This is a genomic window from Terrabacter sp. Root85 (genome assembly GCF_001429185.1).
Classification (GTDB): domain Bacteria; phylum Actinomycetota; class Actinomycetes; order Actinomycetales; family Dermatophilaceae; genus Terrabacter.
Genome location: NZ_LMIW01000010.1, coordinates 226,758 through 284,428 on the forward strand (window position 1 = coordinate 226,758; position 57,671 = coordinate 284,428).

Annotated in this window: 47 protein-coding genes and 1 pseudogene (2 of these 48 cut by a window edge); 29 read left to right on the forward strand and 19 right to left on the reverse strand. The window is 71.8% G+C overall.

Translation table 11 applies throughout. The features are described 5' to 3' along the window. Positions 1-1,967, forward strand: the 3' portion of a protein-coding gene (locus ASE25_RS15405; protein WP_235508701.1) for an MMPL family transporter. The gene continues 154 nt to the left of window position 1, outside the view; only the last 1,967 of its 2,121 coding nucleotides appear in the window; its start codon lies beyond the left edge, outside the window; it ends in the stop codon at positions 1,965-1,967. 301 nt (positions 1,968-2,268) lie between these two features. On the opposite strand, the gene ASE25_RS15410 is transcribed toward ASE25_RS15405, so the two are convergent. Both ASE25_RS15410 and ASE25_RS15415 read right to left on the reverse strand, forming a co-directional pair. After that, positions 2,269-2,868: a GNAT family N-acetyltransferase gene (locus ASE25_RS15410; RefSeq protein ID WP_162260612.1), complete on the reverse strand. Its 600-nt coding sequence runs from the start codon at positions 2,866-2,868 to the stop codon at positions 2,269-2,271. After that, positions 2,868-4,274 (reverse strand): serine hydrolase, encoded by a 1,407-nt coding sequence (locus ASE25_RS15415; protein WP_157623453.1) that lies wholly within the window; start codon positions 4,272-4,274, stop codon positions 2,868-2,870. The genes ASE25_RS15410 and ASE25_RS15415 overlap by 1 nt, the downstream gene beginning before the upstream one ends. 168 nt (positions 4,275-4,442) lie before the next feature. Between ASE25_RS15415 and ASE25_RS15420 the strand changes: the two genes are divergently transcribed. Then, a complete protein-coding gene (locus ASE25_RS15420; RefSeq protein WP_056826503.1) occupies positions 4,443-6,665 on the forward strand; it encodes an NADP-dependent isocitrate dehydrogenase in 2,223 nt (740 codons plus the stop codon). 159 nt (positions 6,666-6,824) lie between these two features. Here the strand turns inward: ASE25_RS15420 and ASE25_RS15425 are convergent, their stop codons facing one another. Next, on the reverse strand, positions 6,825-7,529 hold the full coding sequence (locus tag ASE25_RS15425) for a FadR/GntR family transcriptional regulator (RefSeq protein ID WP_200959131.1): 705 nt from the start codon (positions 7,527-7,529) through the stop codon (positions 6,825-6,827). A gap of 158 nt (positions 7,530-7,687) precedes the next feature. On the opposite strand from ASE25_RS15425, the gene ASE25_RS15430 reads away from it, so the two are divergent. Further along, complete coding sequence (locus ASE25_RS15430) at positions 7,688-8,218, forward strand: gluconokinase (RefSeq protein ID WP_056826505.1); 531 nt, start codon at positions 7,688-7,690, stop codon at positions 8,216-8,218. Then, positions 8,215-9,609: a GntP family permease gene (locus ASE25_RS15435; RefSeq protein WP_157623454.1), complete on the forward strand. Its 1,395-nt coding sequence runs from the start codon at positions 8,215-8,217 to the stop codon at positions 9,607-9,609. Before ASE25_RS15430 ends, ASE25_RS15435 begins: the two co-directional genes overlap by 4 nt. An 82-nt stretch (positions 9,610-9,691) precedes the next feature. On the opposite strand, the gene ASE25_RS15440 is transcribed toward ASE25_RS15435, so the two are convergent. The 5 genes from ASE25_RS15440 to topA form a co-directional block, all read right to left on the reverse strand. Beyond that, entirely contained in the window at positions 9,692-10,903 is a 1,212-nt protein-coding gene (locus ASE25_RS15440) for an acyl-CoA dehydrogenase family protein (RefSeq protein ID WP_235508702.1), read from the reverse strand. An 11-nt stretch (positions 10,904-10,914) separates the two neighbouring features. Next, entirely contained in the window at positions 10,915-11,382 is a 468-nt protein-coding gene (locus ASE25_RS15445) for an SCP2 sterol-binding domain-containing protein (RefSeq protein WP_056773783.1), read from the reverse strand. Between the two features lie 54 nt (positions 11,383-11,436). Continuing rightward, positions 11,437-12,228 (reverse strand): PIG-L deacetylase family protein, encoded by a 792-nt coding sequence (locus ASE25_RS15450; RefSeq protein WP_056773787.1) that lies wholly within the window; start codon positions 12,226-12,228, stop codon positions 11,437-11,439. Positions 12,229-12,240: 12 nt separating this feature from the next. Further along, positions 12,241-12,714, reverse strand: coding sequence for a GNAT family N-acetyltransferase (locus tag ASE25_RS15455; RefSeq protein ID WP_056826506.1), 474 nt, complete (start codon positions 12,712-12,714; stop codon positions 12,241-12,243). 189 nt (positions 12,715-12,903) lie between these two features. After that, positions 12,904-15,675, reverse strand: coding sequence for a type I DNA topoisomerase (topA, locus tag ASE25_RS15460; RefSeq protein WP_056773792.1), 2,772 nt, complete (start codon positions 15,673-15,675; stop codon positions 12,904-12,906). Between the two features lie 293 nt (positions 15,676-15,968). On the opposite strand from topA, the gene ASE25_RS15465 reads away from it, so the two are divergent. The 15 genes from ASE25_RS15465 (at position 15,969) to ASE25_RS15535 (ending at position 34,879) form a co-directional block, all read left to right on the forward strand. Beyond that, entirely contained in the window at positions 15,969-16,748 is a 780-nt protein-coding gene (locus ASE25_RS15465) for a dioxygenase (RefSeq protein WP_056826507.1), read from the forward strand. Between the two features lie 322 nt (positions 16,749-17,070). Then, complete coding sequence (locus ASE25_RS15470) at positions 17,071-18,330, forward strand: toxic anion resistance protein (RefSeq protein ID WP_056775188.1); 1,260 nt, start codon at positions 17,071-17,073, stop codon at positions 18,328-18,330. 203 nt (positions 18,331-18,533) lie between these two features. Continuing rightward, positions 18,534-19,094: a hypothetical protein gene (locus ASE25_RS15475; protein ID WP_082619589.1), complete on the forward strand. Its 561-nt coding sequence runs from the start codon at positions 18,534-18,536 to the stop codon at positions 19,092-19,094. Positions 19,095-19,147: 53 nt separating this feature from the next. After that, a complete protein-coding gene (locus ASE25_RS15480; protein WP_056826671.1) occupies positions 19,148-20,794 on the forward strand; it encodes an AAA family ATPase in 1,647 nt (548 codons plus the stop codon). Beyond that, entirely contained in the window at positions 20,791-22,128 is a 1,338-nt protein-coding gene (locus ASE25_RS15485; protein ID WP_056773800.1) for a hypothetical protein, read from the forward strand. The genes ASE25_RS15480 and ASE25_RS15485 overlap by 4 nt, the downstream gene beginning before the upstream one ends. Continuing rightward, positions 22,125-23,111 carry a glutamate ABC transporter substrate-binding protein gene (locus tag ASE25_RS15490; RefSeq protein ID WP_056773804.1) on the forward strand — a complete coding sequence of 329 codons (987 nt, stop codon included), beginning with the start codon at positions 22,125-22,127 and terminating at the stop codon, positions 23,109-23,111. The genes ASE25_RS15485 and ASE25_RS15490 overlap by 4 nt, the downstream gene beginning before the upstream one ends. Continuing rightward, the gene (locus ASE25_RS15495; RefSeq protein ID WP_235508703.1) at positions 23,108-24,346 is read left to right on the forward strand and encodes a hypothetical protein; all 1,239 of its coding nucleotides are present in this window, start codon (positions 23,108-23,110) and stop codon (positions 24,344-24,346) included. The genes ASE25_RS15490 and ASE25_RS15495 overlap by 4 nt, the downstream gene beginning before the upstream one ends. Continuing rightward, positions 24,343-26,751, forward strand: a complete 2,409-nt coding sequence (locus ASE25_RS15500) for a serine/threonine-protein kinase (protein WP_056773810.1) — start codon at positions 24,343-24,345, stop codon at positions 26,749-26,751. Before ASE25_RS15495 ends, ASE25_RS15500 begins: the two co-directional genes overlap by 4 nt. Further along, complete coding sequence (locus ASE25_RS15505; RefSeq protein ID WP_056826509.1) at positions 26,748-28,052, forward strand: PP2C family serine/threonine-protein phosphatase; 1,305 nt, start codon at positions 26,748-26,750, stop codon at positions 28,050-28,052. Before ASE25_RS15500 ends, ASE25_RS15505 begins: the two co-directional genes overlap by 4 nt. Continuing rightward, on the forward strand, positions 28,045-29,343 hold the full coding sequence (locus ASE25_RS15510) for a VWA domain-containing protein (protein WP_056773815.1): 1,299 nt from the start codon (positions 28,045-28,047) through the stop codon (positions 29,341-29,343). The genes ASE25_RS15505 and ASE25_RS15510 overlap by 8 nt, the downstream gene beginning before the upstream one ends. After that, complete coding sequence (locus ASE25_RS15515) at positions 29,340-30,224, forward strand: FHA domain-containing protein (RefSeq protein ID WP_056773818.1); 885 nt, start codon at positions 29,340-29,342, stop codon at positions 30,222-30,224. The genes ASE25_RS15510 and ASE25_RS15515 overlap by 4 nt, the downstream gene beginning before the upstream one ends. 72 nt (positions 30,225-30,296) lie before the next feature. Next, positions 30,297-30,860 carry an AAA family ATPase gene (locus ASE25_RS15520; protein WP_082619591.1) on the forward strand — a complete coding sequence of 188 codons (564 nt, stop codon included), beginning with the start codon at positions 30,297-30,299 and terminating at the stop codon, positions 30,858-30,860. Beyond that, on the forward strand, positions 30,861-31,292 hold the full coding sequence (gene soxR, locus ASE25_RS15525; RefSeq protein WP_056773821.1) for a redox-sensitive transcriptional activator SoxR: 432 nt from the start codon (positions 30,861-30,863) through the stop codon (positions 31,290-31,292). 182 nt (positions 31,293-31,474) lie between these two features. Next, the gene (locus ASE25_RS15530; RefSeq protein WP_157623455.1) at positions 31,475-34,066 is read left to right on the forward strand and encodes a hypothetical protein; all 2,592 of its coding nucleotides are present in this window, start codon (positions 31,475-31,477) and stop codon (positions 34,064-34,066) included. Positions 34,067-34,201: 135 nt separating this feature from the next. Further along, on the forward strand, positions 34,202-34,879 hold the full coding sequence (locus ASE25_RS15535) for an N-acetylmuramoyl-L-alanine amidase (protein ID WP_056826511.1): 678 nt from the start codon (positions 34,202-34,204) through the stop codon (positions 34,877-34,879). 82 nt (positions 34,880-34,961) lie between these two features. On the opposite strand, the gene ASE25_RS15540 is transcribed toward ASE25_RS15535, so the two are convergent. Together ASE25_RS15540 and ASE25_RS15545 are read right to left on the reverse strand one after the other, a co-directional pair. Then, the gene (locus ASE25_RS15540; RefSeq protein WP_056773829.1) at positions 34,962-35,492 is read right to left on the reverse strand and encodes a hypothetical protein; all 531 of its coding nucleotides are present in this window, start codon (positions 35,490-35,492) and stop codon (positions 34,962-34,964) included. A gap of 263 nt (positions 35,493-35,755) precedes the next feature. Next, positions 35,756-36,301, reverse strand: a complete 546-nt coding sequence (locus ASE25_RS15545; RefSeq protein WP_082619592.1) for a murein hydrolase activator EnvC — start codon at positions 36,299-36,301, stop codon at positions 35,756-35,758. A 285-nt stretch (positions 36,302-36,586) separates the two neighbouring features. Here ASE25_RS15545 and ASE25_RS15550 point away from each other — a divergent pair, with 285 nt between their 5' ends. Both ASE25_RS15550 and ASE25_RS22855 read left to right on the forward strand, forming a co-directional pair. Continuing rightward, positions 36,587-39,730 carry a BTAD domain-containing putative transcriptional regulator gene (locus tag ASE25_RS15550; RefSeq protein ID WP_056826512.1) on the forward strand — a complete coding sequence of 1,048 codons (3,144 nt, stop codon included), beginning with the start codon at positions 36,587-36,589 and terminating at the stop codon, positions 39,728-39,730. A 101-nt stretch (positions 39,731-39,831) separates the two neighbouring features. After that, complete coding sequence (locus ASE25_RS22855; protein WP_156415490.1) at positions 39,832-39,987, forward strand: hypothetical protein; 156 nt, start codon at positions 39,832-39,834, stop codon at positions 39,985-39,987. Positions 39,988-40,090: 103 nt separating this feature from the next. Here the strand turns inward: ASE25_RS22855 and ASE25_RS15555 are convergent, their stop codons facing one another. The 3 genes from ASE25_RS15555 to ASE25_RS15565 all read right to left on the reverse strand — a co-directional run bounded on the left by ASE25_RS15555 (position 40,091) and on the right by ASE25_RS15565 (position 44,779). Continuing rightward, a complete protein-coding gene (locus ASE25_RS15555; protein ID WP_056826513.1) occupies positions 40,091-42,217 on the reverse strand; it encodes an ABC transporter ATP-binding protein in 2,127 nt (708 codons plus the stop codon). Beyond that, positions 42,217-43,947 (reverse strand): ABC transporter ATP-binding protein, encoded by a 1,731-nt coding sequence (locus tag ASE25_RS15560; protein WP_056826514.1) that lies wholly within the window; start codon positions 43,945-43,947, stop codon positions 42,217-42,219. The genes ASE25_RS15555 and ASE25_RS15560 overlap by 1 nt, the downstream gene beginning before the upstream one ends. Before the next feature lie 85 nt (positions 43,948-44,032). Next, entirely contained in the window at positions 44,033-44,779 is a 747-nt protein-coding gene (locus ASE25_RS15565) for a TetR/AcrR family transcriptional regulator (protein ID WP_235508704.1), read from the reverse strand. 169 nt (positions 44,780-44,948) lie between these two features. Between ASE25_RS15565 and ASE25_RS15570 the strand changes: the two genes are divergently transcribed. Next, on the forward strand, positions 44,949-46,514 hold the full coding sequence (locus tag ASE25_RS15570; RefSeq protein ID WP_056826515.1) for an OFA family MFS transporter: 1,566 nt from the start codon (positions 44,949-44,951) through the stop codon (positions 46,512-46,514). 52 nt (positions 46,515-46,566) lie between these two features. Here ASE25_RS15570 and ASE25_RS15575 read toward each other — a convergent pair whose 3' ends face one another. Next, complete coding sequence (locus ASE25_RS15575) at positions 46,567-48,153, reverse strand: methyltransferase (RefSeq protein WP_056826675.1); 1,587 nt, start codon at positions 48,151-48,153, stop codon at positions 46,567-46,569. Continuing rightward, positions 48,150-48,521, reverse strand: a pseudogene (locus ASE25_RS15580) (anti-sigma factor antagonist). Before ASE25_RS15580 ends, ASE25_RS15575 begins: the two are co-directional and overlap by 4 nt. Positions 48,522-48,696: 175 nt before the next feature. Between ASE25_RS15580 and ASE25_RS15585 the strand changes: the two are divergent. The 7 genes from ASE25_RS15585 (at position 48,697) to ASE25_RS15615 (ending at position 56,300) form a co-directional block, all read left to right on the forward strand. Next, positions 48,697-51,024: a DEAD/DEAH box helicase gene (locus ASE25_RS15585; RefSeq protein ID WP_056826516.1), complete on the forward strand. Its 2,328-nt coding sequence runs from the start codon at positions 48,697-48,699 to the stop codon at positions 51,022-51,024. A gap of 200 nt (positions 51,025-51,224) precedes the next feature. Continuing rightward, the gene (locus ASE25_RS22860; protein ID WP_056773846.1) at positions 51,225-51,443 is read left to right on the forward strand and encodes a DUF5818 domain-containing protein; all 219 of its coding nucleotides are present in this window, start codon (positions 51,225-51,227) and stop codon (positions 51,441-51,443) included. Between the two features lie 200 nt (positions 51,444-51,643). After that, the gene (locus ASE25_RS15595) at positions 51,644-52,681 is read left to right on the forward strand and encodes a sulfate ABC transporter substrate-binding protein (RefSeq protein ID WP_056826517.1); all 1,038 of its coding nucleotides are present in this window, start codon (positions 51,644-51,646) and stop codon (positions 52,679-52,681) included. Continuing rightward, complete coding sequence (gene cysT / locus ASE25_RS15600) at positions 52,678-53,646, forward strand: sulfate ABC transporter permease subunit CysT (protein ID WP_157623456.1); 969 nt, start codon at positions 52,678-52,680, stop codon at positions 53,644-53,646. The genes ASE25_RS15595 and cysT overlap by 4 nt, the downstream gene beginning before the upstream one ends. Further along, complete coding sequence (gene cysW, locus ASE25_RS15605; protein WP_056826518.1) at positions 53,643-54,449, forward strand: sulfate ABC transporter permease subunit CysW; 807 nt, start codon at positions 53,643-53,645, stop codon at positions 54,447-54,449. The genes cysT and cysW overlap by 4 nt, the downstream gene beginning before the upstream one ends. Further along, positions 54,446-55,456, forward strand: coding sequence for a sulfate/molybdate ABC transporter ATP-binding protein (locus ASE25_RS15610; protein ID WP_056826519.1), 1,011 nt, complete (start codon positions 54,446-54,448; stop codon positions 55,454-55,456). Before cysW ends, ASE25_RS15610 begins: the two co-directional genes overlap by 4 nt. 379 nt (positions 55,457-55,835) lie before the next feature. Further along, the gene (locus ASE25_RS15615; protein WP_028785748.1) at positions 55,836-56,300 is read left to right on the forward strand and encodes an Rrf2 family transcriptional regulator; all 465 of its coding nucleotides are present in this window, start codon (positions 55,836-55,838) and stop codon (positions 56,298-56,300) included. A gap of 67 nt (positions 56,301-56,367) precedes the next feature. On the opposite strand, the gene ASE25_RS15620 is transcribed toward ASE25_RS15615, so the two are convergent. The 4 genes from ASE25_RS15620 to ASE25_RS15635 form a co-directional block, all read right to left on the reverse strand. After that, the gene (locus ASE25_RS15620; RefSeq protein ID WP_056826520.1) at positions 56,368-56,748 is read right to left on the reverse strand and encodes an Rv3654c family TadE-like protein; all 381 of its coding nucleotides are present in this window, start codon (positions 56,746-56,748) and stop codon (positions 56,368-56,370) included. Next, positions 56,745-57,068, reverse strand: a complete 324-nt coding sequence (locus tag ASE25_RS15625; RefSeq protein WP_056773860.1) for a TadE family type IV pilus minor pilin — start codon at positions 57,066-57,068, stop codon at positions 56,745-56,747. The genes ASE25_RS15620 and ASE25_RS15625 overlap by 4 nt, the downstream gene beginning before the upstream one ends. A gap of 41 nt (positions 57,069-57,109) precedes the next feature. After that, a complete protein-coding gene (locus ASE25_RS15630; protein WP_056826521.1) occupies positions 57,110-57,313 on the reverse strand; it encodes a DUF4244 domain-containing protein in 204 nt (67 codons plus the stop codon). A gap of 75 nt (positions 57,314-57,388) precedes the next feature. Beyond that, positions 57,389-57,671, reverse strand: the 3' portion of a protein-coding gene (locus ASE25_RS15635) for a type II secretion system F family protein (protein ID WP_157623457.1). The gene runs 548 nt beyond the window's last position; 283 of the gene's 831 nt are visible here — the last part of the coding sequence; its start codon lies off the right edge, out of view; its stop codon occupies positions 57,389-57,391.

The following is a 57,671-nucleotide window of genomic DNA, read 5'->3' on the forward strand; positions in this document are numbered from 1 at the left end:
TCGAGATGCGCGACCGACTGCCGGAGGCCGAGGGCTCCACGGCCGTCGTCGTCTTCAGCAAGGACTCGGGCACGCTGACCGACGCCGACCTGACGGCCGTCGAGGGACGCGTCGCCCAGGTCCCCGGTGCCGGCCGCGCCCCGCTCCAGCGCAGCGAGGACGGCACGGCCGCGCTCGCGATCGTGCCCGTCGACGCCACGGACGCGACGGACACGGCAGCCCTCGTGGGCGACATCCGCGAGGTGGTCAAGGCCGACCTTCCCGAGGGCGTCACGGCACAAGTGACCGGACCCGCCGCGGTCCAGGCCGACCTCGCCGCGGTCTTCGAGGGCGCCAACACCCGCTTGCTCATCGCCACCGCCTCCGTCGTCGCCCTGCTGCTCGTGCTGACCTACCGCAGCCCCATCCTCTGGATCTTCCCGCTCCTCGTCGTCGGCGTCGCGGACCGACTCGCAGCCGTGGTCGCGACACACACGCTCGCGGCATTCTCCATCGTCTGGGACGAGTCCACCATCGGCATCCTCTCGGTCCTCGTCTTCGGCGCCGGCACCGACTACGCCCTGCTGCTCATCTCGCGCTACCGGGACGAGCTGCGCAGCCACGCCGACCGGCGCGAGGCCATGGCCTTGGCCCTGCGCCGCACGTCCGAGGCCGTCCTGTCGAGCGCCGTCACCGTCGTCATCGGCCTGCTGACCCTGCTGCTCTCGCTCTTCCCGGCGACGCGGGGACTCGGTCTCGCCTGCGCCGTCGGCGTCGTCGTCGCCGCGGCCTTCGTCCTGCTCGTGCTGCCCGCGGCGCTCGTCGTCTTCGACCGCTGGATCTTCTGGCCCAGGGTGCCCCGCGAGGGCGAGGCGGCTCTCGCGGACGGCCACTCGCTGTGGCGCCGCGTCGGCGACCGCGTCGCCGCCCACCCGAAGCGCATCATCAGCGTGACGCTCGTCGTGCTCGCCGTCATGGCGGCCGGCATCGCGGCGATCGACACCGGACTCAAGCCCGCCGACCAGTTCCTCAGCAAGCCCGAGGCCATCGCCGCGAGCGAGCGCCTGGCCCAGTCCTTCCCCGCCGGCAGCGCCGACCCCGCCGTCATCGTCACGACGGCCGACCCGCAGTCCGTGGCGACCGCCGCCGAGGACGTCCCCGGCATCGCCGGCGCGCGCATCGTCAAGCAGGCCGGCGGCGTGGCCGAGGTGGACGCCGTCATCCAGGCGGCGCCAGGATCGGACGAGGCGACCGACACCGTGCGCTCCCTGCGGGCCGCACTCACCCAGCTCCCCGACAGCCACGTCGCGGGCACCGAGGCCGTCGCACTCGACCAGGCGGAGGCGTCGTCGCGCGACCGCCTCGTCATCTTCCCGATCGTGCTGGCTCTCGTCCTGCTGGCCCTCGGACTGCTGCTCCGATCTGTCGTCGCCCCGCTCGTGCTCGTCTCGACGGTCGTCGCGACGTTCCTCGCTAGCGTGGGCGCCTCGTGGTGGATCTTCACGAAGATCTTCGGCTTCTCCGGCCTCGACGACAGCGCGCCGCTCTTCGCCTTCGTCTTCCTCGTGGCGCTCGGCGTCGACTACAACATCTTCCTCGTCACGAGGGCGCGCGAGGAGTCACGCCTGCACGGCTCCCGCCAAGGGATGCTGCGGGGCCTCGCCGCGACGGGGGGCGTCATCACGAGCGCCGGCATCCTGCTCGCCGCGGTCTTCGCGGTGCTCGGCGTCCTGCCGCTCGTCGTCCTGGCCCAGATCGGCGTCATCATCTGCGTCGGCGTCCTGCTCGACACCCTCGTCGTGCGCACGCTCCTCGTCCCGGCCATCGCGGTCGTCCTCGGCGACCGCTTCTGGTGGCCCCGCCGAACGCACCCCTCTGTGTCGGACCGGTCGGCGACCGAGGACGCCGCCCCGGCCGCCCCTGCCGATGCCGATGCCGATGCCGATGCCGATGCCGATGCTCTGACGAAAGTCGGGACAAACTCTTGACATGGAGCGGCAGCCGCCGTTGAATCGGGAGTGCCAACATTAGACAAACCATGGACAAACAGGGCTGATGCCCCAGGCGAAACCCTCGTCCATACCTCGCATCCCCCATCACCGTTCACGGCGCCACCCCCTCGACAGCCCGTGCGGTCTCGATCGACTCCCTCCCCGTCGATCGAGGCAGACCGTGGGCCACGCGCCGGACTCCCTTCCGGCGCGTGGCCCACATCTGCGTGTGCGGGAGTCGCCTCGACCGCCGGATCCGACGCGGACGGCATACGCCATCTGCGTCGCGCTGCTCGGCTCAGACCGGCCATTCCTCGCGGAGCAGGGCCCACGTGTTGTCGTCGAGCCACGTACCGTCCTTGCCCAGCGACTTCGCCCGGATCGTGGCCTCGTGCCGCATCCCGATGCGGCGCAGGACGCGGTTCGAGGCGATGTTGTCGGCGTAGGCGTCGGCCGTGATCCGGCGCAGCCCCAGGTCGCGGAAGCCGATGACGAGCAGCTCGGCGGCGGCCTCGGCCGCCAGCCCGCGGCCCTGGGCGTCCGGATGCAGCGCGTAGCCGATCGTCCCCTCCCACTCCTGTGCCGGCGCGCGGCCGATGCTGTGGCACGGCTCGAGCCGCAGCATGACGTCGCCGACGACGCGACCCGTGCGCCGCTCCTCGACGGCCAGCCCGAGCAGTGGCTCGGCAGCACCAAGGCGTCCCCGCTCGATGCGCTGGGCGATGCGCTCGCGCACCTGGTCGTGGGTCAGGACGTCATGACTCAGGTGGACGACGACCTCGGGCAGGCAGCGGTAGGCGTGGACGGCATCGACGTCGTCGAGCGCCAGCGGACGCAGCAGGAGGCGATCGGTGAGCCGCGGCCACACGAGCCGGGACAGGTCCGGGGACGCCGGCACTAGCGCCAGCCGCCCGCGGCGACCCCGCCGGGCACGTCGCCGGCCGGGTCGTAGGGCGTGCGTGTGAAGCGGAACGACGCGAGGTCGAGGTGCGACGGCGTGCCGTCAGCGGCGCGCACGACCCGAAGCGGCTCACCCGTGTAGTAGCCGTCCAGCCCCACCCAGGCGTCGGGGCCGTCCGCGACGAAGCGCGAGCCCCGGGCCTGGCCGGGCTCACCGAGCACGAGGTGCTCTCCGACGACCTTCGCCGTGGACACGGTCGGCCCCCAGTGCCACGTGCCGACGAGCTCGAGCGCCGACGGGTCGCCCGACGCGAACCACGGCTCCGGTGGTCGCGGCTCGCGCTCGACGAACGCCGAGAGCAGCTCGGGGGCGATCTGGCCCATCCCGCTCGTCGTGTTGGTGACGACGACGACCCCGTCACCGCTCTCGACCTCGACGCGCAGCCCCGCGAGGAAGCCAGGCATCGAGCCGCCGTGGCCGGCACACCTCGTACCGTCGACGTTCCAGACCTGCCAGCCGAGCCCGTGGGCCGTGGTCCAGGGCTGGCCGGGGTTGTCGTTGACCGTGTGGGGCTCGTACATCTCGGCGAGGGTGTCGGGCGACAGGAGCCCGCCGGTGTCGCCCCCGGCGAAGGTGGCCCAGCGCGCCAGGTCCTGCACCGTGGTCCAGAGCTGTCCGGCCGGGGCCATCGCGCCCGCGTCGTGCTCGGGTTCGGGCAGCAGGACGTCGGCGAAGGGGTGCACAGCGAGGCCCTGCGCGGCGCGGCCGCTGGGGCGGGTCGTCGTCCGGGACATGCCGAGCGGGCCGAGCAGGTCACGCCGGACGACCTCGAACCAGTCGACCCCGTGCGCCCGGGCCAGGAGCTCGCCCAGCGCCGCGAAGCCGACGTTCGTGTAGTGGAACCGCCGACCGGCCCGGAAGCGCTGTCCCACAGGCGATCCCGCGATGGAGCCTGCCAGCGACTCCCAGTCCCCACCGGGCGTGCGCTCCCACCACGGGCCGTTCGTCTCGGCCTGCACCCCGGCCCCGTGCGAGAGCAGCTGGGCGATCGTGGCGCCGCCCAACCGCGAGCCGGGCACGTGGTCCTCGAACCGGTCGAGCAGGTCGAGCCGTCCGGCATCGCGCAGTCGCATGACGGCCACTGCCACGAAGGTCTTCGTGATGGAGCCCATCCGGTACTGCGTGTCGGTGTCGGCCGGCTGCCCGCCGAGGCGCCCGTCGAGCGTGCCGATGGCGTCGGACCACACGAGCGTGCCGTCACGCACGACGCCGGCGGCGACCGAGGGCAGGCGCCCGCGACGCTGCTCGGTCGCGAGCAGGTGGTGGAGGTGGCGGGCGGTCACGGGGTCGATCTCGCCATCGGTGGCCGGGACGTCGGCGTCGCTGCGCGGGTCGGTGCTCACCCGCTCCAGCCTAGGCCGGGGGTCTCTGGCGTGGCGCGGGCCACCCCGGCAGGATGGGACGGCGGCCCCACGGTCGCCCCGCATCGGATATCTTGACATCAAGATTTATTCGGGGATCCTCGAAGACCGGATCTCGGCACGAACAGCAACCCGAACGGAGCACCCGCGTTGGACTCGACAATCATCTACACGCACACGGACGAGGCGCCCGCCCTGGCCACGGCCTCGCTGCTGCCCATCGTCTCGGCCTTCGCCAAGCAGGCCGGCGTCGAGGTCGAGACGCGTGACATCTCACTCTCGGGTCGCATCATCGCCGCGTTCCCCGACGCCCTGAAGCCGGAGCAGCGGATCGGTGACGCCCTGGCCGAGCTCGGGGCGCTCGCCAAGGCGCCCGAGGCCAACATCATCAAGCTCCCCAACGTCTCGGCGTCGATCCCGCAGCTCAAGGCCGCCGTCGCCGAGCTCCAGGCCGCGGGCTACGCCCTGCCCGACTACCCCGACAACCCGTCCACCGACGAGGAGAAGGCGGCTCGGGCGGCGTACGACAAGATCAAGGGGTCGGCCGTCAACCCCGTTCTGCGCGAAGGCAACTCGGACCGCCGCGCCCCGGCATCGGTGAAGAGCTACGCGCGAAAGCACCCGCACTCGATGGGCGCCTGGAGCGCCGACTCCAAGACCAACGTCGCAACGATGGGTGCCGACGACTTCCGCCACAACGAGACGTCGGTCGTCCTGCCTGCCGACGACACGCTGCGCGTCGAGCTCGTCGGCGCCGACGGGTCCACCACCGTCCTCAAGGAGTCGATCCCCGTCCTCGCCGGCGAGGTCGTCGACGCGACGTTCATGGATGTCGCGAAGCTGCGTGACTTCCTCTCCGAGCAGGTCGCCCGCGCCAAGGCCGAGGGAGTCCTCTTCTCGGTGCACCTCAAGGCCACGATGATGAAGGTCTCCGATCCGATCATCTTCGGTCACGTCGTGCGCGCCTTCTTCCCCGACGTCTTCGAGACGTATGCCGGCGCGCTGGCCTCCGTGGGCGCGTCCCCCAACGACGGGCTCGGCGCCGTGCTCAAGGCCGTCGAGGGTCTGCCCGCCGACGAGCGCGCCGAGGTCGAGGCCGCCGTCGCCAAGGGCTTCGAGGACGGCCCGGCCATCGCGATGGTCGACTCGAACAAGGGCATCACCAACCTCCACGTGCCGAGCGACGTCATCGTCGACGCATCGATGCCGGCGATGATCCGCACGTCGGGTCACATGTGGGACCGCGAGGGCGGCGAGCAGGACACGCTGGCCGTGCTGCCCGACAGCTCGTACGCCGGCATCTACCAGGTCGTCCTCGACGACTGCCGCACCAACGGCGCCTACGACCCGTCGACGATGGGCTCGGTCTCCAACGTCGGGCTCATGGCGCAGGCGGCCGAGGAGTACGGCAGCCACGACAAGACGTTCGAGATCCCGGCCGACGGCACCGTGCGCGTCGTCGACTCCTCGGGCGCAGCGCTGCTCGAGCACGCCGTCTCGGCGGGCGACATCTGGCGCGCCTGCCAGACCAAGGACGTGCCGATCCGCGACTGGGTCAAGCTCGCCGTCACGCGTGCCCGCGCCACGGGGACGCCGGCGATCTTCTGGCTCGACGCCGACCGCGCCCACGACGCGAACCTCATCACCAAGGTGAACGAGTACCTCACCGAGCACGACACCGACGGCCTGACGATCGAGATCATGAAGCCGACCGACGCGATCGCCTACTCCCTCGGGCGCATCCGCAAGGGCGAGGACACGATCTCGGTCACCGGCAACGTGCTGCGCGACTACCTCACCGACCTCTTCCCGATCCTCGAGCTCGGCACCTCGGCCAAGATGCTGTCGGTCGTCCCGCTCATCAACGGCGGTGGCCTCTTCGAGACCGGCGCCGGCGGCTCGGCCCCGAAGCACGTGCAGCAGCTCGTCCAGGAGAACTACCTCCGCTGGGACAGCCTCGGCGAGTTCCTCGCCCTGGCCGTCAGCTTCGAGCACCTCGCCGACGTCACCGACAACGCCCGCGCGCGGGTGCTCGGCGAGACCCTCGACCGGGCCACCGGCACGCTCCTCGACGAGAACAAGGGACCGGCGCGCAAGGTCGGCCAGATCGACAACCGCGGCAGCCACGTGTGGCTGGCCCTCTACTGGGCCCAGGAGCTCGCCCGGCAGACCGACGACGCCGCGTTGGCCGAGACGTTCGGCCCCGTGGCCCAGGCCCTCGCCGACAACATCGGCACGATCTCCCAGGAGCTCGTCGACGCCCAGGGACACTCGGTCGACATCGGCGGCTACTACCGTCCCGACGCGGCCAAGGTCGCCTCGGTCATGCGTCCGTCGAAGACCTTCAACGAGATCATCGACGCGCTCGCCTGACCGCGTCCGCCCGCAGCACGTGCCCACCCGACTCACGGAGTCGGGTGGGCACGTCGCGTATGCCGCCACGCACGTCGGACGCCGGACGATCCGTGAGCACGGGGTTGGCGGAACGACATACTCCACCACGTCGACTGCTGACGAGAACGCTTGTGACAGTTAGTTGTCCGCGTCGCGCAGGGCGTCACTGGCCTCGGTGATGATGGCCTGCATGGCAGCCGCGGCGGCAACACCGTCGCCGGACTGGACCGCCTCGGCGACGTCACCGTGCAGGCGGACCGCGAGAGGGTTGGGCGTGGCAGGCATGAGGTCGTGGTGGGTGCGGCCCGCGAGCACCTCGCCGACGACGTCGGACAGCGCTGCGAGCATCTCGTTGCCGGAGGCGGCGAGCAGGGTCGAGTGGAAGAGCTGGTCGGCCACGAGGTAGGCCTCGAGGTCGCCCGACTTCGCGTGCACCGCCATCTGCATGACGGCGCCCATGAGCGCCCCGCACTGGTCAGGGGTCGCCCGTGCCGCGGCGAGCTCGGCGGCGACGGGCTCGACTCCTCGACGCACGTCACCGAGACTGAGCAGCTGCTGCTCACGACCCGGCCCGTCGAGGCGCCAGCGGATGACGCGCGGGTCGAAGACGTTCCACGACGTGCTGGGCAGGACGCGCACACCGACGCGCTTGCGGGCCTCGACGAGTCCCATCGAGTCGAGGACGCGGACGGCCTCGCGCACGACGGACCGGGACACCCCGTAGCGCTCGTCGAGCTGGTCGATGCGCAGCACGGCGCCCGGGGCGAGCTCGCCGGTGGCGACCTGTCGGCCGAGGTCGTCGAGCACGCTCGCATGCAGGGCGGGGCGACGGTCCGTGGGCACGGACCCAGCCTGACACACGGCGGTCGTCATCTAGCCCAGCCGGCATTAAAACCGTTTTAATCGTCATCGTGGCTTGATAAGACGCACTTGTTGCTGCACCCTAGTGCGAGCGACTCGACGAAGACGTCGTTCGAGCCGGACGAAGGAGTCACGGAGACATGCAGCACCACCCACCTCCCCTGGTCGTCGTCATGGGGGTGTCCGGCTCGGGCAAGACCACCGTCGGCGCGGCCCTCGCGCAGCGCCTGCGCGTCCCCTTCGCGGACGCCGACGACTTCCACCCCAAGGCCAACATCGACAAGATGTCGGCCGGCATCCCGCTGACGGACGAAGACCGCGGCCCGTGGCTCGCGACCATCGCCGCGTGGCTCGGTGAGCACGCGGAGAGCGGTGGTGTGGCGAGCTGCTCGGCTCTCAAGCGCGCCTACCGCGACGTCCTCGCAGCCGCGGCGCCCCACGTCTTCTTCGTGCACCTGCACGGCGACCCCGACGTCATCGCCGCCCGCGTCGCCGGCCGGCCCGGACACTTCATGCCCACAGCCCTCGTCGAGTCGCAGTTCGCGACGCTCGAGCCCCTCGAGCCGGGCGAGCGCGGAGCCGTCCTCGACGTCGACCAGCCGGTCGACGACCTCGTCGGCCAGTCCCTCACCCTCATCGATCCTCGCGACCCGGAAGCGACCCGCTCATGACCTCCGACCTGCTCTCGATCCTGCCCGTGTCGGCGCTTGCCGCCGACGACCTCCCCGCCATCCCGGCCGGACGGCTGGTCCCCGCGGCCCTGCTCGGCATCGCCGTCCTCGTGGTGCTCATCGTGCGGTTCAAGCTGCACCCGTTCCTGTCCCTGACGCTGGGCTCGCTCACCGTCGGGGCGGTCGCGGGCGTCCCGATGGCCGACGTGCTCGAGAGCTTCACCAAGGGCTTCGGATCGACCGCCGCGGGCGTCGGCATCCTCATCGCCCTCGGCGCGATGTTCGGCAAGCTGCTCGCCGACTCCGGCGGTGCCGACGAGATCGTCGACACGATCATCGGCCGCAGCGGTCCGCGCACCCTGCCGTGGGCGATGGCGGGCGTCGGCGCCCTCATCGGCCTGCCGATGTTCTTCCAGATCGGCCTCGTCCTGCTGATGCCCGTCATCTTTCTCGTCGCGCGCCGCTCGGGACTGTCCCTGGTCCGCGTCGGCATCCCGGCACTCGCCGGCCTGTCGGCCATGCACGGCCTCGTGCCTCCCCACCCGGGCCCGCTCGTGGCGATCGACGCCCTCAAGGCCGACCTCGGAGTCACCCTCGGCCTCGGCATCCTCGTCGCGATCCCGACGATCGCCGTCGCGGGCCCGTGGTTCGCCCGCGTGGCCGCCCGCTGGGTCGACGTCCCCGCGCCCGAGCTCTTCGAGTCGCGTGAGGCCGAGAGCGGACCGCGTCCGTCGTTCCCCGTCACGCTGCTGACCGTCCTGACCCCCGTCGCCCTCATGATGGGCAAGGCGCTCTCCGACATCCTCACCGCCGACGGCACGGCCGTCCGCACCGTCCTCGACTTCCTCGGCACGCCGCTCATCGCACTGCTCATCGCCGTGATCCTCGCGATGTTCACGCTCGGCCGCGGCGCCGGCATGGGTCTCAAGGAGGTCGGGTCGTCCCTCGAGGCCTCCCTCGGCCCGATCGCCGGCATCCTGCTCATCGTCTCCGCCGGCGGCGGCTTCAAGCAGACCCTCGTCGACACCGGCATCGGCCAGCTCGTCGCCGACTGGATCGCGCAGAGCGGCCTGTCCGTGCTGCTGCTGGCCTGGCTCGTCGCGGTCCTGATCCGCCTCGCGACCGGCTCGGCCACCGTCGCGACCGTCACGGCCTCCGGCATCCTCGCTCCGCTCGCGGCCGGGATGCCCACGGCCCAGGTGTCGCTCATGGTGCTCGCCATCGGCGCCGGCTCGGTCTTCTTCTCCCACGTCAACGACGCCGGCTTCTGGCTCGTCAAGGAGTACTTCGGGCTCAAGGTCGGCCAGACCATCAAGTCGTGGTCCGTCATGGAGACGATCCTGTCGGTGACCGGTCTCGTCCTCGTCCTGCTCCTCGACCTCGTCGTCTAGCCGACTCGGAAGCCCAGCACACCCCACCTGAACCGTCGAGAGGCGCAGACCGTGGCCTCTCGACGGTTCAGGGTTGGGCGGGTCAGCGGATGCGGACGCCGCTGATGGCCCTCGCGATGACGAGTCGCTGGATCTCGGACGTGCCCTCGAAGATCGTGTAGATCTTCGCGTCGCGCGACCACCGCTCGACGGGGTGGTCGGTGACGTAGCCGGCCCCACCGAGGATCTGCACCGCCTTGTCGGTCACGGCGACCGCGACCTCACCCGCCTTGAGCTTGCTCATCGAGCCCTCGGCCGCGGTGAACGGCTGGTTCGTGCGCCCCATCCACGACGCCCTCCAGACGAGCAGCCGGGCCGCGTCGATCTCGGTGCGCATGTCGGCGAGCGCGAACGCGATCGCCTGGTTCTCGATGATCGGCCGACCGAAGGCGACGCGGCCCTTGGCGTAGTCGAGGGCGTACTCGTATGCCGCCCTGGCGATCCCGAGCGCCTGCGCACCCACCGTGGGGCGCGAGATCTCGAACGTCCGCATGGCCGCCTGTCCGCTCGACGACCCTCCCTCGCGGGCCCGGGCGAGGCGCTCGTCGAGCTTGTCCTTGCCGCCGAGCAGGCACGAGCCCGGCACGCGCACGTCGTCGAGGAAGACGTCGGCGGTGTGCGAGGCGCGCAGGCCGAGCTTGCGCAGCTTCTTGGCGCCCTCGAGCCCCTTCGTGCCGGGCGGGACGACGAAGGCGGCCTGCCCGCGCGAGCCGAGGTCGGGGTCGACGACGGCCGTCACGACGTGGACGTTGGCGATGCCGCCGTTGGTGATGTAGGCCTTCTGGCCATTGAGGATCCACTCGTCGGCGGCCTCGTCGTAGCGGGCCCGCGTGCGCATGGCGCCGACGTCGGAGCCGGCCTGCGGCTCGGTCGTCGCGAAGGCCCCGAGCTTCGGGTCGTCGGCGTCGCCGTAGCACTGCGGCAGCCACTCGACCATCTGTTCGGGGGTGCCCGAGCCGTAGATCGCGGCCACCGCGAGGGTCGTGCCGAAGATCGACATCCCGATGCCCGCGTCACCCCAGAAGAGCTCCTCGTTGGCGAGGTTGATCGAGATGCCGGTCGGGTCGGACCAGCACTGGGCCAGGAACTCGAAGCCGTAGAGGCCGTTCCTGGCCGCCTCCTGGATGACCGGCCAGGGCGTCTCCTCCCTCGCGTCCCACTCGGAGGCGGCCGGGCGCACGACGTCGGCGGCGAAGCCGTGCACCCAGTCGCGCAGCTCGGTCTGGTCGTCGTTCAGGGCGAGCGAGAACTCCACCACGACGTGCCTCAGGCCTTGGGGATGTCGAAGAAGTTCGCGATGTTGGCTGCGAGCCCGAGGTCGCCCTTGGCCTTGATCTTGCCGGTCATGAACATCATGACCGGGTTGCCGCTCTTGGTGATGACCTTGGTGAAGTCGACGGGCGACATGGCGAGCGACAGCGTCGAGTCGCCGTCGTGGCCGGGCACCGACGTGCACGTGCCGTCGGCGAAGCGCACGGTCCACTCGTCGGCGCCGCCGTCGGGACGGCCGGTGATGCTCCAGTGCGTCGTCGCGGTCGTCGATCCGGCGCGGTCGGGGCGGAAGAGCTCAGGCATCCGACGGAAGATCGCGTCGACGATCGGGCCGCGGTTGGCGCTCTCCATGACCTCCTTGACGTCCTTGTCGGACATCTCCTTGACGATGCGGATGAACTCGCCGGGCTCGACGGCGGCGAGCTCGTCGGCGGTGGCGGTCGTGAAGTCGATCTCGGGCATCGGGGGTCCCTCCGGAGGAAACGGCATTGTTACCGCGAGTAGGTTACCGGACGGTCACCCGTCGAGGAACCAGCCGGCCACCATCCCGTCGGGACGGCCGGGCTCGATGTAGTGCTCCCACGCGAAGGCCACGGCGAACATCTCGACCGGCATCTGGAGCATCCCCTGCGCGTCGGACTGGCTCGCGTGCGCCTTGAGCGCCGATCGCTTGACCTCGAGGAACTCGCTGACGTCGCAGGCCCAGTGCAGCTCGCTCTCGAGGCTGCCGAGGGGGTTGCCGTCGTCCATCGGCTGGCTGGGGTCCCACTCCCCCATGTCGAGGCCTGCGGCCATCGCGGCCTGGTGCGAGCGGATCATCGCGTCGCGGTTCATCGAGCCCTCGAGGTAGCGGGGCGTGCCGGCGAGCTCGGCGGCACGCTTCGTCACGGCGTGCACCTTGACGTGGTCGGGGTGGCCGTAGCCGCCGTGCCAGTCGTAGCCGACGACGACGTCGGCCGCCTCCTCGCCCAGGACGGCCGCGAGGCGCTGCGCCGCCTCCTCCGTGTCGGCCCGGGCGAAGCTCTCCTCGTGGTCGTTCTGGGCCCACCCGGTCATGCCGGAGTCGGCGTAGCCGAGGAACTCGACGCGATGGGTGCCGATGACGGCGTTGGAGGCCGCGGCCTCGGCCCGGCGCCGCTCGACGACGGTCTCGCCGTCGGCCAGGTCGTCGGGGGCGTCGCCGTGGTCACCGTTGGTGGCGACGACGAGCACGACGCGGTGGCCCTCGCTGACGGCCCGCGCCATCGAGCCGGCGGACTGCGAGGCCTCGTCGTCGGGGTGGGCGTGGACGAAGACAACGGTTGACATGGGATCAGCCTCTCACCGCGGGCCGACGTTCCCGTCACCAGCGCCACCGGGCGCGACCGGCAGCGTGTAGACGACGTAGCCCTCGAACGTCGCGACCTCGTCGTAGAGGCGGCGGGCGAGGGCGTTCGACTCGTGGGTCTGCCAGTAGACGCTGCCACAGCCGTGCTCGCGTGCCCAGTCACGCACGGCCGCGATGGGGGCGCTCGCCACGCCGCGACCACGCACCGCCGGGTCGGTGAAGAGGTCCTCGAGGTAGCAGAGGTCGGGCTCGCTCGAGCTGGGGTGCACGAGGAAGTGGGTGATCCCGACGAGCTCGCCGTCGAGCCATGCCCCGAGCCCGTGCAGTCTTGTGTCAGAGGCGATCTCGCGCCACGCCCGGTCGTATGCCGTCTGGCCGAGCTCACGCTCGTAGAAGCGGATGTACGCGCGGAAGAGCGTCTCCCACCGGTCCCGGTCGGTGGGTTCCAGACGTCGGGTCTCGATCACGACCCGACGCTAGCGCGACGGCACCGTCCCCGGCAGGGCCACCTCACGGCATACGCGATGAGCCACTCGAGTGAGCGCCAAACCACACTCGAGTGAGCACGCGGTCACAGACGAGCGAGCGCCCCACCCCACGAAGGTGGGACGGGGCGCTCACTCGAGTGGGACGGAGCGCTCACTCGACGTGGTGGGTCAGGCCTTCTTGGCGGTGGCCTTCTTCGTCGTGCGCGTCGTCGCCTTCTTCGCGGTCTTCTTCGCCGTCTTCTTCACGGCGCGCTTGCGGGTCGTCGGGCCCTTGGCGCGCTTCTCGGCGAGCAGCTCGAAGCCCCGCTCCGGCGTGATCGCCTCGGGGTCGTCGTCCTTGCGCAGCGTCGCGTTGGTCTCGCCGTCGGTGACATACGGACCGAAGCGGCCGTCCTTGACGACGACGGGCTTGCCGCTGACGGGGTCGGCGCCGAGCTCCTTGAGGGGCGGGGCGGCCGCGGCACGACCGCGCTGCTTGGGCTGGGCGTAGATCGCGAGCGCCTCGTCGAGCGTGATGTCGAAGAGCTGCTGCTCGGTCGTCAGCGACCGCGAGTCGGTGCCCTTCTTGAGGTACGGGCCGTACCGACCGTTCTGCGCGGTGATCTCGACACCTTCGGCGTCGGCACCGACGACGCGCGGCAGCGAGAGCAGCTTGAGCGCCGAGTCGAGGTCGAGCGTCGCGAGCTCCATGTCCTTGAAGAGCGAGGCCGTGCGCGGCTTGACCTTGGCGGCCTTCTTGGCCTTGGGCTTGTCGGCCGCGGCGGCGTCGTCGTCGTCGATGACCTCGGTGACGTAGGGCCCGTAGCGCCCGGCGCGCGCGATGATCTCGCGGCCGGTCTCGGGGTCCTTGCCGAGCACCTTGCCGTCGTCGGCGGCGACCTCGAGCAGCTCGCGCGCCTTCCCGGGCGTCATCTCGTCGGGCGCGATGTCGTCGGTGATCGTCGCGCGGCGCGGCGTCGACGGCACCTCGGCGCCGTCCGCGACCTCGCCCGTCGCGAGGTCGACGCCCGCGGGCACGAGCTCCTCGACGTAGGGGCCGTAACGGCCGACGCGCACGACCATGCCGTCGCCGATCGGGATCGTGCTGATCTCCTTGGCGTCGATCTCGCCGAGGTCCTCGACGAGGTTGCGCAGACCGGCGGCCGAGGTGGCCTCCTCGCCGAAGTAGAACCGCTTGAGCCACGCGACGCGACCCTCGTCGCCGTTGGCGATGCGGTCGAGGTCCTCCTCCATCGAGGCGGTGAACTCGTAGTCGACGAGGTTGCCGAAGTGCTCCTCGAGCAGCCGGGTCACGGCGAAGGCGAGCCACGTCGGCACGAGGGCCTGGCCCTTGGTGAAGACGTAGCCGCGGTCCTGGATCGTGCCGATCGTCGAGGCGTACGTCGAGGGGCGGCCGATGCCGCGCTCCTCCATCGCCTTGACGAGGGTGGCCTCGGTGAAGCGGGCGGGCGGGCTCGTCTCGTGGCCGTCGGCCTCGGCGCGCACGACCTCGAGCGGGACGCCGGCGCTCAGCTTGGGCAGGCGACGCTCCTCGGCGGCGGCGTCGGCGCGGGCGGCGGACTCGTCGTCCCGGCCCTCCTCGTAGGCGGCGAGGAAGCCCTTGAAGGTGATGACGGTGCCGCTCGCGCTGAACTCGACCGACTGGGCGCCCTCGAGCGCCGTGTCGACAGCGAGCTTGACGGTGGCGGTCGAGCCGCGGGCGTCGGCCATCTGCGAGGCGACGGTGCGCTTCCAGATCAGCTCGTAGAGCGCGAACTCCTCGCCGCGCAGCGACCCGGCGACCTGGGCCGGGCTGCGGAAGCGGTCGCCGGCGGGACGGATGGCCTCGTGGGCCTCCTGCGCGTTCTTGACCTTCTTCTCGTAGCGGCGCGGGCTGTCCGGAACGTACTCGGCGCCGTACATGTCGCGTGCCTGGCTGCGCGCGGCGGTCATCGCGGCGTCCGACAGCGTCGTGCTGTCGGTACGCATGTAGGTGATGTAGCCGTTCTCGTAGAGCCGCTGCGCCACGCGCATCGCGTTCTTGGACGACATCCGCAGCTTGCGGGACGCCTCCTGCTGGAGGGTCGAGGTCGTGAACGGGGCCGACGGGCGGCGGGTGTAGGGCTTCTCCTGGACGTCGGTGACGCGCGCTGTGAGGGGCAGGCACGCCTCGGCGATCCGGGTCGCGAGGGCCTCGTCGAGGTGGACGACGCCCTTGCCGGTCAAGCGGCCGTCGTCGGCGAAGTCGCGACCGGTGGCGACGCGGACGCCGTCGACGGAAGACAGTCGTGCCGTGAACTGCTGGCTCGCACTGTCGGGGGTGAAGTCGCCCTCGACGTCCCAGTAGGAGGAGCGGACGAACGCCATGCGCTCACGCTCGCGCTCGACGACCATGCGGGTCGCGACGGACTGGACGCGGCCGGCCGAGAGGCCCTGGCGGACCTTGCGCCACAGGACCGGGCTGACCTCGTAGCCGTAGAGGCGGTCGAGGATGCGGCGGGTCTCCTGGGCGTCGACCATCGCGGTGTCGATCTCGCGGGTGTCGTTGACGGCCCGCTGGATCGCCTCGCGGGTGATCTCGTGGAACACCATGCGCTTGACAGGGACCCGCGGCTTGAGCGCCTCGAGCAGGTGCCACGCGATGGCCTCGCCCTCGCGGTCCTCATCGGTGGCGAGGTAGAGCTCGCTGGCGTCCTTGAGGAGCCGCTTGAGCTCGGCGACCTTCTTCTTCTTGTCCGGGTCGACGACGTAGTACGGCTCGAAGCCGTTGTCGACGTCGACGGCGAACTTGCCGAACGGGCCCTTCTTCATGTCGGCCGGCAGCTCGGAGGGGTTCGGCAGGTCACGGATGTGACCCACGGACGCCTCGACCTCGAAGTCGCCTCCGAGGTAGCCGGCGATGGTCTTCGCCTTGGCGGGCGACTCGACGATGACGAGCTTGCGGCCCTTGCCTGCGGCCATGGTGCACCTTCAACTTCCCGCATCTCACGTGCAGCGGATTCGTCGCTGCCCCGACGTGGACGCGGACCGACCGTAACAGCCCGCGCCGAGTGCGGTCTCACGACATCCACCGGAGAGGGGCGTATGCCGTCCGCCGCAGCCCCGGTCCTCGGGCTCGCTCGGGTGGCGGGTGCGGTCACCTGCCGCGGGTGCGGCGAAAAGGGGCCACCGGGCATACGCCCTCGGGAATGATGGCGATCCAACGCTCGTTCCCCATGATAGTTTAGACTTCAACAACTTCGGAAGGAACCGCCATGTCCGCCCCCGTCCTGTACCTCAGCCACGGCGCCCCGCCGCTCGCCGACGACGAGCGCTGGACGGCCGAGCTGGCCGGATGGTCCGCGGACCTGCCGAAGCCCACGAACGTCCTCATGGTCTCCGCCCACTGGGAGGACGCACCGACGACGCTCGGCTCGACGACCGGCGCACCGCTGACCTACGACTTCTGGGGCTTCCCGCAGAAGTACTACGACGTGACCTACGACGCCCCTGTCGCCCCCGGGCTCGCCGACGACGTGACCAGGCTGCTCACGTGGCCGGGCCACCAGGTGCACCGCGACGAGGCGCGCGGCCTCGACCACGGCGCGTACGTCCCGCTCAAGGAGATGTTCCCCGACGCCGACGTGCCGGTGCTCCAGATGTCGATGCCGACGCTCGACCCGCGCGGCCTCTTCGGGATCGGCCGACGCCTCGCACCCCTGCGCGAGCAGGGCACGATGATCGTCGGCTCCGGCTTCACGACCCACAACCTGCGCTGGTTCAACCCGCACGCCGGCGCCGACGGCCTGCCCCCGCGCGCCAGCGCCGAGTTCGACCACTGGGCCCAGGAGGCCATGAAGGCCCAGGACGTCGACAGCCTGCTCGACTTCCTCGACAAGGCCCCGGCCGCCCACGAGGCCCACCCCCGCACCGAGCACTTCGCCCCGCTCTTCGTCACCCTCGGCGCCGCCTACGAGTCCGGCGGTCTCGACAACAAGAGCGTCATCGACGGCTTCTGGTTCGGGCTGAGCAAGCGCTCCTGGCAGTTCGACTGAGCCGTCGGAGGGCCCCGGTCGCGGGGGTGGGAACCGGTGGGTAACCCCATCCGTTCTTCGGATGTGGGTGCCCCACGCACGCGGCCGCGGCTCGTAACCTCCCCTGACTCCGAGCCGCGGCCGCTCCCTCTCCGGAGGGGTCGTCCGAGCGACGGAACCCACGCGTTCGCCCACCCGTCGCAGGCGCACGGCACGTAGAGTGGCCGTACGCCCGACGAGCGCGCCGCAGGCGTGATTCGTGCGCCGTCCGCGGTGCCGACGGGCGAGGGACTTCGGTCGCGTCGCCGACGTGGCCGGCACGCGAGGGAAGGACCCGCTCCACATGACTGACCAGCCCGCCGCCCAGGCAGCCGCGCCCGCCCAGGTCGCCCCCCTCGAGCCGCCGCCCGGTGACGCGTTCATCCTCACGGCCCCCGCGCCGACGGCCGCCGTCGCCGAGACCGCCGCGCCGAAGATGGCCCCGGCCGTTCCGGACGCCGCCCTGCCCGGCCTCGACGCCAAGGTCGACACCTACCTCGACTCCCTCACGAAGGCCGCGGCCCGCTCGCCCGAGTGGGAGACCAAGGCCGCCGACGTGCGGATGATGGGCAACGACGAGGTGCGGTTCGCCGCCGAGTCGTCCAACCGGATGCTCCAGATGCCGGTCAAGGCGCTCAACGAGGGCGGCCTGTCCGGCAACTCGAAGGTCGGCAAGACCCTGCTCGACCTCCGGCGCACCGTCGAGGACCTCGACCCGGGCCAGGCCGCGGGCGCCAAGAAGTTCCTCGGCATGATCCCCTTCGGCGACAAGGTCACCGACTACTTCCGCAAGTACCAGTCGGCCCAGAGCCACCTCAACGGCATCCTCCACTCGCTCCAGTCGGGGCAGGACGAGCTCGTCAAGGACAACGTCGCCCTCAACCTCGAGAAGAAGAACCTCTGGGAGTCGATGGGCCGGCTCAACCAGTACGTCTACGTCGCCGAGCGGCTCGACGCCAAGCTCGCCGCCCAGGTCGCGACCCTCGAGACGACCGACCCCGAGCGGGCCAAGGCGCTGCGCGAGGACGTCCTCTTCTACGTGCGCCAGAAGCACCAGGACCTGCTGACCCAGCTCGCGGTCTCGATCCAGAACTACCTCGCGATCGACATCATCATCAAGAACAACATCGAGCTCATCAAGGGCGTCGACCGCGCGACCACGACGACCGTCTCGGCCCTGCGCACCGCCGTCATCGTGGCCCAGGCGCTCAACAACCAGCAGCTCGTCCTCGACCAGATCACGGCCCTCAACACGACGACCTCGGGCATCATCGAGCGCACGTCGGAGGCGCTCAAGCAGAACTCCGCCCGCATCCAGGAGCAGTCGGCGAGCGCGACGCTGTCGATCGAGTCGCTGCAGAAGGCCTTCGCCAACATCTACGAGACGATGGACACCATCGACCAGTTCAAGGTGCGGGCGCTCGACAACATGGCCGCGACGATCGGCACCCTCGAGACCGAGGTCGCCAAGTCGCGCACCTACCTCGACCGCGTGTCCAAGCAGGACGCCCGCCGCGCCGAGAACGCCGCTCCCGGGCTGCTCGACCTCGGCTCCGGCCGGTGAGGGTGGCTGCGCCTGGAGGCCCGACCGGGAGCCGGTGACGGGCCCGCGACGCGGGTGAGGTGAGGCGGGATCGCCGTGGCGCGACCCGTGGAGCAGGATGTGCGTGGCCGGCCGACGGTCGGCGCGCGGGACACACCAGAGGGGACAACGCAGTGGGAATCCGGTCGTGGTTCGGGTTGGACAGGCCCGAGGCACCCGAGCCCGTGCGCTCGGGGCCACCGACCACCGAGCAGCTCCTCGGGGCGCTCGACGCCATCGAGGCCCAGGCCCGCGAGGGCAAGGTGCCCGGCGTCGTGCTCTCGCGCCTGCTGCGGGTCACCCGGATCGTGCGCCAGACCCTGCCCCGCCTGTCCAACCTCGGCCTCGGCAGCAGCCAGGGCTTCAGCGTCATGGCCACCGCCACCGACTACCTGCCGGTCGCCATCGGCAACTACCTGCGCCTTCCGCGCGACTGGGCCGACACGCGCCCCATCGCGGCGGGCAAGAGCTCGGTCATGCTCCTCGTCGACCAGCTCGACCTGCTCGGCACGACGATGGACAAGGTCTACGACGCCGTGTGCCGTGCCGACGCCGAGGCGATCATCGTGCACGGGGCGTTCCTCGAGCAGAAGTTCGGCCAGGCGTCGGGCGGTGGCGTGCTGGGTCTCGGTCCGGACCCGGTGCGGGTCGCCCCACCACCCGGCACGGGCTCGTCGGGAACCGCGGACCCGTCCGGTGCCGTCAGCACGTCACCGTCCCCCCACCCGCTGGCCCCGCCGGAGTGATGCATGAACGCCGACCGTGAACGCCGACCCCAGCGCCGACCTGAGTGCGGATCATGACCACTGACGAGTCACGCCTCGCCGAGAGCCTGGAGCAGCTGAGCGACGTCGCCGCGGAGGCAGGACTCGACCCCGCCGCCGCCCGCGACGAGGGGCTGCGGGTCGCGGCCGCGCTGGCCGAGGCCGTGCCCGGTGCGGCCCCAGCCTGGGCCGAGGTCGCGCACCCCGGCCTCACCGACGTCGCCCGCATCAACGAGGCGTTCTTCGACGCCGCCTCGTCCGGGCGTCGCTGGCGCGGCGCCCCGACCGACCTGCTCGACGCCCTCGTCGCCTCCCGGCACTCCCTCGCCGCCGAGTACGCCGAGGCGCTGACCGAGGTGGCCTCGTCCGCCGTCATGCTCGGCACGGCGCCGATCTGGGTCATCGCCAACGCGTCCGCCGCCTCGGGCGCCTACCTCGCCGCGGCGCGCCTCCCCTCGCACGGGCTGCCCGGCTTGCCCGGTGGCCCTCTCGGCGGCGTGCCCGGGATGGGCTTCGGCTCCCCCGACACGATGCGTCCGAACGTCCCCGGTCCGATCGACCCCCGCCTCCTCGAGCTGGTGCTCCCCGGCAGCCCTGGGGCGCAAGGCGACCCAGACGGCGTCCCCACCCCCGGCGCGACGGCCACGGCCGCCCCCGCCGAACCGCCGGCCGGACCCGGGAAGGCCGCCGAGCCCGAGAAGTCGGTCGAGGAGCTCCTCGCCGAGCTCGACGCGATGATCGGGCTCGCCCGGGTCAAGAAGGAGATCCACCGCCAGGTCGCCCTGCTCAGTGTCGAGAAGATGCGCACCCACGCCGGCCTCAAGGCCCCGAAGATGAGCCGGCACCTCATCTTCGTCGGCAACCCCGGCACCGGGAAGACGACCGTGGCACGGCTCGTCGGTGGCATCTACAAGGCGCTCGGCCTGCTCCCCACCGGCCAGCTCGTCGAGGTCGACCGCAGCGAGCTCGTCGCCGGCTACGTCGGGCAGACCGCGTTGAAGACCGCGGAGGTCTGCGCCAAGGCCACCGGCGGCGTGCTCTTCATCGACGAGGCGTACGCCCTGACCGGCGACCAGTACGCCGAAGAGGCGGTCAACACCCTCGTCAAGGAGATGGAGGACCACCGCGAGGACCTCGTCGTCATCGTCGCCGGCTACCCCGACCCGATGGTCCGCTTCATCGCCCAGAACCCCGGTCTGGCCAGCCGGTTCACGACGACGATCGAGTTCGACGACTACTCCGACGACGAGCTGCTCGACATCCTCGACTCGATCGCCACGGGCTCCGACTACGAGCTGACCACCGAGGCCCACACCCACGTGCGCCACATCCTGCAGGCCACGCCGCGCACCTCGGCCTTCGGCAACGGCCGCTTCTCGCGCAACCTCTTCGAGCAGGCTGTCGGCCGTCACGCATGGCGGCTCAAGGACGCGACGGAGCCGACGCGCGACGAGCTGCGTCTACTCACCGCAGACGACGTCACCGACCAGCCCGACGACGCACCCGCCGGCGCGCCAGCCGAGCCAGAGGGGGAGGCACCGGTTGCACCGGAGGCGACTCCGGAGGATCCGGCGGCGCTCAGGGCAGACCCTGATGGTCCGGCGGGCACCGATGAGGCAGTCTCGAACGAGCACGACGAGCAGGACGACACGAGCGCGACCGAGCACGAGGACACCGCATGAGCGCACCGACGACGAACATCCCCGTCGCCATCCCGGCGGGTGCGTCGTCCGGCGCGCCCGCGGGCCAGCATCCGCGCACCATCGCCGGCAGCCTGTCCGGCGGCGTCCCCGGCGCCCGGGGCCTCGCGAGCCGGCTGCTCCACGGCACCCCGGGCCGGATGCGCCTCTTCGGCCTCCTCGGCGTCCTCGCTGCGCTCCTGCTCGGCGCGATCAGCGTCAACGCGCTGCTCGCGTCGCAGTCCGCGGTCGAGCGTGCGGCCAACAACAGCGCCCAGGTGGTCCTAGCCCAGTCGATCCACGTCGACCTGCTGCGTGCCGACGCCGTCGCCACCAACGCCTTCCTCGTCGGCGGTCTCGAGTCACCCGAGTCACGCGCCAAGTACGAAGGCGCCATGGGGCGCGTCGCCGCGGGCATCGCCAAGGCAGCCGCCGCCCAGCCCGCCGACGGCAACGCTCTCGGGGTGCTGTCCCAGCGCGTGCAGACCTATGCCGCCCTCGTCGAGCAGGCTCGCTCCAACAACCGACTCGGTCTGCCCGTCGGCGCTCAGTACCTCACCCAGGCGAGCACCGGGCTCCGGGCCGATGCGATCCCCATCATCACGCAGGTGGTCGAGGCCAACGAGGAGCGGGCGACGATGGAGTTCGAGCGCAGCAACTCGAGCGTCCAGCTCCTCGTCGGCGTCGTCTCGCTCATCGGTCTCGTGGCCCTTGCCGTGTGGCTCGCCAGGCGCACGCGCCGTTACCTCAACCCGTCGCTGACCGGGGCGATCGCGCTGCTGCTCGTGGCCCTCTTCGTCACCGCCACCGTCATCACGGGCATCAGCACGGCGACCCGTGACGTGTCCGGCGGCGACTACGAGCGGGCCGTCGCCCTCGCGAACGTGACGACGGCGGCCAACGACGCCCGCGCCAACGAGAGCCTGACCCTCATCAAGCGCGGGTCCGGCGCGGCCAACGAGGCCGCGTGGAAGACCAACCGCACCGCCGTCGACGCCGGCCTCGCGAAGACCGATCATTCCGGCGAGCTGACGCGGTCGTGGCAGGCCTACGTCGACGCCCACGTCAAGGTGCGGACACTCGACAACGGCGGCCATTGGGACGATGCGGTCAAGCTCTCGACGAGCACGGCCGACGGCGGGGCCGCCAACACCTTCGACACCTTCGACGTCGCCGTGACGCAGGCGCGAGACAGCGCCGGCAAGGCCACGGTCACGACGCTCGAGGGGCTCGGCGGCAGCGCACCGCTCGTCGCCGTCGTCGTCGCCCTCGTGGCCCTCGTCGCGTCGTGGCTCATCGTCCGAGGAGTCGGCCAGCGGATCGAGGAGTACCGATGAGCACCATCAGCTCGACGCTGCGGCGCCGCCTCTCCACCCTCGTCGCCGTGGCCGGGCTGGGCGCCCTCGCCGGCTGCTCCGGTGTCACGTACGCCGAGACCCAGCTGCCGACGACCCCGGCACCGAAGCCGTCGAGCAGCGCGCCTGCCGTGGCCGCACCGACGTGCACCAACGCGACGCAGTCCTACGACCCGCTGCCGAGCCTGCCGACCCGTGCCGACATCAGCGACGGCACGATGCGCAAGATCCTCGACAAGGGCTTCATCACCGTCGGGGTCTCGGCCGACACATACCTCTTCGGCGCCCGCAACGCGTTCACCGGCGGCATCGAGGGCTTCGACATCGACATGGCCAGGGCCGTCGCCAAGGCGATCTTCGGCGACGCCTCGAAGGTCCAGCTCCGCGTCATCACGGCCGACGACCGCAAACCCCTGCTCAAGAACCGCGAGATCGACATGGTCGCACGCAACATGTCGATGACGTGCGATCGCTGGAACGACATCGGCTTCTCGGCCGAGTACTACCGGTCCGGCCAGAAGGTCCTCGTCAGCAAGGCCCTGCCCGGCGCCAAGGACCTCACGCTCGCCGACCTCAAGGGCAAGCGGGTGTGTGCCCCGAACGGCACGACCTCCCTGGCCAAGCTGCAGCAGGTCAAGGGGCCGGTCGTCGTGACGGCCGGCACCCACACCGGATGCCTCGTGCTGCTCCAGCAAGGCAAGGCGGACGCCATCACCGGTGACGACACCGTGCTCGCCGGCCTCGCCGCGCAGGACCCCAACACCGTCATCACGAGCGCCAAGGCGATCACCGTCGAGCCCTACGGCCTCGGCGTCAACAAGGCCGACGTCTACCTCGCGCGCTACCTCAACCGGGTCATCGCCGACCTCGAGGCCGACGGCGAGTGGAAGACGATCTACAACCGCTGGCTCGCAGCGCCGCTCGGACCCGCGCCCGCACCCCCGACCCCGGTCTACGGACGATGAGCGCAGTGCCGCAGAGCCACCCCGACCCGGGCACCGTCGCACCGACGGCGCCCGGGCGGCTCGGCGTGCCGGTCCAGGCCGGGGAGGCCCAGACCTACCTCAACGCGTTGCGCGAGTGGGTCGCCCAGCGTCGCGCCGACCTCGGCGAGGTCGACCGCGCGGTCCTCAAGCTGTCTCAGGCCGAGCAGGTCGCGATCACCACCGACCTCACCGTGGCGCTGACCTTCTGGAAGGCCGTCAGCGACCGCCTCACCCTCCTCGAGACGACCTTCGACGGAGGCCGCGTCGGTCCCGTCGAGGCCGAGCGGCTCTCGACCCTCATCCACGGACGCCTCGACTCCAACACGACCGAGCACCTCGCGCTGCCGTCGAGCGGCTCGCTCGCGGTCAGCCTCCCGGAGGCGTGCCGGCTGCTCGACTCGCTGACCCGCACCCTCCAGGCACGAGCCTCCCTCGCCCCCGGGGCGGCCGAGGCGACGCAGCGGATCACCGTGGTGCGGGCCGGGATCGAGCGCACCCGCGACCAGATCCCGCTGGTCCCGGCCGGCACGCAGCGGGACGACGCCACCGAGAAGCTCGCGCGGCTCGACCGCCGGATGGACGACCTCGTGGAGCGCGCCCGTCGTGGCGCCGACGTCGGCGGCATCATCGGCCCCCTCGAGATCGACGTGGCCGTGCTCGAGCGCGACCTCATCGTCGCCGCGGCCGAGCGCGCCTCCGCCGCCCGCAGCCGGGTGCGCACCCAGCAGCAGGTCGAGGAGCTCGACGCGCGCGCCGCCGCCATCCGCGCCCTCGAACGCGCCTGCCTCGAGGCGATCACGCCGGCACCGCATCTCGCGATCCCCAACGTCCGCGCGCTGGGACCGGTGCCGCAAGCGGCAGCCGAGCTCACGGCGTACCGCGACAAGCTCGAGCGGGTCTCCCGGGCGCTCGACCTCGCCCACGAGACGTATGCCGCCGGGCTGGCCGAGCGCGACGAGGTCGTCGGCCTCGTGGGTGCCGTCGGTGCCATGGCCGCCGCGGCGACGCTGACTCCCGAGGCGGGAGCCGACGTGGCCGAGCTGCGCCGCCGCCTCGACGAGACGCTCGCCGCCCGCCCGCTGCCGATCTCCCGTGCCCGGGCCCTCGCCGCGGCCTTCTCGGCCTACGTCGACGCGGCCACCCGCCAGCAGCCCCGTGCCGGTCGCGCCGCCCCCCGTCCGTCCGCACCCCGACCCCAGAGGCCCCGCCCATGAACTGCACGCAGCCGGGCTGCACCGGAACGATCGTCGACGGCTACTGCGACGTGTGCGGCATGGCCGCCGGCTCCGCCCCCGCCGCCGCCCTCAGCGCACCTGCACCGGCTGCGGCCGCCGCCGGTCCGTCCATCCCCGAGGGTGGCGCCTGCCAGCAGCCCGGATGCGCGGGCACGATCGACGCGGGCTACTGCAACGTCTGCGGCACCCCGGCCGACCAGCTCGGTGTCGCCGGGTATGCCGCCCCCTCCGCGCCGTCCGCCGCTGCCGCCACGGCCGGCGCCGCCGCGGCGACAGGGGCCACCGGTGGTGTCGGCCCCGAGATCTCCACGCGCTCGGCTGCCTCGAGCAACCTCGCGTCGGCAGCGTTGGGCTCCAAGCGTGCCCGCGAGGCCGGGTCCATCGCCACGCGTCGCACGGGGGGCTCACAGCGCCTGCGCTCGGCCCGCCTCGGTGGCGGCATCACCTCGGTGCGCCCGGCACCCGAGATCGACGCCGAGAAGGCCCTGCTCACCAACCCGTCCGTGCCCGAGAACAAACGCTTCTGCCCGAAGTGCGGCGAGCCCGTCGGCCGCGGCCGCGACGGCAAGCCGGGCCGGACGACCGGCTTCTGCGCCAACTGCCGCCACCCGTTCTCCTTCGACCCCAAGCTCAAGGCAGGCGACCTCGTCGCGGGCCAGTACGAGGTCGCCGGGTGCTTGGCCCACGGTGGCCTCGGCTGGATCTACCTCGCGCGCGACAAGAACGTCTCGGATCGGTGGGTCGTGCTCAAGGGCCTGCTCAACTCGGCCGACCCCGACGCCCTCGCGGCGGCGATCGCCGAGCAGCGCTTCCTCGCGCAGGTGTCGCACCCGAGCATCGTCGAGATCTACAACTTCGTCACGCACGACGACGCCGGCTACATCGTCATGGAGTACGTCGGCGGCACCTCGCTCAAGTCGATCCTCAAGCAGCGCCTCCAGGCCGCCGGGAGGTACGACCCGCTGCCCGTCGACCAGGCCCTCGCCTACATCCTCGAGATCCTGCCGTCGTTCCAGTACCTCCACGACCTCGGGCTCGTCTACTGCGACTTCAAGCCCGACAACATCATCCAGGTCGGCGACGAGGTCAAGCTCATCGACCTCGGTGGCGTGCGCCGCGCCGACGACGACGACTCGGCGATCTTCGGCACGGTCGGCTACCAGGCCCCGGAGGTGGCCGAGCTGGGTGTCTCCGCCGCGTCCGACATCTACACGATCGGGCGCACGCTCGTCGTGCTGACGATGGAGTTCCGTGGCTACCAGACGACCTTCCTCAACACCCTTCCGGCCCAGGACACCGTGCCGGTCTTCCAGCGCTACGACTCGTTCTACCGGCTCGTCGCCAAGGCCTGCGCGCCCAACCGTGACGACCGGTTCGTCTCGGCCGACGAGCTGCGCTCCCAGATGGTCGGGGTTCTCCGTGAGGTCGTCGCCCTCGACCGGGGGTCGGGCGCCGCGGCGACCACCGTCAGCTCGCTGCTCTTCGACGTGCCGACGCCGGGCGTCGAGCCCGACGACTGGCGCAACCTCCCGGCCATGCGCCGCGACCCGCACGACCCGCAGACCGGCTGGCTGACCACGGTCTCCGGCTCACCGGAGGAGCGCCTCGCGACGCTCAAGCGGGCCGCCGTGCGCACGACGGAGGTGCTCCTCGAGCAGGCCCGCACCGCGCTCGACGCCGGCCAACCCGACGTCGCCGAGTCGACGGCCGGCGAGCTGCTGAGCGCCGACCCCTGGGAGTGGCGGGCGGTGTGGATCCAGGGCCTGGCCGCGCTCGAGCGTGGCGACTCACGAGCCGCGCAGGCCGCGTTCAACGCCGTCTACGGCCAGGTGCCGGGGGAGCTCGCGCCCAAGCTCGCGCTCGCGCAGGCGTCGGAGCAGGCCGGTGACGACGCCGTCGCCGAGAACCTCTACGTCGCGTGCGCGCGCACCGACGCCACGTACGTCCCCATGTCGGCCTTCGGCCTCGCCCGCATCCGGGCCGCGCGGTCCGACGTCGAGGGGGCCGTGGCGGCATACCGGCTCGTCCCGGTCCAGTCGAGCGCCTACCGCACGGCACGCGCGGGCCTCGCCGAGCTGCTGACCAAGGCGAACCGGGGGCTGCCCGACCTCGCCGAGGCACTGCGCACGCTCGACGACACCTCGCTGTCGGCGCGGCGCCGGGCCGAGCTCACGACGCTGATCTACCGTGAAGCGCTCGTCACCGTGGAGAAGAGTGGCAACAAGGCCGATGTCCGCCTCGGCGAGCACAAGGGCACCCCCAACGGCCTGCGTCTCGGGCTCGAGGAGGCCCTGCGCGAGCTGGCCAAGCGCACCCCCGACCTGTCCGAGCGCGTCCCCCTCGTGGACGAGGCCAACGCCATCCGACCCTGGAGCCTCTGGTGACCGACATCCCGACCACGGGAGGAGCAGAGCCCGCTCCGCTGCCCGCTCCCTCGTCCGCGGCCTCGTCCTCGTCCTCGTCCTCTGCCATCGCCTCGCGGGACTGTCCCGCCTGCGGCACGGCCAACCAGGCCGACTCGACCTTCTGCGAGGCGTGCGGCGCCGACCTCGTCGTCGCGGCCCGCGCCTCGAACGGGGACCAGCCGCCGGCCGACGTCTCGGACGGCACCGTGCTCGCCTCGGCGACACCGCAGACCGCGCCCGCCGGCGAGGAGTCCCCGCTCGACGTCGGCTGGACGGGGGCCGTCCCGTCGGCGGCCGTCGCCCCCGTGGCGGACGACCTCACGTGCCACGCCTGCGGCGAGGGGCACATCGTCGACGGCTACTGCGACCACTGCGGCACTCCGCCGCCCAACCCGCGCGACCACCTCGTCGAGTCCCCGACGGCCTGGGTCGGCGGCGTCTGCGACATCGGCAGGCGCCACGCCCGCAACGAGGACGCCATGTCGCTCAGCGCCAGCGAGCCGGCAGGGTCTCGCGCGGTCCTCGTCGTCTGCGACGGCGTCTCGATGGCCACCGACTCGCACATCGCCTCGCTCGCGGCCGCGACGTCCGCCCGGGCGGTCCTCGACCAGCCCTTCCCCAAGGGCGTCGGCACCCCCGACGCCTGGGCGGCCGGCGCCGGGCGCGCGCTGACGAACGCCGTCACCCGCGCCAACGAGGCCGTCGCGGCCTCGGTCGTCGAGGACGTGCCCAACCCGCCGTCGTGCACCTTCGCGGCCGCGGTCGTCGAGGACGACGTCATCGTCGCGGGCAACGTGGGTGACAGCCGCGTCTACTGGCTGCCCGACGACACCGAAGAGCCCGCGCGCCAGCTCGGCCGCGACGACTCCTTCGCCCAGGAGCAGATGGCGGCGGGCGTCCCGAGGCTCGCGGCCGAGACCGGACCGCACGCGCACTCGATCACGCGCTGGCTCGGCAAGGACGCCCCCGACGACCTCACCCCGCACCTGACGACGCTGACGGCGACGCCCGGCTGGCTCATGGTCTGCTCAGACGGGCTGTGGAACTACTGCTCCGAGGCCGAGGCGCTGCGCACCCTGCTGACCGACGCCGCAGCCCGGCTCGACGACGCCACCCCCACGACGATGGCCCAGGCCCTCGTCGACTTCGCCAACGAGCAGGGTGGACGCGACAACATCACGGTTGCCCTCGCCAGACTGGCTGGGCGAGGATCGAGCACGACGACGACCGAGGCGACCGCAGCGGCGGCGCCGGTGGAAGGGGACCCGACCGATGGCTGACTTCACGGCAGAGGTGTTCCAGAACGAGTTCCTGCCCGACGGGGGCACCGACGTGCACGCGATCGTCCGCGTGACCTCGACCGGCGCCTCGGCAGGTGCGTCGGCCGGTGCCTCGGCCGGGCTCGCCGACCCCGGCTCGGCGGCGGAGGTCATCCTCATCGACACCTCCGGCTCGATGGGCCGCCGCGGCGTCCAGGCTGCCGGCGAGGCCGCCAAGGCAGCCCTCGCCGAGATCGTCGACGGCACGCTCTTCTCGATCGTGTCCGGCAACGGCACGGCGCAGATCGTCTACCCCTACAGCCACCAGGGCGCGCTCGTGCCGATGTCGGCGCACACCCGCGGCGAGGCCAACCGGGCCATCGATGGCCTGCGCGCCAACGGTGGCACGGCGATGGGCACCTGGCTCACCCTCGCCCGGCAGATCTTCGAGACCGTGCCGCACGTGACCAAGCGCCACGCGATCCTGCTCACCGACGGCGTCAACGAGGGCGAGACGCCCCAGTCGCTGCAGGCCGCGGTCCGCAGCAGCGTCGGCGCCTTCCAGTGCGACTGCCGCGGCGTCGGCGACCAGTGGCGCGTCGACGAGGTGCGTGGCATCGCCTCGGCGCTGCTCGGCACCGTCGACCTCATCCCGGCGCCCGAGGAGATGGCCGCCGAGTTCGAGGCCATGATGCGTGCCTCGATGTCCCGGGGCGTCGCCAACTCCGAGCTGCGCGTCTGGGTGCCGCAGGGTGCCGAGCTGCTCTTCGTCAAGCAGGTGTCGCCGACGCTCGAGGACCTCACGTCGCGACGCACGGTCGTCAACCCACTCACCGGCGCCTACCCGACCGGGGCGTGGTCCGACGAGAGCCGGGACTACCACGTGGCCGTCCGCCTCCCGGCTCGCACGCTCGGCCAGGAGCAGCTCGCGGCCCGCGTGCAGTTCTCGCTCGGCGGCGACCCTGTCGCCCAGGCCCTCGTCAAGGCCAAGTGGAGCAACGACGACTCGCTGACGACCCGCATCGACCCCGCGGTCGCCGCCTACACCGGGCAGGCCGAGCTCGCCACAGTCATCCAGGAGGGACTCGCGGCCAAGGCCGCCGGCCAGGACGACGTCGCGACCTCGAAGCTCGGTCGGGCCGTCCAGCTCGCCGACCAGACCGGCAACGAGGAGATGACCTCGCGCCTGCGGAAGGTCGTCGAGATCGACGACGCCGACACCGGGACCGTCCGGCTCAAGAAGGGGGCCTCGAAGATCGACGAGATGTCGCTCGACACGGCGTCGACGAAGACGAGCAGGGTGCGCCGGTGAGCGCTGTCTGCCCCAACGGGCACACGTCCGAGGCCGAGGACTACTGCGACACCTGCGGCTCGCCCATCGACGCGAGCGCCCAGCCGGCGGCAGGCGGCGGTGTCGGGGCCGGTGCCACCGACCCGACGGGCGGCCCGTCCGAGGCGGCGAATGGCGCTGGGACGTCCGGCTCCTCGCTCGACCTCGACCCTCCGGCCCCGGCAGCCCCCGCGACCCCGGCTCCCGCCGACCCGGCTGCACCGGTGGGTCTCGTGTGCCCCAACTGCCAGACGGAGAACCCCGACGGCGCGCTCTTCTGCGAGGCCTGCGGATACGACTTCACGACCGGCGCGATGCCGCGTGACCCGTCGGCCGGTCCGGGCGACCTCGCCGACACCGAGCCCGACGGTGAGGCCGTCGACCCCGCGGCTGCCGGCTCTGCCGGCGTCGCCGCGGGTGCCGCCGCAGGCGAGCAGGCGTCCACCTCCTTCGAGTGGCTGGCCGAGGTCTGGGTCGACCCGGACTGGTACCAGACCCAGGAGGCCGAGGACCCTTGTCCCTCGCCCGGCCTGCCGACGATCATGCCGCTGCGCCACCGCAGCGTCCTGCTCGGTCGCGTGTCCACGAGCAAGAACACCAACCCCGAGATCGACCTGTCGTCCGACCCGGGCGTCAGCCGTCGACACGCCCAGCTGACCACCGACGGCTCGCGCTGGTTCGTCGAGGACCTCGGCAGCTCCAACGGCACCTTCGTCGGCCCCGCGTCCGGACCGCTCCCCCAGCGCGCCATCGCGGTCGGCCCGAAGACCGAGCTCGGCGACGACGACCGCCTCTACGTCGGCGCGTGGACCCGCGTCGTCGTGCGTCGTGCCACGCCCGACGAGGTCGAGGCCTACGCCTGACGCCTGCCCGCTACCTGAACGTCACATGAACTCTGACGACTTTTCGCCCGGGGGCGCCTAGGGTGGTGCGATGTGAGCGACCGGGCCCTCCACACCGCCGTCGACATCCCGCAGGTCATCGTCGTCACCGGCGTCATGGCTGCGGGCAAGTCGACCGTCTCCCAGCTCCTCGCGGAGCGCTTCACGCGCGCGGTGCACCTGCGCGGTGACGAGTTCCGCCGCGTCGTCGTGCGCGGCCGCGTCGACATGTCGCCGCACGGCGACCCCGAGGCCGAACGACAGCTCGCGCTGCGCCACGCCATCGCGGCCCACTCCGCCAACGAGTACGCCGCGGCCGGCTTCACCGTCGTCGTCCAGGACCTCTTCGTCGGCACGACCCTCCAGCCCTTCCTCGACCGGCTCACGGCGCGACCGCTCAGCCTCGTCATGCTCGCGCCCGACGTCGGCACCGTGATGCAGCGCGAGTCCGAGCGCGTCAAGGTCGGCTACGGCGACCTCTGGTCGATCCGCGACTTCGACCACAAGGTGCGCACCGAGACGCCGCACATCGGCCTCTGGCTCGACAGCTCGCAGCAGACGCCGGACGAGACGGTCGAGGAGATCCTCGCCCGCCTGACCGAGGCGAGGATCGCCTAGGTGTCGGGCCTGACGATCGGGCAGGTCGCCGAGCGCACCGGTGCGGCCACCTCCGCGCTGCGCTACTGGGAGGACCTCGGGCTCATCGCCTCGGTGCGCACGACGGGCAACCAGCGGCGCTACGAGCGGGCCACGATCCGGCGGGTGTCGTTCATCCGGGCGGCCCAACGGGTCGGGCTGTCCCTCGAGGAGATCGGGGCAGCACTGTCCACCCTCCCGGACGCCCGCACCCCCACCGCCTCGGACTGGGCCCGCCTCTCGCGCGCCTGGCGCGGCCGGCTCGACGAGCAGATCCGCCGCATCGAGAAGCTACGCGACCAGCTCGACTCCTGCATCGGCTGCGGCTGCCTCAGCCTGCGCACCTGCGCGCTCAACAACCCGTCCGACGTGCTGGCGGACCACGGCCCCGGGGCCGTCCTCCTCGAGCCCTGAGCCCGTCGCCTGGTCGGACCGAGGGCGTATGCCATCCGCCGGGCGATGACGCCGGCGTCCCGCGGTTCGTCCGGCACGTGCCTCGAGCAGGTTTTGTCGTTCTTGTGCGCATGCTCCTCGTACGCGGGACCATCGAGAGGACACCACGATCGCCGGACGGGACCGAGCGAACAGGGGACACCGTGGAGACGCACATCGGCCGAGATCGTCGCACGCGCCGCGCGCTAGGCACTGCGACGCTGCTGCTCCTGCTGACGCTTGTGGGCGCGTCGGCGTCCAGCGCCCGAGCAGCCCCCCCGACGCCGAGCGACTGCGGTGCTGCCGCGGCACTCGTCAAACAGGGACTACCGCAACGAGCCCTCGAGCTCGCGGTCGGGTGCGTCAAGGAGGCGGCCCTGGCCCGCACCGAGACACAGACCGCCGTGTCACTCGCGACCAAGGCCGAGGAGGAGCTCCTCGCCGGCAAGGTCGACTCGGCGGGCGACTACGCGACCGCCGCACTCGCGCACGACCAGGAGAACGCGGAAGCGGCAGCCGTGCTCACCGATGTCGCTGCCGCAGAGCCGACGATCGCCCGGCTCCAGCATGAGTGGAACGCGTTCGTCGACGAGCAGCTGTCGCCCCTCGGTGGGCTGCTGCTCGTCGTGCTCACCGTTCCGCTGCTGCTCCTCGTCGTGGCAAGACTGACAGCCCTCGCCGTCCGGGAGTGGCCCGATGCTGACGACCTCCCGAACGACCGTCTCCGCGGCGCCGTCCTTCGCGCCGGAATGGCGCTCATGCTGGCCGCCGCGGTGCTCGCCTCGCTCGCCGTTGCAGACGCGGCCACGCCGCCGACGTCGAGGCTCATGACCTGGACCGTGTTCGGCACCACGATGATCGGGTCGGTCGCCGCCGTGCTGGCGGCCCGACGAGCCGACCAGCGCAAGCTCGACGGCTCCAGCGCGCTTCTGCTGCTCGCGACGCTCACCGGGGGCCTGGCGCTCGTCGGGCTGGCGGTGCGTCTGCTGTGGGGAGACAACCAGCCACCCACGGTCGAGCTCGCCTCGGTGATCGGTCTCGCCGCGCTGGCCGCAACCCTGTCGGTCTGGCTCACCTCCTGGTGGCTGGCCACCCGGATCCGCCTCAACGTCACCGGTCCCAAGGACGCGGCGGAGATCGGGACGGTCGTCGCCCTGCTCAGCGAGCTCGGCGCGGAGGCGCCGAAGGGACTGGAGGTGCCGCGGGGGGCTGACGTGACGGCTCTCGACGGTGCCTTCTCGACCTTGCCCGACAACCCCGTTCTCAAGGTGCTCAAGGACCTCGTGCGCAGCCTCTCCGGAGTGACGCCGTGGACCGCGACGATCGAGGGCGACTCAAGCGCTCGCGTCGTCACCATGGTCCGCAACGGTCGCTCAGCGGGCTCGGCGATCATCGATCCGATGGTCCTGGGTCTCGTCGCCGAGTCCCCACCGACCCCTGCCGCAGCGTCGTCAGAGGCGGCATCCGGGGACTCGGACGCGACGCCCGACGGCACCCCGGACGACCCCACCCTGCGGATGGCGGCCGCGTTCGTCCTCGTCACGATGGCCTCCAGCCATCGATCGATCAGGCGCGGCCTGGCGGGGACCTCGTCGTGGAAGAGCCTTGGCTACCACTACATCGGCACCACGCTGCCGCAGACCGGTCGTGACGTCTCACGCTCCGGCGAGCTGCTCGGCCGGGCCCTTTCGGACGACCCGGGCAACCTCGCCGCCGCGCTGGCCTTCCGTCACACCCAGCAGCGGGGCACGGACGACCTGTCGACGTTGCGCGACTACGAGAGCTTCCTCGTCCACTACCGCCGGCGGCTCGTCGGTCTCGAGGGCGAGCTCGACGTCGATGCGCTCGCGCTCCGCGCCGAGTACACGCGCGCGCTCACGCTCGTCAACGCGGCATACGCCCAGCACAACCTCGAGGTGACGGTCCTGCCGTCGCAGGACGACTACCGAGTCACGGCCAAGACGGCGCTCGAGGAGTTCTCGGTCACGGTGGAGCCCGACCCGGTCGACACCGACGGCATCAGCGCGTTCAAGGCCCAGTACCGTGACGACATCAAGGGCTCCCTGAGGCTCATGGGACTGCCGAGGTCCACCGCGGACGCGGAGCGGCCCACGGGGATCTACGGCATCTACAACGAGGCCTGCACGTTCGCGTCCCGCAACGACCTCATGTGGTCAGGCGCACCCGGTCTGGGGTACGACGTCGATGACCTACAGGCCGTGAGGCTGCTGCAGCACGTCGCGTTCGCCGGCAAGCTGAAGGACTGGGCGGAGCATGACCCCCAGCTCACCGCCTTCAAGCTGCGCCCGGCGTACCGGACCGCCTTCCTCAGCCCCCCGCGAACGAACTGGTTCGAGCTGACCACGGTCGAGCCCTTGGCCGACCGCCTCAAGGCCATGGGCTACGGCACGCCCCGGGTCGTCGCCCGCGCCACGGTCGGCAAGCTCTGCGTCGACACCTACGCCCCGCTGGCTGCATGCGCGGCAGTACGCGAGCTCGCCTGTCTCCACGAGGGACTCACGCAACGGTCGGTGGCGCTGAGCACGTGGTCGATCGAGATCCTCGACGACCTCGACCGTCGAGGGATGGCCCGTCTCGCCCTCCTCGCGTCCCTGACGAAGACCGAACGTGCTGCTCTTGCCACCGATGTGGCAAAGAAGGTCGTCCGCGCATGCAGGCCAGCCGCTGACACCGATGCCACCGCTGAGACCGGGCTGGCCAAGCACGTGCGGGCCTGGTTGCGCCGTCCGTACTGACACGGCCGGTGCGGCCACCGGAGACACCTGAACGCCATGGGCCGACGTCCCGAGCGGGTTAGCCCGTTGTTACTGGGAGTTGGGATCGTCGGGTCGTGACCGGACCGCCCGGTCCGCACCCGAACGGAGACCTCCATGCGCACGCTGCCGCTCGGTGGGTCCGGGGCCGCGAGCGACGACGCTGCCGGCACCGGGCCCACCCCCTCGCCAACGGAGCCGGAAGCCGACCCGGCCCAGCACGAGACCGGAGCTCTGACGTGGTTGGCGAAGGCTCTGCGCGACGCAGGCCTCGTCGTGCACGAGTCGTCAGGCTGGACGACGCGCACGCGTCCGGGCGACTTCGCTCCCCGCGGAGTGCTGCTGCACCACACCGCGGCCTTCGCCACGACGTCCGACCCGCACCCGTCGCTCGACGGCCTCGTCGACGGACGCTCCGGCCACGTCGGGCCGCTGTGCCACGTCCTCGTCGACCGGAACGGCGAGGCCTGGGTCGTCGCCGCCGGACGCGCGAGCCACGCCGGCCGGGCCGACGCGAGCGGCCCGCTGCCCGAGGGAGACGGCGACGCGGTCTACGTCGGCATCGAGGTCGAGTACGCAGCGACGGACCACGAGCCCACGCAGTACGCGACGAATCTGCAGAAGTCGAACGCGATCGTCGCCGCAGCGGCGATCGTCGCTCGCCTGGGTCGGGACCAGCACCACGTGCGTGCCCACCGCGAGACAAGCCCGACCGGCGCCATCGACCCCTACAACTGGGACATGGTCTCGATCCGGGACTCGGTGCGCCAGGCCCTCGAGCGCACCGGACGCTAGTCCTAGCGGGTCGCACGCACGACAGGACGCAGCGCCCGCCCCTCCTCGGGGCGGGCGCTGTCCTGTCAGCCGGCGACCGGCGTCAGTCGCGGATGTTGTTCGCGCGGCGGGCGAGGTAGCCGGCGTAGGTGCTGAGGTTGGCGATGCGGTGGTTCATGTCGCTCGTGGAGTTGGACTCCTCGTAGAGCCAGAACTGGGTGTGGTCGGCGTTGGCCCACTTCTGGAAGAGGACCGTGTGGTTGCCCGGGTCGACGAGGAAGTCGCCGGCCTTGAGGTTGGCCCGCGAGATGCCGAAGCTGTAGGTCGACGTCGCCAGGGCCGAGGTGTTCGGGGCGCTGAGCCCGGTGGGGCCGAGCTTGAGGGCCATCGAGACGAAGCCCGAGCAGTCACGCCGCCAGCTGTAGACGCCGTCGGGCCCCGTGGCCGTTCCGGTCTGGCTGTACTGGACGTTGCGGTCCATCCAGTTCTGGGCCCGGGCGATGACGTCGGCCCGGCTGATGGGGTCGTTGGGGGCCGCGCTGGCCGGCGCGGCGGGTGCCGCGGTGACGGCAGCGGCGATCATCGTGGTGGCCAGGGCCGATCGGAGCATGGTGCGGCGGGACATCGTCGGCATTTCTTCGTCTCCTTATCCGGTGCCGTCGCGAGCCCTTCTCACGATGCGGCTTCAGGTTTTCTGGTGATGCACAAAATGCCATTCCCGACTAACAATCCGGTAATAGCCGAAATCCCGTCGAGAACGGTCGCGAACGAACTAGAGAAAGACCTCCACGAAACGTCGTATGCCGCCGGGCGGGGCTCGCCGTGCACGAGCCCACCCAGCGGCATACGCCGTCAGACGCGTCTCCCGCGAGACCCCTGAGCCAGCGGGAGCACCGTTCAGCAGTTGGTGCGGGTGAAGTAGTCGGTCGTGTAGTAGGCCACCCACGTGCTCGTGCCGAACTTGATGCTGACCGGGCTGCCGTCGGCGCGCTGCTCGTAGTGCAGGTGGGACGTGGCCTGGCCACCGGACTTGCCGACGGTGCCGATCGTCGTCGTGTCGGCGACGTTCTGTCCGACGCTGACGTTGATCGAGTTGAGGTGGGCGTAGAGCGTGCTCCAGCCGTTGCCGTGGTCGATGATGATGCGGTTGCCGTAGCCGCTGCCCACGTTTCCGGCCGCGGAGACCCGGCCGCCGGCGCTCGCCTTGACGGCCTTGCCGAGGTCGAAGTCGCCGGACCCCTGGTTGAAGTCGATGGCGCGGTCGGGGTTGTGGCCCTGCCACGTCTGGCCGCGCCACTCCTGCTGGCACGTGAAGGGCACCTTGAGCAGCGGGCGCGTGCCTGCAGCGTCGGCGTTGACGGCGTTGACTGCCGTGCCGGCTCCGACGGCGGCGAGCGTGGCGACGGCGACGGCGGTGCGCTTCATTCGCGTGGACATGTTCATGACATTGACTCCTTCATTTCCTGGCGGTCCCCGGGGGCTGGTTCCGCGACGACTCGACCGGGCGGACGAGAAAGGTGCGGGGGCGTGGGGCGACGGGTTTCGCCCCACCGCCAGACGCGCTCGGGGATGACCGCGCCGTGGCTTGGGATGAATGTCCACGGGGGCGCTAACAATTCGTTAACCCCCTTTTCCGGCACGGTGTCGTGAGGTGAATTCTCGGGGCCTTTCCCTAAGACGACGCCCTCGTGGTGGGCGGCCACGGCCGAGGTCGGGTTCAATGGCCCTGTGCAGTTCCGGGTGCTCGGGCCGGTGGAGGCCCTCGACGACGACGGCGCCCCCATTCGGCTGGGCAGCGGCCGCGAGCGGCTCGTCCTCGCCCTCCTGCTCGTCGGCGCCGACCGGCTCGTGCCCACGGAGCAGCTCATCGACTCCCTGTGGAACGAGCCACCGCCGACGGCCCGCCAGCAGCTGCAGAACCTCATCGCGGGCTTGCGGCGCAGGCTGGCAGCCCACGACCCGGCCCTCGTGACGACCCGGCCCTTCGGCTACGAGCTGCGGATGACGCGGCACGGGCTCGACCTCGCCGACTTCCGCAGCCTCTTCATGCAGGCCCGGGCCCAGCGCGCCGCCGGCGACGAGGACTCGGCCCACACCATCGCCCGCGCCGTCGAGCTCTGGCGGGGCGCGCCGCTCAGCGACGCCGTCCCGGCGAGCTCGGACACCGGCACCGAGGCACTGATCCAGGGGCTGTCCGAGGAGCGGATCGCCGCCGTCGAGCTGCTCCTCGAGTCCCTCGCCGCCGGTGGACGCCACGAGGAGGTCCTCAGCGCAGCCTCGCAGCACCTGCAGGCCGACCCGTGGAACGAGCGGCTGCACGAGCATCGCATCCGGGCGCTCGCGGCCACCGGGCGCCGGCAGGAGGCCAGCGACACCTACCGCCAGGTCCGTCGCCAGTTCCTCGACGAGCTCGGGGTCGAGCCGGGCCGTGCCCTGCGCGAGCTCAACACCCAGATCCTCGGCGGCGCTCCACTGGCGCCCACCCGGCCGCGGCCACGGACCGTGCCGCGCGAGCTGCCGGCGATGACCTGGACCCTCGTCGGACGCGAGCCCATCCTCGGCTCGGTCCTGGCGCAGCTCACCCGGCGTCGCGGGGACGCCCCGGCGTCAGCCCCGCCCGCGATCGTCGTCCTCGCCGGCGTCGGCGGGGTGGGCAAGACGGCCCTCGCCGTGGCCGCCGCCCACCAGCTCGCCGACGCGTTCCCCGACGGGACCCTGCACGCCTCGCTCGGGGCCGGCCCATCGGGCGTCGCCGACGGCCACGAGGTCCTCGGCCGTTTCCTCCGGGCCCTCGGCGTGGAGCACGCGTCGATCCCGGCCGACCCGGACGAGCGGGTCGCGCTCTACCGCAGCACGGTCGACCGCAAGCGCGTGCTCGTCGTGCTCGACGACGCCTCGAGCGAGGCCCAGGTGCGCCGGCTCCTCCCGACGTCCGCCGGGTCGGCAGCCCTCGTCACCTCGCGCACCAAGCTGGCCGGACTGCCCGGTGTGCACCGGCACACGATCCCCCCGCTGCTGCCCGAGGACGCGACGTCGATGCTCGCCGAGCTGTCGGGGGCGCAGGACGTCGACGGTGCCGGGGTCCTCTTCCAGATCGGCACGTTGTGCGGGCACCTGCCGCTCGCCCTCTGCGTCGCGGCCGCGAAGCTCGCGACCAACGAGCACCTCCGGCTGGAGGACCTCCGGGACCGGCTCAGCGACGAGCACGCCCGGCTCGACGAGCTGTCGGTCGGCGACATCGACGTCCGGGCGAGCATCACGACGTCGGTGACGGACCTGTCACCCGCCGCCGGTGTCCTCTTCCGTCGCCTCGCACTGGCCCCCTCCGGCGACTGGCCCGGGTGGGTGGCCGCCCTGCTCCTCGAACGCGGCTCGGCCCCGTCCGGCTCGAGGGTCAGCGGAAGCGTCGGCGGCAGGCCTAGCGCCCCGGACGGTGTCCACGGTGGTGGCCGGGGTGGTCGCGGGGCACGCGCCGGTGGGGCTGCCCGAGCGCTCGACGAGCTCATCGACTGCCACCTCGTCGAGCCGACCGGGCGGGACACGGCGGGGCAGCCGCGCTTCCGCGTGCACAGCCTCGTCGCAGAGCTCGCCGCAGAGGCCCTGGCCGACACCGAGCCGGTCTCGGACTCGGACGCGCTCGCCATCGAGCTGGCCCGGCAGTGGCTCGCCCTCACCGACGTCGCCGACGCCCGGCTGGACCCCGGCGGAGTCCGGGATTCCGACGACCCGGCGGGTCCGACGACCGACGCCGCGGTGCGCGCCGCGTCGGAGTCGCCCGCCGACTGGTTCGAGTCCGAGCGGCTCAACCTCGTAGGCGCCGTCCACGCGGCCGTCGCCCGCGACGACCGCGAGCTCGCGGCACGCATCGCGCTGGCCATCCGCACGTTCCTCACGATCCGGGCCTACGACGACGAGCGCGAGCGGGTGCTGCGCATCGCGCTCGACGACTATCCGGAGGAAGCCGACCAGCGTCTCTCGGCGCAGCTGCTCGCCGCCCTCTTCGGCGTCCTCGCCCAGGAGCACCGCCACGACGAGCTGCCCGACGTCGCGAGACGCTTCCTCGACGCGGCTCGGCGCGTCGGCGACGGACCCCTCGAGCAGCGCGCGCTGTCGCAGCTTGGGTGGGCGGCCATGGTGCGACGGGACTTCGCGGCCTCGCTGGGCTGGTACGAGCAGGCAGCCGAGCTGGCCGTCGCTCGCGATGACCGCGCGGCGCGCACCACCGCCGATGCCCACCGCGGCGTGCTCCTGCGCAACATGGGGCTACCCGCCGAGGGTGACCCGCTCCTGGCCGCGATGGTGGCCGAGTCGCGCGAGCTGGGCTCCCGCCGCTCGACCTGCATCTGGCTCGTCACCCGCGCCGAGGGACTCGTCGACCTCGACCTCTTCGACGAGGCCCAGGCCCTGCTCGACGAGGCCCTCGCGCTGGCCCGCGAGGTGCGCGACGACCTGGGCGAGGCACACTGCCACCTGGCTCTCGCGCGGGTGCACCTCGGTCGTGGAGCGCTCGTCGACGCCACCACGGAGTACGAGTCGGCGCGGCCGCGGCTCGACGCCCACGCCCGGTCGGGTGAGGACCTCGACGTCCTGCGCCTGCGGGTCGACCTCGACACCGCGGCGGGACGGTGGCACGACGCCCGCCCTCGGGTGGAGCGACTGGTGGCCGCGCGGCGGGCGGCGGGCGACCCGCTCGAGCTGGCCTGCGACCTGGCTCGCGAGGCCCGGTGCGCCGCGCACCTCGATGCCGCCGAGCCGGCCGACGGAGACCCGGCGAGCGGTGACGACCCCACCCGGACCGAGTGCCGGGCCATCCTCGAGCGGCTCGACCTGGAGCCCGGTGCGCTGCGCCTGCCGGCCCATCTCCGGCACTGACGCCGCCGTTGTTAGCCGTTTGTTGGCGCACCCTCCGTAAGGTCGGTTGCACCAGGAAGGGCCCTCACCCGACGGGCCTCGAGAACCAGGGGAGCCACCTCATGAAGCTTGTCGCTCGCGTCGCCGCCGCCGTCGTCGTCACCGGTCTCTTCGGGATGACGGGTGCCTCCGTGACCGCCCAGGCCGCGCCGCCCAGCTGGTGCGCCTTCCAGAGCGTGGACGGCTCCTGCCACCCCACGCCGCCCCAGACGGCCTGACCCACCCCACCGGGTCTGACGCCGGACGCAACTGCCGCGCCGACCTCGTGGTCGGCGCGGCAGTCGTGTCCGTGCTCGCGGGCCCACGTGGGCCCGTGACGGCTCAGCTCGTGGGACCCCCGTCCGCCGGCACCGCGGAGTCGGGCGTCGGGACGCCGGGTCCGCCGGCCGGGCCGGGCGCACCGGCCCCGACACCCGCCATCTCGGGTATGCCGTCCGGCGCGCCGGGTGCCCCCGCCGTCTCGTCGAGGTCGGCCGCGGCACCCGCGAACTGGGCGGCATACAACGTCGCGTAGGCGCCTCCGGTCGCGAGCAGCTCGGCGTGCGTGCCCTTCTCGACGATGCGTCCGTCCTCCATGACGAGGATGAGGTCGGCGTCGCGGATCGTCGACAGGCGGTGCGCGATGACGAAGCTCGTCCGGTCGGACCGCAGCGCCGCCATGGCGTGCTGGACGAGCAGCTCGGTGCGCGTGTCGACCGAGCTCGTGGCCTCGTCGAGGATGAGCAGCGCCGGGTCGGAGAGGAAGGCGCGGGCGATCGTGACGAGCTGCTTCTCGCCGGCCGAGATGTTGGACGCCTCGTCGTCGAGCACGGTGTCGTAGCCGTCGGGCAGCGAGTGCACGAAGCGGTCGACGTAGGTCGCCTTGGCGGCCGCCATGACCTCCTCGTCGGTGGCACCGGGACGGCCGTACGCGATGTTGTCGCGGATCGTGCCGCCGAAGAGCCACGTGTCCTGCAGCACCATGCCGATGCGCGCGCGCAGGTCGTGGCGGGTCAGGTCGCGGATGTCGACGCCGTCGAGCGTGATGCGTCCGCCGTCGAGCTCGTAGAACCGCATGATGAGGTTGACGAGCGTCGTCTTGCCGGCGCCAGTCGGGCCGACGATGGCCACCGTCTGACCGGGCTGCACCGAGAGGTCGAGGTCCTCGATGAGCGGCTTCTCGGGCGTGTACGAGAAGGCGACCGACTCGAAGGCGACGGCTCCGTGCGGGTCGTCGATGCGCGCCGGTGCGGCGGCGTCAGGCTCCTGCTCGTCGGCGTCGAGCACCTCGAAGACGCGCTCGGCAGAGGCGACACCGGACTGGAGCACGTTGGCCATCGACGCGACCTGCGTCAGCGGCTGCGTGAACTGCCGGGAGTACTGGATGAAGGCCTGGACGTCGCCGAGGCTCATCGTGCCCGACGCGACGCGGAGGCCACCGACGACGGCGATCGCCACGTAGTTGAGGTTCCCGACGAACATCATGACCGGCATGATGATGCCGCTGATGAACTGGGCGCCGAAGGCTGCCTCGAAGAGCTCGTCGTTCTTCTGCTTGAAGTTCGCCTGGGTCTCCTTCTGGCGGCCGTAGACCTTGACGAGCCCGTGCCCGGTGAAGGTCTCCTCGACGATGCCGTTGAGCTCGCCGGTGTTGCGCCACTGCTGGATGAAGAGCTTCTGCGAGCGCTTGGCGATGAGGGCCGTCACGACGATCGAGATCGGGATGGAGACGAGCGCGATGAGCGCGAGCTCCCACGAGATCCAGAACATGATGCCGAGCACGGCGATGACCGTGAGCAGCGAGGTGAGCAGCTGCGACATCGTCTGCTGGAGGGACTGGCCGACGTTGTCGATGTCGTTGGTGACGCGGCTCAGCAGCTCACCGCGCGGCTGGTTGTCGAAGTAGGGCAGGGGCAGCCGGTTGAGCTTGGCCTCGACCTCCTGGCGCAGGTCGTACATCGTGCGCTGGAGGACGCCCTGGAGGATCCACCCCTGGAGCCACATGAGCAGCGACGCGGCGACGAAGAGCGCGACGACGAGCAGCAGCACGCTGGCGACGGCGTCGAAGTCGATGCCCACGCCCGGGGTGAAGTCGACGTTGCTCAGCAGGTCGGCATACGTCGTCTGGCCCTGCGCACGCAGGCTGTCGACGACCTGCTCCTTGGTGGTGCCGGGCGGCGCCTCGATGGTGCCGCCGATGGCACCGGCGAAGATGAGGTCGGTCGCGCGCCCGAGGATCTTCGGCCCGATCGAGCTGAGCGCGACGCTCACGACGGCCAGCACGAGGACGACGACGACCTTGACGCGGTGCGGCCGCAGCCGGCCGAGCAGGCGCTTGGCCGACGGGCCGAAGTTGAGCGACTTCTCGCCCGGCTGCCCCATCTGCATGTGGGGCGGGCCGCCCCGGCGTGCAGGTCCGCGGCGGACCTCTGCGGCCTTCTCCTCGGCCGTCTTGACTCCCTCGGCCATCAGGCCGCCTCCTCCGCGCTGCGCTGGGACTCGACGATCTCCTGGTAGGTGACGCAGGAGTCGAGGAGCTGGTCGTGCGTGCCCTGGCCGACGACGCGGCCGTCCTCGAGCACGATGATGTGGTCGGCGTCGACGATGGTCGAGACGCGCTGGGCCACGATGACGACGGTGCTGCCCAACGTGGCCGGCCGCAGGGCCCGGCGCAGGCGTGCGTCGGTCGACAGGTCGAGGGCCGAGAACGAGTCGTCGAACAGGTAGATGTCGGGACGCTTGACGATGGCCCTGGCAATGGCGAGACGCTGGCGCTGGCCGCCCGAGACGTTGGTGCCGCCCTGCGCGATGGCCGAGTCGAGCCCGCCCATCGCCTCGACGAAGTCCTGGCCCTGTGCGATGCGCAGGGCGTCCCACAGCTCGTCGTCGGTGGCATCGGGGTTGCCGTAGCGCAGGTTGGTCGCGACGGTGCCGCTGAAGAGGTACGGCTTCTGCGGGACGAGCCCGATCTTGCTCCACAGGTCGTCGAGCTCGAGGTCACGCACGTCCACGCCACCGACCCGCACCTTGCCCGCGGACGCGTCGAAGAGACGCGGGATCAGGCCGAGGAGCGTCGTCTTGCCGGCACCCGTCGAGCCGATGATGGCCGTCGTGCGACCCGGGTCGGCCCGGAAGCTGACGTCGTGGAGCACGGCCGCCTCGGCTCCCGGGTAGTGGAAGTCGACACCGACGAGCTCGAGGCCCGCGGCGGCGGGCGCCATCCTCAGGGGCTGCACGGACTCGACGACGGACGACTCGGTGTCGAGGACCTCCTGGATGCGGCCGGACGAGACCGCGGCACGCGGGATCATCGTGGCCATGAAGGTCGCCATCATGACGGCCATGAGGATCTGGACGAGGTAGGACAGGAAAGCCGTCAGCTCGCCGATCTGCATGTCGCCGGACGCGATGCGGTGCCCGCCGAACCACATGACGGCCACGGTCGAGAGGTTGAAGATGACCATGACGATCGGGAAGACGAGCGCCATGAGGCGTCCGACCTGGAGGCCGGCGTTGGTCAGCAGGCCGTTGGCCTCGGCGAAGCGGGCCTCCTCGTGCTCCTCGCGGACGAAGGCGCGCACGACGCGGATGCCGGTGATCTGCTCGCGCATGACGCGGTTGACGCCGTCGAGCGAGGTCTGCATCCGCCCGAACCACGGCACCATCCGGGAGATGACGAGGCCGACGACGAGGCCGAGCAGGGGCACTGCGACGGCGACGAGCCAGGACAGCCCGACGTCCTCGCGCAGGGCCATGATGATGCCGCCGACCATCATGATCGGCGTCGTGACGAGCAGGGCGAAGCCCATGAAGACGACCATCTGGACCTGGGTCACGTCGTTGGTGCTGCGCGAGATGAGCGTCGGGGCCCCGAAGCGCGTCACCTCCTGCGCCGAGAAGTCGACGACGGTGCCGAAGACGTTGCCGCGGATGTCGCGGCCCATCCCCATCGCGACGCGGGCCGCGAGGAAGGTGGCGGCGATCGACGCGGCGATCTGCACGAGGCTGACGGCGAGCATGATGCCGCCGTGGCTGATGATGAAGGCCGTGTCGCCCTTGGCGACGCCCTGGTCGATGATCTCGCCGTTGAGGCTCGGCAGGTAGAGCGAGGCCATGGTGCTGACGAGCTGGGCCAGGCAGATGAGCACGATCTGGCCCGGGTAGGGACGCAGGTGACTGCGGAGCAGTCGGATCAGCATGTCGGTGCCTTTCGGTGCGCGACGGGTGGTGTGGTGTCGCTCGGGAACGCTAGGGACTCACGTGGGGTGAGGGTCAACTGGTCTGTCACGGCCGCGACCCCTCGTCGGCGGTGAGCGCCTGCGGGTCGCCGCCGAGCTGCGCGTGGAGCTCGGCGATCGACAGGCCGCTCTCTGTGGTGCTCGGCCGCCGCATCAGGCCGAAGAGGACGGTGTCGACGATCTCCTCGGGGGTCAGGACCTGTCCGTCGGCGATGCCGGGGTGGCTGCCCGAGAAGGTGAGCAGCCGGATCCGGTGGACGAGGTCGGCGGCCGGGACGACGAGCAGGTCATCGTCGTGGACCAGGTGGTGGATGGTCTCGAGGAGGGGCTGGTGGGCGGCGACGTGCTCCTCCTCCTCGTCGGCGTGCCCGCGCAGGTGCCGCCCCGCGTCGTAGCAGGCCTGGTGCGGTCCGCGGTTGGGCGGCTGGGTCAGGCCCAGGGCACCCATGAGGCCGAAGACCTCCGTGAAGCGCAGCTGCATGATGCGGGTGAAGTCGACGAGCCGGTCGCGCAGCGACCCCTCGGGGTCGATGGCCGAGATGCGCCGCCGGACGGGGGCGGGGCAGAACGCCGCCTGCACGGCCTCGTTCTCGAGGACCTCCTTGGTCGGGAAGACCCGGAAGATCGTGCCCTCGGCGACGCCGGCCTCCTGGGCGATCTCGCTCGTCGTCGGCTTGCGCCCCTCGCGGTGCGCGAGCCGGACGAAGACCTCGATGAGGGCGTCCCGGCGGTCGTCGGGGTTCATCGGGGCCGCCCGCTGACCGGGTCGCTGGCCCTCCACACGTGTCGACACGCTGTCCATCATGAATGAGTGAGCGCTCACTCACAAGTGGTTTCGGGAACATCACGACACATTTCGCCCCGAACCCGGGTATGCACCCCTCCGGACCCCTCGACCGTCGCGGTTCGCCTGCGTGCGGTCCCTCGCCCACCCGTCCCTCTCCTCCCGATCCGAGGTCCGCATGACTGCAACGACGCAGCGCACCGCCACGACCACCAGCTCCCCGGGATTCCTCGACCGTCGTCGCACGGTCGCCCCGCTCGGCTTCAACCGCTGGCTCATCCCCCCGGCCGCCCTCGCGGTGCACCTGTGCATCGGCCAGGTCTACGCGACGAGCGTCTACAAGACCTCCCTCGTCGCACACTTCGACACCTCGCAGACGGCGATCGGCCTCATCTTCTCGATCGCCATCGTCATGCTCGGCCTGTCGGCCGCGGTCTTCGGCACGTGGGTCGACCGCAACGGGCCGCGCAAGGCGATGTTCGTCGCGACGGTCTGCTGGGGCACCGGCTTCCTCGTCGGCGCGGCCGGCATCGCCACGAGCCAGCTGTGGCTGCTCTACCTCGGCTACGGCGTCATCGGCGGCATCGGCCTCGGCATCGGCTACATCTCGCCGGTCTCGACGCTCATCAAGTGGTTCCCGGACCGTCCGGGCCTCGCCACCGGGCTCGCGATCATGGGCTTCGGCGGCGGCGCGATGGTCGCGAGCCCCCTCTCGCGCCAGCTGCTCAGCGCCTACGACCCCGGCTACACGCCGTCGGACTCGACGTCGACGGCCGACGGGCACGCGCTGATGCTCCTCTTCGTGACCCTCGGGATCGTCTACGCCCTCGTCATGCTCATCGGCGTCTTCAACATCCGCGTCCCGCACCCCGACTGGAAGCCCGAGGGGTGGACCCCGCCGGCGAACGCCCGCGACACCGCCACGCTCGTCACGACGAAGTCGGTCTCCGCGGCGAGCTCGATCCGCACCCCTCAGTTCTGGCTGCTCTGGGTCGTCCTCTTCTGCAACGTCACCGCCGGCATCGGCATCCTCGAGCAGGCCAGCCCGATGATCCAGGACTTCTTCCGCGAGAACGGGTCGTCGGCCGTGACCGTCGCTGCCGCAGGCGGATTCGTCGGTCTGCTCTCGCTCTTCAACATGGCCGGCCGCTTCGTCTGGAGCTGGACGAGCGACGTCATCGGTCGCAAGCCGATGTACATGGTCTACCTCGGCGTCGGCATCCTCGCCTACATCGGCCTCGCCCTCGCGGGGCATGTCGCCATCGGGCTCTTCGTCCTCATCGCCGCGGTGCTCATCTCGTTCTACGGCGGTGGTTTCGCGACGGCGCCCGCCTACCTGCGCGACCTCTTCGGCACCTTCCAGGTCGGCGCCATCCACGGCCGGCTGCTCACGGCCTGGTCGGCGGCCGGTGTCGCGGGCCCGCTCATCATCAACGGCTTCCTCGACGCCCAGGGCAAGCCGGGCACGCTGACGGCCGACGCCTACACGCCGGCGCTGCTGACGATGGTCGGCGTGCTCGCCGTCGGCTTCGTCGCCAACCTCCTCGTGCGCCCGGTCGCCGACCGCTTCCACGAGTCCGACGACGTCGTCGAGGCGGCCAAGCCGGCTCCGGTCGAGACGGGCGAGGGCTCCTCGCGCCTGCCGGGGACCGCGCGCGTCGTCGCACTCTGGGCCGTCATCGCCGTCATCCTCGCCTACGGCGTCTTCCAGACGGTCACGACGGCGGCCAAGCTCTTCGCCTGACCGGGCACCACCGACCGAAGCGCGGGATCCCTGGTGGCGGCGGCCTGCTCGTTCAGACGAGCAGGCCGTCTGCCACGAGGTCGCGCACCTGCGGGAGCACCTCCGCACGCACGTCGGCGGCGTCGAGCCCGAGCACCGTCGCAATGGCGTCGAGAGCCACCCCCGCCGTCAGCTCGCCGTCGGCCACGCCGAGGTATGCCGCCAGCAGCGTCCCTGCGCGGACGACGCGTCCCAGCCCTCCGCCCTGCCGGACGAGGATGACGCTCGGGTCCTCGGCACCCGGGACCCCGTGCCGCTCCTCCGTCACGTCGGGGGCGCACGACCACGCGACGTCGAGGACGTCCTCGTCGGAGTGCTCGGCGAGCCACGTCCGGGCCCGCAGCCCCGCGCCGACCGCCGGTCCCATCGGGGCGGCGACGGGCCCGTGGGCCTCGTCGAGGGAGCGCCACGTGCCGCGGTCGGCGGCCGGCCGCTGGAGCGTGACGACCCCGAACCCGACGTGCTCGACACCGCGCGAGGCGAAGTCACGCAGCCACGCGGCATACATCAGCGAGTGGGACTCGCTGCCGGGCTGGGCACCGCCGTCGCGGGCCCACAGCTCGGCGTACTCGGCGGGGTCCTGCGACTCGCGCTGGATGACCCAGGCGTCGAGCGCGACCCCGTCCCGGGCCTGCTCGTCGAGCCAGTCACCCCAGACGTCGCGCCACGTGCGCCCGGCCGGGACCTCCCAGTTGCCGAGGAACTGGGCGACGCCTCCGGGCTCGAGCACCGAGCCGACCTGGCGCACGAGGGAGCGGACGAGGGTGTCACCCGAGCGACCGCCGTCGCGGTACTCGTAGAGCGGCACACCCTCGTCGCGGGGTGTGATGACGAAGGGCGGGTTGCTGATGACGAGCGAGAACTCCTGCCCCGAAACGGGATCGAGCAGATCTCCGGAGAGCAGCTGGACGTCGGGGACCGCCCCCACGCCTTCGGAGGCAGCGAGCGCGAGGTTGAAGCCGGCATACGCGAGCGCCCGCTCCGAGATGTCGGTGGCGACGATCGCGCCGACGTGTCCGGTCAGGTGCAGGGCCTGCACGCCGCAGCCGGTGCCGAGGTCGAGCGCGCGGTCGACCGGGCGCCGGACGGTCCACGACGCGAGGGTCGTCGAGGCGCCGCCGATGCCGAGCACGTGGTCGGGGCGCAGGGGCCCACCGACGACGAGCTCGGAGAGGTCGGAGGCGACCCACCAGTCGTGGGCGTCGTCGCCGTACGGGCGCAGGTCGCACGTCGCGACGACGTCGCGCTCGGGCGGCGCCCACCGGTCGGCGGCGAAGCCGGCGCGGCCTCCCTCGAGGCGCACGAGCCCGAGGCGTACCGCCCCCTCGACCCCGAGCGAGGGCAGGGCGGCGCCGAGCGCCGACGCGCGCACGGGTCGACCGAGGGCGAAGAGGCGCACGAGGACGCCGCATGCATCGTCCACCGACGTGGCTGAGGACTCCGTCGCGAGCAGCGCCGGCAGCGGCTGCTCACGGTGCAGGGCCGCGGACGCCACCGGGCCGAGCCGGTCGGCGACGCCGTCGACGGTGAAACGAGCCGCCGAGAGGTCAGCTCGCAGCAGCGCGACGAGCGATCGGTCGACGACGGGGGTGTCGTTCAGGACCCCTCGCCCGGCGCGCTCGCCCCGGCCGCGCTCGCGGCGAGCGCCGCGTCGAGGGTCGGGTGGATCTCGAAGACCTTGTCGAGACCGGTGATGGAGAAGACCTTGAGGACGCGGTCGTCGGTGCCGACGAGGCGCATCGAACCGCCTCTCGTGCGGGTCAGCTTGAGCCGCCCGACGAGCACCCCGAGCCCTGTCGAGTCGAGGAAGGTGACGTCCGTGAGGTCGACGACGAGCTGCGTGCGCCCGCCCTGGATCTGTTCGTCGAGCTTCTCGCGCACGAGTGGCGCGGTCTAGACGTCGATCTCGCCGCCGAGGTGCACCACGGTCTGCTCGCCGTGGTCGGCTCGGGTGATCGAGAGATCCACCTGTGCCCCTTCCTTGTGCCCACACGTGCACAGCTTCTGGTCGCGGTTTCGCGGGTCCGGTCCTGACGTCGTGCTGACCGTTCCCCATCCGTCACGTTCCCCCCGCGTGACCGACCGCGCAGTAACATGCCCCGCTCGTCGGTTACCGTACCCCGACGGCATACGGTTGCTCCACATGAACGGGGAGTCAGCGCCCGCGGGACCCGTGCCGGAGGACCTCCTGCGCACGCTCGTCGGCGACCATCCCGAGCGGCTCGTGCACGTGCACGAGGTGCCGGCTCGCCGCGCCGTGCTCGGGGCCTGGCCAGAATGGGTCGACCCGACACTCCTCGGCTCCCTGCTCGCCTCCGGCATCGAGGCGCCGTGGTCGCACCAGGTCGAGGTGGCACAGGCCGCCCACGCCGGACATCACGTCGTCGTCAGCACGGGCACGGCCTCCGGAAAGAGCCTCGGCTACCACCTGCCGATGCTCAGCGACATCATCGCCGGCGCGACCGCACCCAACGGCCGCGGCGCCACCGCGCTCTACCTCTCCCCCACGAAGGCGCTCGCCGCCGACCAGCTGAGCCGCATCGACCGGCTCGCGCTGCCCGCCGTGCGGCCCGCGACGTACGACGGCGACACCCCCACCGACGAGCGGCGCTGGATCCGCGACCACGCCAACCTCGTGCTCACCAACCCCGACCTGCTCCACCACTCCCTGCTGCCCGGGCACGAGCGGTGGAGCTCGTTCCTGCGGGCGCTGCGCTACGTCGTCGTCGACGAGTGCCACGTCTACAAGGGTGTCTTCGGCGCCCACATGGCCGCGGTGCTGCGACGACTGCGGCGGGTCGCCGCGCGCTACCGCTCCGAGCCGACCTTCGTCTTCGCGTCCGCCACCGTGGCCGACCCGGAGGAGCACGCCTCCCGACTCCTCGGTATGCCGGTGACCCCGGTGACGCGGGACGGCTCGCCCCGCGCGTCGATGACGTTCGCCCTCTGGGAGCCCCCGCTGCTCGTCGACGAGACCGGGCAGCCGTCGAGGGTCAGCACCATCACAGAGACGGGCGAGCTGCTCGCCGGGTGCGTGCGCGAGCACGTGCAGACGGTGGCGTTCGCGCGGTCGCGGGCCGGCGTCGAGGTCGTCGCGCGGATCGCCAAGGAGCGGGTGCCCGTCACGGACGAGCACCGGGTCGCCGCCTACCGCGGCGGCTACCTCCCGGAGGAGCGACGCGAGCTCGAGCGGTCCCTGCGCGCGAAGGAGCTGCTCGGCCTCGCGGCCACGAACGCGCTCGAGCTCGGTGTCGACGTCAGCGGCCTCGACGCCGTGCTGCTCGCGGGATGGCCGGGCACGCTGTCGTCGCTGTGGCAGCAGGCCGGGCGGGCCGGCCGCTCCGGAGAGCGGTCGCTGGCCGTGCTCGTCGCCTCCGACGACCCGCTCGACACGTTCGTCGTGCACCACCCGGAGGCGATCTTCGGCCGCGGCATCGAGGCCACCGTCGTCGACCCCGACAACCCGCACGTGCTCGGTCCCCACCTGGCCGCGGCGGCCGCTGAGCTGCCGGTGACCGAGGCCGACGTCGAGATCTTCGGGCCGCAGACGCGCGTGCTGCTCGACGCGCTCGTCGCCCGCGGCATCCTCAAGAAGCGTCCGCGGGGCTGGTTCTGGGGGCGTGAGGACCGGCCCGCCGACCACCTGTCGCTGCGTGGGGCCGGCGAGCCCGTGCGGATCATCGAGACCCGGACCGGGCGCGTCGTCGGCACCGTCGACGACTCGAGCGCGCACTCGCAGGTGCACACCGGCGCCGTGCACCTGCACCAGGGCCAGACGTGGGTGATCACCGAGCTCGACCTCGACGACCATGCCGCCTTCGCGGTGCGCGGTGACCCCGGCTGGACGACCCAGGCGCAGTCGGTCAGCGACTTCCAGATCGTCCACGAGACCGAGCACGAGGAGTGGGGGCCGCTCCGGTGCTCGTTCGGCCACGTGACAGTCCGCCACCAGGTCACCTCGTTCCTGCGCCGCCTGCCCGGCGGAGAGGTGCTCGGCGAGCACCCCCTCGACCTGCCGCCCCGGTCGCTCGCGACGAAGGCGGTGTGGTGGACGATGCCCGTCGAAGACCTCACGGCGGCCGGGGTGGCGGAGGACGGCATACCCGGGGCGGCGCACGCGGCCGAGCACGCGGCCATCGGGATGCTCCCGCTCTTCGCCACCGCTGACCGCTGGGACATCGGCGGTGTTTCCACCGCGCTGCACCCGGACACCGGCCTGCCGACGATCCTCATCTACGACGGACACCCCGGCGGTGCGGGCTTCGCCGAGCGCGGCTACCGACGGATCCGCCCGTGGCTCAGCGCGACCCGCGACGCCATCGACTCGTGCGAGTGCCCAGAGGGCTGCCCGTCGTGCATCCAGTCCCCCAAGTGCGGCAACGGCAACGAGCCCCTCGACAAACGCGGCGCCGTGGCCCTGCTCGACCTCGTCCTGCGTCACGCGGACCCAGGGGCCGGGGGCGCGCAGTGAACCGGCCACCGGGCGGACCCGGACGTCCGGGGCGTCCGGGGCGTCCGGGCCCGTCTCGGCCGCCGGGGGCGTCCGGCCCGTCCGGGTCGTCCGGGTCGTCCGGGTCGTCCGACGCGCAAGGTCCTCCGGCGGACGCCGGCGCCGGACCGTGGGTCGGGATCACGGGGGGCGCCGCCGGCCGGCCTGCCCCCTCGGTCGTCGTGCGCGGGACGCTGCGCCGGGTCGAGGTCGAGATGCAGCCTCTCGTGCTGGACGCCGACGACGGGACGACGTGGGAGCTGCTGCTCCCGCCCGGGTGGGCGATCGACGCCGAGCCGGGCACCCGGGTGACGGTGAGCGGGGACGCCCCAACCGACGTCGCCACGGTGTCGATGGTGGGGCCCGTGCTGCGCGTGCGCTCCCTGTCGCGAGGCGACTGAGTCCGGCGTCCGTCGGACCGGACCGCGGGGCCGGACCACACTCTGAGACATAATGCCGAGTTATTTGACCAGTAACGCATCGCTATTCGAAACTCCCATGCAACGGATAGGAAAGCAGCCACCCGTCGACTGCCGACCGACCCGGCCCGCCGCACCCCGCGGCGCGACCCCGATCCGGACCGCACCCTCAGGAGCCCGACATGCGCCGCCCCTCGATCGCCCTCGCCGCCATCGCCGTCACCGCGACCCTCGGTCTGACCGCGTGTGCCGGTGGCGGGGCCAGCGACACCGCCGCGGGACCGGGCACCGCCGCCGCCGACGGCGCCGCGACGAGCACCATCAACCTCTACGCATATGCCGTCCCGAAGGTGGGCTTCGACGTCGTCATCCCGGCCTTCCAGAAGACGAAGGCCGGCCAGGGCGTGCAGTTCCAGCAGAGCTACGGCGCCTCGGGCGACCAGAGCCGCAAGGTCGCTGCCGGCGCCGAGGCCGACTTCGTCAACTTCTCGGTCGAGCCCGACATCACGCGCCTCGTCGATGCCGGGCTCGTCGACCCGAACTGGAATGCCAACGAGCACCAGGGGATTCCCTTCGGCTCCGTCGTGACGATCGTCGTGCGCAAGGGCAACCCCAAGGGCATCAAGGACTGGGACGACCTGCTCAAGCCCGGCCTCGAGGTCGTGACGCCCAACCCGTTCTCGTCCGGCTCGGCCAAGTGGAACCTCCTGGCCCCGTACGCCGCCAAGAGCAACGGCGGCGTCGACAAGGCCGCCGGCCTCGCGTACGTCTCGGCGCTCGTCAAGGACCACGTGAAGGTCCAGCCGAAGTCGGGTCGCGAGGCCACCGAGACCTTCCTGCAGGGCAGCGGCGACGTGCTCCTCAGCTACGAGAACGAGGCCCTCTTCATCGAGAAGAACGGCGACCCCGTCGAGCACGTGACCCCGCGCACGACCTTCAAGATCGAGAACCCCGCCGCCGTGCTCAAGGGCAGCAAGAACCTCGCCACGGCCACCGCGTTCAACGACTACCTCTACACGCCGGAGGCGCAGAAGCTGCTCGCCGAGGCCGGCTTCCGGCCGGTCGACACCACCGTGGCCGCGGAGTACGCCTCGAAGTTCCCGGCCCCGACGAAGCTCTGGACGATCGCCGACCTCGGTGGCTGGAAGACCGTCGACAGCACGCTCTTCAAGAAGGACGTCGGTGACATCGCCAAGATCTACGACCAGGCGACCCAGTGACGTCTGACACCGACCAGCAGCGCAGGGGCCCGCATCCGGAGACGGACGCGGCGCCCCTGCCGCCGCGTTCGGGCGCGACCGCGCCGGACGGCATACGTCCTCGGGGCGACGACGCACCCCACGGTGCGGGGTCCGGTGGCGCGGCGCGACGCACACGCCACGGCAAGGGCCTGAGGGGGCTGCGCCGACCGCTCGGCATCGGCATCGTCACGCTGTGGCTCAGCGTCATCGTCCTGCTGCCGCTCGCGGCGCTGACCGTCGCGGCGTTCGACGAGGGCCTGGCCGGGTTCTGGGAGGCGGTCACCGCGCCCGCCGCGCTCGCGTCCCTCTGGGTGACCGTGCTCGTGTCGGCCGTCGTGGCGCTCATCAACGCCGTGCTCGGCACGCTCGTCGCGTGGGTGCTCGTGCGCGACGAGTTCCGCGGCAAGCGGTTCGTCAACGCCGTCATCGACCTGCCGTTCGCGCTGCCGACGATCGTTGCCAGCATCGTGCTGCTCTCCCTCTACGGGCCCAACAGCCCCATCGGTGTCGAGCTCAACGCGACGCGCTGGGGGCTCGTCGTCGCGCTGCTCTTCGTCACCCTGCCGTTCGTCGTCCGGTCGGTGCAGCCCGTCCTCATCGAGGCCGACCGCGAGGTCGAGGAGGCCGCGGCCTCGCTCGGAGCCACGACCTGGACGACGTTCCGTCGCATCGTGCTGCCGACCCTCGCGCCGGCGATCCTCAGCGGCACCGGACTCGCCTTCGCCCGCGCGATCGGCGAGTACGGCTCGGTCGTGCTCATCGGCGGCAACATCCCCCGCGAGACCCAGGTGGCCTCGCAGTACATCCAGCAGCAGATCGAGATCGACCGACCGCTCAACGCGGCCGCGGTCTCGGTCGCGCTGCTCGCCATCGCGTTCGTCACGCTGCTGCTCCTACGCGTCGTGTCGAGCCGCAGCCAGCGCCGCGAGGAGCGTGACGCATGAGGGTCTCCCGGGGCACCCGTCTGTCGCTGCGCGTCGTCGCGCTCGGCTACCTCTTCGTGCTGCTCGCCGTGCCGATCGGCGTCATCCTCTGGCGCACCTTCGAGCCCGGGCTCTCGGAGTTCATCGCCTCGATCTCGACACCGGCAGCGAGGTCGGCGCTCAACCTGTCGTTGCTCATCGTGGCGATCACCGTCCCGGTCAACGTCGTCTTCGGCGTCGCGACCGCCCTGGCGCTCGTGCGCGGACGCTTCCGCGGACGAGGGCTGCTGCAGGCCGTGGTCGACCTGCCGTTCGCGGTGTCACCGATCGTCGTCGGCGTCTCGCTCATCATGCTGTGGGGCGCGGGCGGGTGGTTCGGTGCGCTCGACCGGGCCGGCTTCCAGGTCATCTTCGGCATCCCGGGCATGGTGCTCGCGACGATCTTCGTGACGCTGCCGTTCGTCGTGCGCGAGGTGGAGCCGGTGCTCCACGAGATCGGCCAGGAGCAGGAGCAGGCCGCCTCGACGCTCGGGGCCAACGGGTGGCAGACGTTCTGGCGCATCACCCTCCCGGCGATCCGGTGGGGCCTGACCTACGGCGTCGTGCTGACGGTCGCGCGGGCCCTCGGCGAGTTCGGCGCGGTCATCATGGTGAGCTCCGGCTTCCCCGGGGTCTCGCAGACCCTGACGCTCCTCGTGCACTCCCGCTACATCGACGACCACAACACCTACGGCGCGTATGCCGCCGCCACCCTGCTCATGGGCATCGCGCTCGTCGTGCTGCTGCTCATGACCCTGCTCGACCGCAAGAGGAGCGACCGATGATCACCGTGACCAGCGCCCGCAAGGACTACGGCTCGTTCACCGCGCTCGACGACGTGAGCCTCGACATCCCGAGCGGCTCGCTGACCGCGCTGCTCGGGCCGAGCGGCTCCGGCAAGTCGACGCTGCTGCGCGCGATCGCCGGCCTCGAGGAGCTCGACTCCGGCACCGTGACGATCGAGGGCCGCGACGTCACGGACGAGCCGCCGCAGCGGCGCGGGATCGGCTTCGTCTTCCAGCACTACGCCGCGTTCAAGCACATGACCGTGCGCGACAACGTCGCCTTCGGACTGACGATCCGCAAGCGCCCCAAGGCCGAGACGGCCAAGAAGGTCGACGAGCTGCTCGAGATCGTCGGGCTCGACGGCTTCCAGCACCGCTATCCGGCGCAGCTCTCCGGCGGTCAGCGCCAACGGATGGCGCTCGCCCGGGCTCTCGCAGTGGACCCGCAGGTGCTGCTGCTCGACGAGCCCTTCGGCGCCCTCGACGCGAAGGTGCGCACCGACCTGCGCCAGTGGCTGCGCCGGCTGCACGACGAGGTGCACGTGACGACGGTGCTCGTGACGCACGACCAGGAGGAGGCGCTCGACGTCGCCGACCGGATCGCCGTGCTCAACAAGGGACGCATCGAGCAGGTCGGCGACCCCGTCACGCTCTACGAGCGCCCCGCCAACGACTTCGTCATGGGCTTCCTCGGCTCGGTCGCGCACCTCGGCGGGCAGCTCGTGCGACCGCACGACATCGCGCTCGAGCGCGACCGCGCGACGGCGCTCGCCCTCGACGCCAAGGTGCCCGACTCCCCCGGGGTCATCGACGCCGTCGTCGAGCGGGTCGTGCCCCTCGGCTTCGAGGTCAGGGTCGACCTGCGGGCCGACTCGGGCGAGCGGTTCGCTGCGCAGATCACCCGGCGCGACGCCGCCGAGCTGCAGCTGCGGGAGGGGGAGACGATCCACGCGCGCGCCGTCGGGCGCTCGAGCGTCGTCGACCACGACCCGGCCCTCGCGATCTGACGCCCGACCGTCCAGCTCCGCTGGACCAACGTGGGACAGATCTCGCACGGGCGCGGACGACGGCATAACGTATGCCGTGAAGCCCCTCTCGTCGCCGAGCGACGCGGGCGGGCAGCTCGGGTCACCGAGTGAACTGAGGCGGCGAGGGGACGACACCTCGCCGCCTCAGTCGCACCCGGTGCGTCGCCCCCCGTCGACTGGCCCCGTCGTCACACCCGCACCGTCGAGTGGCCCCGTCGTCACACCCCGATGCTTCGCCACCCATCGAGTGGTCACGTCCTCACTTCTTGTCGTCCCGCCGCGGTCCCGGACATCGGCGCCACGTCGCCGGTGGGCCCGATTGGCGCGGAGGTCACCGCGGGTGCGGCAGACTGCATGGGTGGACATCTCGGCACGAGTCGACTACGCGGTCCGCGCGATGCTCATCCTCGCCGAGTCGGACGCGGAGGGCTCGGGCCCGATCAGCATCGACAGCCTCTCGACCCGGCAGGAGCTGCCGCGCAAGTTCCTCGAGGCGATCTTCGCCGACCTGCGCCGCGGCAACCTCGTCCTGAGCCGTCGCGGTGCCCGCGGCGGCTACGTGCTCGGGCGGCCGCGTGGGGAGATCAGCGTCGGCGACATCTTCCGCGCCGTCGACGGTCCGCTCGCCGAGGTGCGCGGACTGCGACCGCACGAGACGGAGTACCAAGGTGTCGCCACCCACCTGCCGAGCCTCTGGGTGGCGGTCCGTGCGAGCCTGCGCGAGGTGCTCGACGACACCTCCCTCGAGGACCTCCGCACCGGCGACCTGCCGGACCGGGTGCGTCAGCTGCTCACAGCCCCGGACGCCTGGCAGAACCGCTGACGTCCGACCGTCACTGTTCGGCAGTCAGTGCTCTGCCGTCATCGTGCCGGACGTCAGCCCCCAACCGTCAGCGTTGGGGACCCGCACGGGCGCGGGCCGTGGCAGGCTCGGGCCACAGCCGGGCCCGGACAGTGACGCGCAGCTCGACGTCTGCCCCCATCGACGAACACGCCTGTGTCGCAGCACCGTTCGCGCGAACCACCTGGTGCGCCACCGCACACGCCTGAGCCGAGTCCGCACCGTCCTGCATCGCCGATGCGGCGGCCAGGGAGCCGAGGTCGGCGGCCACCCGAGCCCGGTGGCTGGCGACCACCACGGAGGCCACCACGAGACCGCCCATGGTGAGGACGAGCACCACGGCCACGACCGACAGCGCGAGGACGCTCGCCGCGCCACGCTCGCCCTGGGGACGTGTCGGCCCGACCCGCACGATCGGCACGGTCGTCATGACGGCGACTCGACGGGTGTCACGGCTGAGGCGCTGAGCTCCCAGCCGGGCAGCAGCCCCCAGCCGCCGGTGCGGGCCGAGACGACGACCCGGACTCCCCCACCGACGCCGGAGACCTGCACGCGAGCGCCCGTGGGCGCCGTCTCGACGGCGAGGTCACGGACCCGCGCCGGGTCGTCGCCACGGGCCGCCGCTCGTGCGGCGACCCGGGCAGCGTCGACGCACCGGATCTGGTCGACGGCGGCGTTGACCGCGACGAGACAGAAGCCGAGGAGGAGCACGACCGACGGGATGGCGACGGCGAGCTCCGCCGTCACCATCCCGCGCTCCCGACCCGGTGCGGGTCGAGGGCGTCGCGACCTCACCCCGCGATCCCCAGGGCGCTCTGGACGATGCCCGCCAGGGCTCCGCGCACCGCATCGGACTTGACGACTCCGAGCAGCACGAGCGCGAAGGTGCAGGCCGCCATGATGCCGACGGCGTACTCCGCCGTCGTCATCCCGCGGTCGCGGCGTCCGGAGGTCAGTCGGCGACGCGTGAGTCGTCGGATCAGCTGATGGGTCATGGGTTCTCCTCTCCTCGCCCGGGCGGGGTGCCCGGGACGCTGTGTCCCCTGGTGGTGGGATGCTCGGGTGCCACGTCAGGCAGCGAGCAGGTCACCCGCGAGGGCGATGACGAGCGGCGCCACCGTGGTCAGGCAGAACGCCGGGAGCAGCACGAGGCCGAGCGGGGCGACGAGGCGGACGCCGACCTTGGCCGCCGAGACCTCGAGGCGTTCGAGCTCAGCGGAGTGCAGGTCGTCCGAGGCAGCGAGCAACATCGCTCCGGGCGGCACGCCTGCCTGGTGGGAGATGGCCACCGCGCGTGCGGCCGGCGACCACGTGGGCCCGACGGAGGCCCAGGCATCGGCGTCGGTCGCTCCC

Excerpts from the sequence above, each read along its gene's own strand:
- ASE25_RS15470 (WP_056775188.1), top strand. The coding sequence starts at position 17,071 with ATGACTGACCAGCCCGCCGCCCAGGCAGCCGCGCCCGCCCAGGTCGCC.
- ASE25_RS15625 (WP_056773860.1), bottom strand. The coding sequence starts at position 57,068 with ATGGTGACGGCGGAGCTCGCCGTCGCCATCCCGTCGGTCGTGCTCCTC.
- ASE25_RS15435 (WP_157623454.1), top strand. The coding sequence starts at position 8,215 with ATGACCTCCGACCTGCTCTCGATCCTGCCCGTGTCGGCGCTTGCCGCC.
- ASE25_RS15535 (WP_056826511.1), top strand. The coding sequence starts at position 34,202 with ATGCGCACGCTGCCGCTCGGTGGGTCCGGGGCCGCGAGCGACGACGCT.
- ASE25_RS15450 (WP_056773787.1), bottom strand. The coding sequence starts at position 12,228 with ATGTCAACCGTTGTCTTCGTCCACGCCCACCCCGACGACGAGGCCTCG.
- ASE25_RS15480 (WP_056826671.1), top strand. The coding sequence starts at position 19,148 with ATGACCACTGACGAGTCACGCCTCGCCGAGAGCCTGGAGCAGCTGAGC.
- ASE25_RS15445 (WP_056773783.1), bottom strand. The coding sequence starts at position 11,382 with ATGCCCGAGATCGACTTCACGACCGCCACCGCCGACGAGCTCGCCGCC.
- ASE25_RS15465 (WP_056826507.1), top strand. The coding sequence starts at position 15,969 with ATGTCCGCCCCCGTCCTGTACCTCAGCCACGGCGCCCCGCCGCTCGCC.
- ASE25_RS15485 (WP_056773800.1), top strand. The coding sequence starts at position 20,791 with ATGAGCGCACCGACGACGAACATCCCCGTCGCCATCCCGGCGGGTGCG.
- ASE25_RS15630 (WP_056826521.1), bottom strand. The coding sequence starts at position 57,313 with ATGACCCATCAGCTGATCCGACGACTCACGCGTCGCCGACTGACCTCC.
- ASE25_RS15490 (WP_056773804.1), top strand. The coding sequence starts at position 22,125 with ATGAGCACCATCAGCTCGACGCTGCGGCGCCGCCTCTCCACCCTCGTC.
- ASE25_RS15570 (WP_056826515.1), top strand. The coding sequence starts at position 44,949 with ATGACTGCAACGACGCAGCGCACCGCCACGACCACCAGCTCCCCGGGA.
- ASE25_RS15495 (WP_235508703.1), top strand. The coding sequence starts at position 23,108 with ATGAGCGCAGTGCCGCAGAGCCACCCCGACCCGGGCACCGTCGCACCG.
- ASE25_RS15545 (WP_082619592.1), bottom strand. The coding sequence starts at position 36,301 with ATGAACATGTCCACGCGAATGAAGCGCACCGCCGTCGCCGTCGCCACG.
- ASE25_RS15585 (WP_056826516.1), top strand. The coding sequence starts at position 48,697 with ATGAACGGGGAGTCAGCGCCCGCGGGACCCGTGCCGGAGGACCTCCTG.
- ASE25_RS15560 (WP_056826514.1), bottom strand. The coding sequence starts at position 43,947 with ATGCTGATCCGACTGCTCCGCAGTCACCTGCGTCCCTACCCGGGCCAG.
- ASE25_RS15540 (WP_056773829.1), bottom strand. The coding sequence starts at position 35,492 with ATGCCGACGATGTCCCGCCGCACCATGCTCCGATCGGCCCTGGCCACC.
- ASE25_RS15430 (WP_056826505.1), top strand. The coding sequence starts at position 7,688 with ATGCAGCACCACCCACCTCCCCTGGTCGTCGTCATGGGGGTGTCCGGC.
- ASE25_RS15610 (WP_056826519.1), top strand. The coding sequence starts at position 54,446 with ATGATCACCGTGACCAGCGCCCGCAAGGACTACGGCTCGTTCACCGCG.
- topA (WP_056773792.1), bottom strand. The coding sequence starts at position 15,675 with ATGGCCGCAGGCAAGGGCCGCAAGCTCGTCATCGTCGAGTCGCCCGCC.
- ASE25_RS15500 (WP_056773810.1), top strand. The coding sequence starts at position 24,343 with ATGAACTGCACGCAGCCGGGCTGCACCGGAACGATCGTCGACGGCTAC.
- cysW (WP_056826518.1), top strand. The coding sequence starts at position 53,643 with ATGAGGGTCTCCCGGGGCACCCGTCTGTCGCTGCGCGTCGTCGCGCTC.
- ASE25_RS15595 (WP_056826517.1), top strand. The coding sequence starts at position 51,644 with ATGCGCCGCCCCTCGATCGCCCTCGCCGCCATCGCCGTCACCGCGACC.
- ASE25_RS15555 (WP_056826513.1), bottom strand. The coding sequence starts at position 42,217 with ATGGCCGAGGGAGTCAAGACGGCCGAGGAGAAGGCCGCAGAGGTCCGC.
- ASE25_RS22855 (WP_156415490.1), top strand. The coding sequence starts at position 39,832 with ATGAAGCTTGTCGCTCGCGTCGCCGCCGCCGTCGTCGTCACCGGTCTC.
- ASE25_RS15620 (WP_056826520.1), bottom strand. The coding sequence starts at position 56,748 with ATGACGACCGTGCCGATCGTGCGGGTCGGGCCGACACGTCCCCAGGGC.
- ASE25_RS15510 (WP_056773815.1), top strand. The coding sequence starts at position 28,045 with ATGGCTGACTTCACGGCAGAGGTGTTCCAGAACGAGTTCCTGCCCGAC.